The following is a 57,671-nucleotide window of genomic DNA, read 5'->3' as shown; positions in this document are numbered from 1 at the left end:
GCGAGATCGGCGTCGGGGTGGTGCGCCCGGTGGGCTTCGGCGACATGTCCGATGGCGTCGGGCAGACCGCCTCGCGAGGCGGGCCCGAACAGCGCGGCGCGGCCCAGCCTGCGCAGATCGATCCTGGCCCGCCCGCGCCGACGGCCCGGGGTGTCGGCCGGACGGAAGTCCGGGGACGCACCGTTGGGGCTGGCGGCCTCTGCACTCATGGGCACCTCCGGCAGTGTCGACCGGCGGTGGACTGGCTGCGATTGCGCGTTCCGGGCCGGTGCTTGATGCTATCGAGCCCACCACGCGGTGCCCGCCCGCTCTCGCCCAGCGTGAAACTGATCACCCATTCGAGCGAAGTCCGGGGCGTGTTTCGAAAGTTCAGCCCGCCCGGCCGCTTCTGGTGTGTTGGGCCGCGGCGTTGCGAACGTGTTCCGGTCCGGTCGGCCTTGACCGGAACAGGTCCTAGGAGAGAGCCGTTTCCTGGAACGCGGGGTCGAGTGTGCCTTCGGCGACGATCACGGCCGGACCCGTCATCTCGATCTCACCGTCCGGCAGCTCGGTGATCACCAGGCGCCCGCCGGGGAGGTCGACCGTGTACGTCACGGGGGCCCCGGTGACCGCCGGATCGACGCCGTCCCTACGGGCCGCGGCGACGGCCACGGCGCAGGCGCCCGTACCGCAGGAGCGCGTCTCGCCCGAGCCGCGCTCGTGCACCCGCATGGCCACGTGACGCGCGCCGCGGTCCACGACGAACTCGACGTTGACGCCGTCCGGATAGACGGACTCCGGGCTGACCGGCGGCGCGGAGAGCAGGTCTCCGGCGTGCACCAGATCGTCGACGAAGGCGACGGCGTGCGGATTGCCCATGTTGACGTTGCGCGCGGGCCAGCTCCGGCCGCCGACCGTGACGGTGGCGCTGTCGGCGGGGAGTACGGCACGTCCCATGGAGACCGTGATGTCGCCGTTCTTCGCGAGGTGGACCTTCTTCACGCCGCCCCGGGTCGCCACGGCCAGGTCTCCGTCGGCCACCAGTCCGGCCCGCTGGAGGTAGTGGGCGAAGACGCGGGTCCCGTTGCCGCACATCTCGGCGATCGAGCCGTCGCTGTTGCGGTAGTCCATGAACCACTCGGCCTCGTCCGCCATCGCTCGCGCCTCGGGATGCGCGGCGGACCGTACGACATGCAGCAGACCGTCGCCGCCGATGCCGGCCCTGCGGTCGCACAGGACGGCGACCGTGGATGCGGGCAGGGCGACGGCGTTGTCCGGGTCGGGGATGATCACGAAGTCGTTCTCGGTCCCGTGGCCCTTGAGGAAGGCGATCTGCGAGGTGCTCACAGGGTCCATCGTACGAGGTGAGGACGGACCGGGGTGACGGCGCCGGTTCAGCGCAGCCGGGCCACCCGGCCGACGGCGAGCGCCACGACCACGCAGAAGGTGACCACGTAGAGCCCCACCACGCGCCAGTCCGGCCGCACCCCGGAGCCTCTGGCCGGCAGACCCGGCCAGGCGTAGCCGACGCGCCGGGCGGCCATCATGCCCCAGCCCGCGGCGCAGCAGCTGATCAGCAGCCCCAGCATCGCGACCACGGGTCCGCCGTCACCGAATTCGAAGGCGAGGGGGAACGCGAACATCAGCGATCCGACGGCGGCGAGCACCACGATCGGCGCGATCTGCCAGATCCGGAGCCGCCGCTGGGGGCGCAGCTCGACCTCGACCTCGGGGGCCACTTCGGTGATGTCCAGCGCATCGGGCCCGTCGGGGCTCAGCTGCGCCGCCTCGTCCGGGGTTCCGTGTTCTCTGTCGCGAGGGCCGGCCTCCATCGCCACGCGCCCTCCCCACTCGGACTCCACTTGTCGATCGCAGATCGATGATGGCACGCCGTCAGAGCCCGAATTGACGGGCGGAGCGTCCCGATGCCATCACGTGATCAGGCTGTTATAGCCCCGCTTTAGGGTTTACGCAGGTCAGGCGCGTGCTGCTGGTAAGCGAGTCAGCAATAGCCCCAGGTCAGCGCCCGATTGACCGGTCGCGACCGGCCCGAAGAAAGGCCCTCTCCATCATGTCGAACAAGCTTGCGCGGGGTAGGGGGAGCTTCTTCGAGCCCTGCGAGTGCCGCCGGCCGTCGAGCTGCCCGCACCTCTACGCGATCCGGTTCCGCAACACCTGGGGCAAACAGACCGACGAGTCCGGCTTCCCCACCCAGGACGCCGCCATCGAGCGCGCCTGACCGAGCTCCACACGGCCGTCGAGGCCCGCCTGCGGCAGACCGGAGTCGAGGAAGGCCCGGCGGGACGGACTCCCCCGGCGTGAACAGGCCCACCGGACAACCGTCCGGCAGCCCCGGGCGATACTGTCGAGCATCATGGATACCGACCCCGCCATACAGATCCCACCCGGGTCGTTGTCCGGCGTCGGCCTTACGGATGCCCCGGAATCTGTGTATCGGGCGATCGTCGCGCAGCTGGCGATCCAACCGGATGAACTCGTCGAGGCCACCGGGCTGACCGTCGAATCCGTCACCGCGTCCATCGGGACACTCATCTCGCGTGGCTTGGTCGACGCCAGCGGCGGCACGCTCACCGCGGTTTCCCCTTTGCTGACTCTTGGCGACCTGGTCGCCAAGAGCGAGAGGGACGCCAGAATGGCCCGCGCGGCGCTGGACGAACTCGCCGATCATCATCGGTCGATCCGTCAACAGGAAGAGTTCCGCGGCCTCGAGGTGATCCACGGACGCGCGAACATCGGTGGCTGGATCAATCATCTGATGCGCGCCACCGAACGAGAGCTGCGATTGTTCGCCAAACCGCCGTTCGAAGTGGTCGGTGTCGCGGAAACCGACTCGGAGAAGGAGTTGGCCGTCCGCGGGTTGGCCGAGCGGGTGATCATCGAGCGGTCGCTGCTCGATGAACCGGAGACCGAGCAGGATCTACTGGCGTCCCTGGACCGCGGCCAGCAGATCCGACTGGCCGAGACGCTGCCGAGCAAGTTGCTGATCGCCGACGATTCGATGGCCCTGGTGCAACTCGACGAAGGCGGTCCGTCCCACGATGTCGTGGTGGTGGTGCGGCCCGGCGGCCTGCTCACGTCCCTGACGACGCTGTTCGAGTCGTTGTGGGAGCGTTCGATCCAGCTGCGGGAGGCTCCGGGACGGCGGATCGAGCCGTATCCGGCGTCCGAGGACGCCCTGAGCGATCCCATGGACCGGAAGGTGTTGGCCTTGTTGCTCGCCGGGCACACTGACGGGGTGGTGGCGACCCGGCTCGGCGTCGGGCTGCGGACAGTTCAGCGTCGGGTCCGGCATCTGATGGACATGGCCGGCACCGACTCCCGGATCCTTCTCGGCTGGTACGCACGCGACCGTGGCTGGCTCTGAGTCGCCTCGGGCCGGCCACGGTCGCGGTTGGTGCAGAAGAGCTGTTCGGATCTATTTGGCGATCAGATCCGGAATGTGCAGCAGAACGGTGCTCGACGACGAGCCCTTGGGCCCGCCCTCGCCGTAGATCATCAGATCGTGCTGGTCGTTGATGCCAAAGGAATAGGTCGGCAGGAACCAGTCATTGCCGGGAATCATCGACGACAGATCCCACAGCCGACCCTGCGGATCCCACAGTGCCGCGACCTCGAAATCGGGCTGCAGCTCCACCGTACCGAGGATCCAGCCGTCGCTGGTGATCTTCTCCGCCGTGGCGTTGAATCCGTAGTCCGGCAGGCGTTTCATGCCGGCCGACGGCGTCCAGACGAACGCGTCGTCCCCGCTGGCGCCGACCACCGAGCCGGCCGCGTTGACCCCGAGGGCCACCGAATTGGACTGCCCCGAAAGGGTACCGAGATTCGTGACCCTGCCGGTCGAGGTATTCCAGCTGACGGCCCGTTGCGCACCTTCGGTGGTGAGCGACGACCCGACCGCAACCCCTTGGGCGTTGATCGCCCTCGGCTGGGTTTCCGTGGTGTTGGCCGACAGCTGAGCCAGTTTGGTGAATCCGCCGGTCTTGGTCCAGCTGAACGGGTCGACGTAGGTGTGTCCCTGACTGTTCTCATCCTGATACTCAAGGCTCGCGAACCCGACGACGGTGCCTCCGTCGCTGATGCCGGTGGCATATCCGCTGCTGTACGCCTTCTCCCGCCACTCCGGCAGCCCGAGATCAGTCACATTGCCGTCGGCTGCCCACGTTGCTGGACGGTCGCTCCCATCCTTGTAGTGGAGCATCCCGGCCGCTTCCTGCCGCTCGTTCATGTCCAGCGCTGAGCCGTACGCCCCCGTGCCGAGGTTCAAGTCGGTGAAACCCGCGTCCTTGGTCCAGGTGGTTGGCGTCATCTTCGCGTTGACCTGCCGATCGCCGGCGACCGTGCCGTTGTTGGTGAGTTTCGCGCCGACGAAAGGCTTTTCCCACTTCAGCGCCTCCATCTTCGGCGCGACAACGCTGTTGATCCGGACCGTCGCAGCACCCACGATCGTGCCGTCGGCGTTCGCAACTCGGACCCGGCCGATGACGGGCTCGGTCGTCTGGGTGACCGCGCTCAGGTCGATGCCGGCGGCCACCGGCATCGACTGCCCCGGCCTCAGCAGGGACGCCTTGTCGGACGTGGCAGCTATGGTGCCGATACCGCGGGAGAACATCTCCTCGTGATAGTCGAAGGTCGCCGGCCCTGATGGGACGTCGGCGCCGGTCACCACCACGAAGTAGGTGCCGGGCGCCGGATCGTCCAGGACGATCCGCTCGACACCGGGCCCGATGTTCATGCTGGTGCCCACGATGCCGCGGGCACCGACGATGTACATGTCGAGATCGGCATCGTCGGCGCGGGACGTCAGCGCCACGTCCAGTCGCGTCGACTGCCGCGGCACGTCGACACGATTCGACGTGAGCTGTCCGTTGGCGACGGTGGAGAACAGGTTCCTGACGAACCCGAGCTCACCGTCAGTGGCGTGGAGCTTCGCCGTGCCCCAAGTGTTCGTCCCGGTGAACTGGACCGACTCCTTCTGGTGCACGGTGGCCGACTGCAGGGTCGTCACGTCAGGCGCGAACGACATTCCCTGCAGGGCGACCGTTGCCGTAAAGGGATTGTGAGCAACGCTCGAGGTCCGTCGCGCTTCGACCACGAACTCCCAGATGCCCGCCTTCGGTCGCAGCACGGCCCTGGACTTCGGATCGCATCCGGCCGGGTCGGGGTAGCCGGTGTAGCAGTGATCGCTGGCGTTGGAGTCGGCCGGGATCCCGTCGGGATCGACGGGCAGGACTCGCATCTGGCTGCCCTCGGCCTGTCCCGCCAGGTTCAGTTGCAGGGCCTCGACACCTTCCGGCACCGCAACCAGGAACGAGGTCGTTCCGGTGCGGCCCAAGGTTCCGGCCTTCCTGACCTGGTACGTCGGGCCGCTCAGCGGTTTCGCCGCCAAGACCGTCACCGCTACGAACCGGTCGATGCCGGTCGTGGTCGGATCATCGATGGTCATGATCGCGCTGTGCACGCCGGTCGTCTTCGGAGTGGCGGTCACCGTCACCGTGTTCGAGGCGCCGAGAGTCGACGACAGGGTCTTCGGTGCCCGGAACGTGCCGTCGTTGCCGACCCAGCCGATCCGGCTCGTGGTGTGCCCTGCCTTCCCGTTGGTCCTCGTCACCGTCACCCGGTACGACTTGTCGGTCCCGACCGGCTGGCCACCCGACCCGGGCAGGCACCGGTTGTAGATCCCGGCGCCCCTGTTCGGCGTGGCCAGATTGCCTGACAGCGCCGTGCACACCGGGGCGGAGACGTCGAAGTTGTTGGTCCGCACGCCCTTCGAAAGCATCTTCCAGGCTGCCGGAATGTTGACCAGTCCGGCACCCTGGGCAGTGGTCGGCACACCGTCGATCGGCGTCGCCGTTCCGGTGAGCACGGAGCGGAGCGCCGTCGGACCGGCTTCGACGTTCCGGGACTTCGCCGCCGACAACAGCAGGGCCGCGGCCCCCGTCACCTGAGGTGCTGCCATCGAGGTGCCGTTCATCATGCTGTAGCCGACCGGCAGGGAGTAGCCCGCCTCCGGCACGGCCTGCCCTTCCAGCCAGCCGGGGATCGAGGAGACCGCCGCTCCCGGGGCGCTGACCGCGGGTGCGAGCGCGCCGTCCTCGGACGGGCCGTGCGAGGAGAACCCGAACAGACCTTGCGGTGCATCGACCGCGGAACCGTAGTCGGCCCACCAGGTCTTCTTGCTCACCGACGCCGCAACAGCCAGCACCGAGGAGGAGACGGACGGGGAGCCAACGGTATTGGTGCCCGCGCCCTCGTTACCGGCCGCCACCACGATCTGCACGCCGAAGCGGCTGGTCAGCTTGTTGTACAGCTGGGATATCACGTCGGATCCGTCGTTGAGCGCCGGCAACCCGCCGACCGAGAGGTTCACCACGTCGACGCCGCGATTGACGACCAGGTCGATCATCCCTTCGGTGAGGGCCGCCTCGGTGCAGCCGCCGCCCCAGGTGCAGGCCCGGGACGAGACGATCTGCGCGCCGGGAGCCACACCGTGCATCGCGCCGCCGAGCAGAGATGTACCGGCGATGATCCCGGCGACGTGCGAACCGTGCGCCCCCGACGGCAACCCGATGTTCACATAGTTCATCACCTTGCCGACGTTGCTGCCGCCCAGTGGCGACAGGTCGACGTTGTCGCGGTATTCCACGACGAACGGAATCCGTTCGGTGACGGCGGTCTGCGGATCCTCGGTGCCGAAATGGCCGATCTGCCGTTGCCGGCCGTAGGGCGACATCGCCGGCGTATCGGTGAAGTCGTGGTCGCCGTCGGAGTCCACCCACACCTGGTGGGTCTGCGGGTCGTACAGCACGCCGAACCGGTCGTTGGTACTGCCGTTGTTGTTGAGGTCGCCACCGAAATCACTCTGGGTGGTGGCCATCTCGTAGAACAGGCCGAGTTGGAACTTTCCTTCCGGGGCCGTCCAGGTGGCCCCGGCGTAGTCGAACCGGGGGCCCGTCACCGCCTTGCTCATCTGCACCCAGGTTCCGTCGCCATCCGTCACCGGATCGGTGGCCGTCACCCAGTCGACCACCTTCGGCCGACCGTCGCTGGTCTTCTGAAGGGCTGCGTGATCGAGGTCGACGCCGGTGTCGAGCACCCCGACGGTGATGCCGCGTCCATCCGACTTATGGTTTGCCGCGACAAAATCGGTGGCCCCGATGTCGTTGACCGGCAGGTACGGATTGTCGGCAGGGGTGGTCGCGTTCGGCGCCGCCGGGTGAGCGGCGCCGGCCTTGGCATCGACCGGGCTTACGGCGTTGCCCAATTGCGGGCTCGGCACGCGGTAGGTCTTGTCGAGATCGATGGCCTTCACCACCGGGAGCGCAGCCAAACTCTGTACCTTGCCGGTCGGAACGGTGGCCCGGACGTAGCCGATCTCCGGCTGGACCTTGCCGACTGTCCCGCCGGCTTTGGCGACGGCGGCGGACACCTCCTTGGTGTTGCCGGAGTCCGCGAGCAGCATCACCGTCACGGTCTTGGCCTTGGTGGCCTGCGCCTGCTGCAGCACCTGGGTGTCGTGGGCGCCGAGCTTCTCCGAACTCCGGCCGGCGGGCGCCGTGGCATCCAGCGGCTTGAAACCCTTGTCGTCCGTGGGTGGCTGATACAGATCGCTGTCAGCGGGCGACGCCGCGGAGAAGGGCACCCGAGGGCCGCTGGTCGCCGGACCGTCGGCACCTGGACCGTGCGGTGCCGCGGCGGCGATGGTCGGCTGCCCGATGCCGAGGGCCGCAGCGGCCATCACCGCGGTGCCGATGATGATGAGTGAGCGGGGTCGCCGTCGTCTCATATCGCTCCTTCGGGTTCCGTTACCGGGCTCGGTCGCGGGCCCGTCCTGGAAACCTCGCAGCAGGAACAGACACGCAGCAATGACCAGTGCCCGGCGGACGTGCGACATGGCGGCCTTCCGCCACGACCCCGGAATGCAAGACGAGCAGGACGGCGGCGAAGACGGCCCAGGACAGGAGGAACCCGAACGATCAGAACGCTCGAGATGCTTGATCGGCGGCTATTGCGCCCAGGTCGCGAAGCTCGTCAGGGACACCGACGCGGACGCAGTCCTGAAGCTCTACCCGTTCTGCACGTTCACCCGCGGCGCCACGCCCCCGGCATTGATAGCGCAGGCGAACGTCCCCAACGGCACGAAGATTTCCGAAGGAATCAGCAGGCTGGCCCGCTGCCCTACCCGCAGGCATCACAGCAGCTCTCCCGTCAGAAACACTCTCTGGCCTGCTTCGATAAAGCCCAGGGAGTGCTTCCCGCTACGCAATCGATCTCTCGTCACGTGATCAGGCTGTGACCGCCCGTTCGACCAACGCCAGGGCGCGCCGCGGAAGTTCCGAGCGGTCCGCGGCGGCCCCGCTGAGCCACTGCACCCGTGGATCACGGCGGAACCATGAATCCTGACGGCGCGCGAAGCGCTTGGTGGCGCGTACGGTCTCGGTGCGCGCTTCCTCCTCGGTGCACTCCCCCGCGAGGGCCGCGAGCACCTGCTGGTACCCGAGCGCGCGCGACGCCGTACGCCCCGTACGGAGGCCCTGAGCCTCCAGCGTGCGCACCTCGTCCACCAGCCCGGCCTCCCACATCCGGTCGACGCGCAGGGCGATGCGCTCGTCCAGCTCCGGACGGGCGACATCGACGCCGATCTGCACGGTGTCGTAGACCGGATCGGGTCCGGGAAGGTTGGCGGTGAAGGGCTTGCCGGTGATCTCGATCACTTCCAGCGCCCGGACGATACGGCGGCCGTTGCTCGGCAGGATCGCCACGGCGGCCTCCGGGTCGGCGGCGGCCAGCCGGACGTGCAGCGCGCCAGGTCCGTGCTGCTCCAGTTCCGCCTCCAGCCGCGCCCGTACGTCCGGGTCGGTGCCGGGGAACTCCAGGGCGTCGATGGCCCCTCGGACATACAGCCCGGAGCCACCCACCAGAACCGGGGTGCGGCCCGCGGCGAGGAGCCGGTCGATCTCCGCGCGGGCCAGCCGCTGGTACTCGGCGACGCTGGCCGCCTCGGTCACGCTCCAGATGTCGAGGAGGTGGTGCGGGACGCCGCCGCGCTCTTCCAGCGTCAGTTTGGCTGTCCCGATATCCATCCCCCGGTAGAGCTGCATGGAGTCGGCGTTGACGACCTCGCCGTCGAAATGCCGGGCGAGAAAGACGCCCAGGTCGGACTTTCCGGCCGCGGTGGGACCGACGACGGCGATGACCCGCGCTGCGGGAGCTGCACTTCTCACCCCCTCAGTCTCGCAAACCCCCGGCCCTGTCCCCGAATGAGTTACGTGACAGACGGCTGGCCGGGTTCGTTTCCTGTTGCGAGGTTCCGGTTCCGGTTCCGAGGTTCCGACTGCCGGTTCGCGGACCGGCGCCCCGGGCGGCGCACTCAGGCGCTCCGGACGGCGCGGAATACCGCTCAGACGAGTACGTTATGGAGTGAATATGGGTATTTTTTCAGTGTTTCGCCGAAAGTCGAAAGTCGCTGCCGAGGAGCTTGCCGGGGAGACTGAGGCCATTGCCCCGACGGCGGAGCCCACGCCGGAGGGCGAGACCGGGGAGCCTCAGGTGGGTGAACCGGCGGAGGGCGCCGCGGTCCGCTCTGCCGGGGAGGTCGAGATTCCCCGGCAGCAGTCTGCCGCTGCGGCAGCCGACAACGAAGCCGGTGAGGGCGTTCGCAAGTAGGTCGCCCACAAGAGGGAAGTAGGCCCACCATGGGATTCCTGGACAACCTGAAAGCCAAACTCGCGCCCGCCAAGGACAAGGTCTCGGACCTCGCGCAGCAGCACGGGGACAAGATCGGGCAGGGGCTGGACAAGGCCGCTCAGACGGTCGACTCCAAGACCAAGGGCAAGTACAGCGACAAGATCGAGTCGGGCACGGGCAAGGCCAAGGAGGCCCTGGACCGCCTCTCGCACAAGGACGACGGCGGCCCCACGCCGCCTCCTGCCTCCTGAACGGAGATGCGGCGGGCGGCCGTGGAGCACAGCGCTCCACGGCCGCCCGCCGCATGTGTCCGCCCGCCGCATGTGTCCGCCCGCCGCTGTGTCCGTCCGCCGCGTGTGTCCGTCCGCCCGGACCGGGGGCTAGGCCCAGGCGGCGACGGAGTACCCGACGCCGTAGGGGGCGTCGTCGTACAGCAGTTGTCCACCCGGTTCCGTGCCCTCGGCGGCGCCTGCCAGTACCTGCCAGGGGGCGCGGCCCGCGGCCTTCAGCTCGTACGCGAGAGTGGCGTCCAGCGTCTTCAGCGCGGCCGTGTCCGCCGCGCCCAGCGCCCGCGCGGTGTCCGCGTCGAACCCGGTGGCGCGGTCGTCGAGGTAGCCGGGGGCCTTCAGTGTGCGGCAGGCACTGCCGTCACCCATCACCAGGAGCGCGACCCGTTCGGCGCGAGCGGCGAGCTGCCGGCCGGCGGCCAGACAACGGTCGGTCGCGAGTGTTTCGGTCACGCCCAGCGCCTCCACCGGCGCCGCCGTCCACTCGGCACGGGCGAGCAGCCACGCGGCCACGGACAACGACGGCGGAAGCTCCTGTCCGGGCTCGGTGTCCGAGGCCCCCAGCCGTACTCCCAGGTCCACGCCGAAGCCTCTGAAGGAGCCGGTGGCCCCCTGCGGATAGGGCCCCTGACCGGGGTCGTCGGTGGGGCCCACGGCGATCAGCAGGTCGGGCCGGGCCGCGGCGAGCCTCCGGACCGCGTCGAGGCAGGCGGCCCGCGCGCCGTCGAGCTCGGGCGCCGCACCGGCGGCCACCTCGGGCACGAGCAGCGGTGGGCAGGGACAGACAGCGGCGGCTACGAGCATGCCCCGCAGCCTAGCGACCCGCGGCAACCCGCCCACAGGGGCTGTACCGGGCGCGTGCCCGGCCGGATGGCACCCCGGGAGACGGCGGAGTCACGGTGCGCACACCGGACGACGCGAGGCCGCGCGGCTCACGCCGCGAGGACCGCCGCCCGTCCGCGACCGGGCCTCAGTCGCAGCCACAGCCCCCGGTCGCGGCCGGCTGCGGTGCCGGTGCGCCGATGCCGGGCAGCCCGAGCATCACACCCGCGGGCTTCGCCGACGCGGCGGCGGTCCGCTTCTCCCAGGCGTCCCCGGAGCGGGTGCGCCGCACCGTCGTGGTCGGCCCTTCGGCCAGCAGATGGTGCGGGGCCGCGTACGTGATCTCCACCGTCACCACGTCACCGGGCCGCACCTCGGCGTCCGGCTTGGTGAAGTGGACCAGTCGGCTGTCGGGCGCCCGTCCGGACAGCCGGTGCGTCGCGCCGTCCTTGCGCCCTTCGCCCTCGGCGACCATGACGTCCAGCGTGCGGCCGACCTGCTTCTTGTTCTCCGCCCAGGAGATCTCCTCCTGGAGGGCCGACAGCCGCATGTAGCGCTCCTGCACGACCTCCTTGGGGACCTGGCCGTCCATGGTGGCGGCCGGGGTGCCCGGACGCTTGGAGTACTGGAAGGTGAAGGCCTGCGCGAAGCGCGCCTCGCGGACCGCGTGCAGGGTCTGCTGGAAGTCCTCCTCGGTCTCGCCGGGGAAGCCCACGATGATGTCGGTGGAGATCGCGGCGTGCGGAATCGAGGCACGCACCTTGTCGATGATCCCGAGGAAGCGCTCCTGCCGGTAGGAACGGCGCATCGCCTTCAGGACCGTGTCCGAGCCGGACTGCATCGGCATGTGGAGCTGCGGCATCACGTTCGGCGTCTCGGCCATGGCCGCGATCACGTCGTCCGTGAAGTCACGCGGGTGCGGCGAGGTGAAGCGGACCCGTTCGAGGCCCTCGATCTTCCCGCAGGCGCGCAGCAGCTTGGAGAACGCCTCGCGGTCACCGATGTCCGAGCCGTAGGCGTTGACGTTCTGTCCGAGCAGCGTCACCTCGGAGACGCCCTCGTCGACCAGTGCCTCGATCTCGGCGAGGATGTCGCCGGGCCTGCGGTCCTTCTCCTTGCCGCGCAGGGCGGGGACGATGCAGAAGGTGCAGGTGTTGTTGCACCCGACGGAGATCGACACCCACGCGGCGTACGCGCTCTCGCGACGGGTGGGCAGCGTGGACGGGAAGGCCTCCAGGGATTCGGCGATCTCGACCTGGGCCTCGCCCTGGATCCGGGCCCGCTCCAGCAGTACCGGCAGCTTGCCGATGTTGTGCGTACCGAAGACGACGTCGACCCAGGGTGCCCGCCGGACGATGGTGTCCCGGTCCTTCTGGGCCAGGCAGCCACCGACCGCGATCTGCATGCCGGGCCGCTGGGTCTTCATCGGGGCGAGCCGGCCGAGGTTGCCGTACAGCTTGTTGTCTGCGTTCTCCCGCACCGCGCACGTGTTGAAGACGACGACATCGGCGTCCCCGTCCGCGTCCTTCGGCGCGCGGACGTACCCGGCGTCCTCCAGAAGTCCTGACAGCCGTTCGCTGTCGTGGACATTCATCTGGCAGCCGTAGGTGCGGATCTCGTAACTTCGGTTCAGGGCGTCCTGCGCGGTCATGTCACCAGGGTAGGCGGTACCGGGGAAAGCTCCTGCCCCGGCCGTGAACGCGGCAGGCGCGGCCACGGCAGGGCCGCGACACGGCGGCCCGGTGGAACAGCGCGGCTACGGGCGTTCGTGCGGGGTCCGGCTGTCGTCGGTCGCGCGGCTGTCGTCGACGTCGTACGTCAGCCGCTCGGAGACATCCACCACGCCGTCGACACCGCGGCAGAGGCGGACCGCCGTCGGGATCACGCTCCGGCGGTCGACGACGCCGCTGAGCGTGACATGGCCGTCGGCGACATCGACCGTGATCGCCGACGGGGACAGTCCCAGGGTCCGGGTCAGCACGCCTTCGAGTACTTCCTCCTGTATCGCGCGGTCGCGACGGAGGAAGACGTGCAGCAGATCGCTGCGGCTGATCACTCCGACCAGCCGCCCGCCACCGTCGACCACCGGCAGCCGCTTGACCCTCCGGGCCTGCATCAGCCAGCCCGCCTCGACGATCGTCCAGTCCGGGTGCGCGACCACCGCCGGGCTGGTCATCAGCCCCTCGGCCGTGGTCGCCTCGGTCTTCTGGTGGTGATCGTCCTCCTGCCGGAACGCGGGCAGCAGTGCGGTCAGCCCCAGCTGCTTGCGGAGCAGATCGGCCTCCGACACGACTCCGACCGGACGGTCCTCGTCGTCCACGACCGGGACGGCCGAGATGTGGTGCTCCGCGAGCAGTCGGGCGATCTCCTTGAGGAACGTCCCACGCTGCACCCGCACGACATCCGTCGACATCATCTGTCCGACACTTCGACCCGACGTCACTCTGTCCTCCGTGGCACATTCCGGCAGCAATCGTCTGCTGTCCGGTTACTCCATAGTGACAGCCGCAATCCGGACCTGATAATTCCGGCGGCATACGCACCGACCGGGCCCCGGGTCCGAAGCCGCCCCGCCTCATCCCTGTTCCTCGGTGGGCGTGAACTGGCAGGATCGCGCGCATGTTCAAGGCACTCTCCCGCATCAGCCGCCGCCGCGCCCTCCAGGGAGCAGCTGCCGTGCTGGTGGTCTCCGGACTGCTGATGTGGTGGCTGCTGCCCATCGGGCCGTCGTCCCCGCGGGGTTCCGTGACCTTCAGCACCGGGGTGCGGACCGGCGTCTACCAGCTCTACGGACAACTGCTCAAGCCCACGCTGGCGCACGATCTGCCCGGTGTCCGTATCGAACTGCAGCCGAGCGAGGGCTCGCAGCAGAACCTCGCCCGCGTGGCGACCGGGAAGGCGGACTTCACCATCGCCACTGCCGACGCGATCGCAAAGTACGTCGAGGACGGCAAGCCGGGTGCCGATCGACTGCGGGGCTGCGCGCGGCTCTACGACGACTACGCGCAACTCGTCGTGGACGACGGTTCCACCGTGCAGCGCACGCGCGACCTGCGCCACAAGCGGGTGGCCGTGGGGCAGCCCGGATCGGGCGTACGGCTGATAGCGGAGCGCACGCTACGGGCCGCCGGACTCGATCCGCAGAAGGACATCACACCGGTGCCCGCCGGCATCGACACCAGTCCCGGCCTGCTGGAATCCGGCAAGATCGACGCCTTCTTCTGGTCGGGCGGCCTGCCGACCGACGCGGTGCGCGACCTTGCCGCACGCCACCCGATCCGACTGGTTCCGCTCGACGACCTGGTGACGAAGCTGCACGCGGCCGGTGGCACCACGCGTTACTACCGCTCGGCCGTCATGCCCGCCGACGCCTACCGCCAGGCCCGCAACGGCGGTCCGGTTTCCACCATCGCGGTCGCGAACGTACTGGTCACCACGGACCGGGAGGACGCCAAGCTCACCGAGGGCTTCACCCGCAGCGTGATCCTCAGCCGCGACCGCATCGGACGCCAGGTGCACGCGGCCCAACTGGTGGACGTCCGGACCGCGATCTACACGGACCCGCTGAAACTGCACGAGGGTGCGCGCCGCTACTACCGGTCCGTCAAGCCTTGATCACCGGCCCGACTCCGCACCGGGCCGCGACCGGGAACGGCCTCAGGGGTGCGGGGACATCCGCGGGACCGTCACGGTCACCCGCAGTCCGTGCGGCTCGTTCTGTTCGTACGAGATCGTGCCCCCGCCCGCGGTGAGCAACGCCCGTGAGATGGACAGGCCCAGGCCCGAGCCCTTGACGTTCTGGTGCCGGTTGCTGCGCCAGAACCGGTCGCCGATCCGGGCGAGTTCGTCCGGGCCGAGTCCGGGTCCGCCGTCCGCGACGGTGATCCGGGAGGAGGAGCCGTGAGAGGCGACCGTGACCTTCACTTCCTCCCCCTCGGGCGTGAACTTGAGCGCGTTGTCGATCACGGCGTCGAGGGCGCTGGAGAGCGCGACGGGATCGGCCCAGGCGGTCACGGCGGGGGCGCCCTGTTCAGCGATCCGGACGCCCTTGCTCTCGGCGACCGGACGCCAGGAGGCGACCCGCTCGGCTGCCAGCCCGGCGATGTCGGTGACCCGCAACTCGGCAGCGGTGTGCTCGGCGAGGGCGAGGTCGAGCAGGTCGTCGAGCACCTGACCGAGGCGCTTGCCCTCCGTACGCACGGAGGCGATCTCCTCGTTGCCCTCGGGAAGTTCGAAGGCGAGCAGTTCGATCCGCAGCAGCAGCGCGGCAAGGGGGTTGCGCAGTTGGTGGGAGGCGTCGGCGACGAAGGCGCGCTGTTGCTCCAGCACGTCCTCGACGTTGTCCGCCATCTCGTTGAACGAGCGTGCCAGGCGGCGGAGTTCCGGCGGGCCGCCACCGGGTGCCACTCGCGATTTCATCAGCCCGGTCGCGATGCCGTGCGTGGCGGCGTCCAGGGTCCGCACCGGGAGCAGCACCCACCCGGTGAGCCGGATGGCGGCCCCCACCGCGAGCAGCATCGCGGCTGCCTCACCGGCCGCGATCACGAGCCAGCCGCGCACGATACGTGAACGCATCTGGCCGGTCGGCGAGTCGGTGACCACCACGGCGATCACATCGCCGTTCCGCACGACGGGCGAAGCGACCAGGAGCCGTCCGCGCTCCCAGGGCCAGACCTGGCCGGGGTCGCGGCTGCGCCGCCCGGCGAGCGCCTCCTCGAAGGCGGTTCGGCCGTCGCCGACGGACGGTACGGACCAGGACTGCGGGGCCGACGCCATGGCGAGGCGGTCGCGGTAGAAGACGCCGGCCTGGATCCCGTACACCGCCCGGTACCGGTCGAGTTCCTCCTGGAGGGTGTCGTGCCGCTCCTGCTCGCTGGCCGGTATCTCGGTGACGAACTGGGCTTCCTCCGCTATGCGTGCGGTGTCGTCGATCCGGTCGACGACCACTTTCTGCTGCTCGGCGGCGGCCACGCTCACCGCGAGCGGGAATCCGAGCGCGAGCAGCACACCGGCCATGAGGACGATGAGCAGCGGAAGCAGCCGGGCGCGCACGGTCCGTTACGCGCCTCAGGCCGAGGCCGGGACGACGAGGCGGTAGCCGACGCCGCGCACGGTCTCGATCAGCGCGGGCAGATGCAGTTTGGAACGCAGGGAGGCCACGTGCACCTCAAGGGTGCGGCCGGTCCCTTCCCAACTGGTCTGCCACACCTCGCTGATGATCTGTTCCCGGCGGAAGACCACACCGGGCCGCTGGGCGAGCAGCGCGAGCAGATCGAACTCCTTGCGGGTCAGCTGGATCTCGCTGCCCTCGACGCTGACCCGGCGGTTGGGCAGCTGGATCTCGACGGGCCCGACGCGCAGGGCTGCCGCCGGAATCGGCCCGGTGTCCTCACCTGCGGTCTTGCGCCTGCTGACGGCGTGGATACGGGCGAGCAGTTCTCCCGTGTCGTACGGCTTGACGACGTAGTCGTCGGCGCCGAGGTTCAGCCCGTGGATCCGGGAGCGCACGTCGGCGCGGGCCGTCACCATGATCACCGGGGTCGCGGTGCGCTTGCGGATCTTGCCGCAGACCTCGTACCCGTCCAGGTCGGGCAACCCGAGGTCGAGCAGGATGACACCGAAGGGCTCCTGCTCCGCGGGCAGCAGGGCCCGTAGCGCCTCTTCGCCGTTACGGGCGTGCACGACCTTGAAGCCGTGCCTGGCCAGTACGGCGGACAGGGCGGCGGCCACGTGGTTGTCGTCCTCGACGAGCAGCAGTCTCATGAGCCCCCTACCGGTTTGCGGTCCGCTGGCGTACCTACCCATCTTCCACAGGTACTCAGGCATCCACGCCGATGGCCGCCGCACCAGTCAAGACCCTTTCCCCCGCCGAGGGGGTTCCGTTACGCACCCGGTATTCCGATCGTGAACTCGTTCACGTGGAGTGGCCGGTCCGTGCCCACGTGCAACCAGATCGTGATGCTCAATTTCCGCTCAGATGTAATGACGCTGGTAGTGACGTCTCATTACTGTCCTTCCAACCACGACCGCCCTTGCGGTCGAGGAGGACGGAGCGAACAGCCGATGAGCGGAGTGCCAGTGACCAAGTCCGCCGAAGACTCTGTACCGGTGTCGGACGACCTGGTCGTACTGAGCAACGTCAATAAGCACTTCGGCGCGCTGCATGTGCTCCAGGACATCGACCTGACCATCGCCGGTGGCGAGGTCGTGGTCGTCATCGGACCCTCGGGGTCCGGCAAGTCCACACTGTGCCGCACCATCAACCGCCTGGAGACAGTGGACTCCGGCACGATCACCATTGACGGGAAGCCGCTGCCCCAGGAGGGCCGCGAGCTGGCCAGGCTCCGCGCCGACGTCGGCATGGTCTTCCAGTCGTTCAACCTCTTCGCACACAAGACGGTTCTGCAGAACGTGATGCTGGGCCAGGTCAAGGTGCGCAAGACCGACAAGAAAGCCGCCGAGGACAAGGCGCGTGCGCTGCTCGACCGGGTGGGTGTCGGCACACAGGCCGACAAGTACCCCTCGCAGCTCTCCGGCGGCCAGCAGCAACGCGTCGCGATCGCACGGGCGTTGGCGATGGACCCCAAGGTCATGCTCTTCGACGAGCCCACTTCGGCGCTCGACCCCGAGATGATCAACGAGGTCCTGGAGGTCATGCAGCAGCTGGCGCGTGACGGCATGACGATGGTGGTCGTCACGCACGAGATGGGCTTCGCGCGCTCCGCTGCCAACCGGGTCGTCTTCATGGCCGACGGAAAGATCGTCGAAGAGGCCGTCCCGGACCAGTTCTTCAGCAACCCCCGCAGTGACCGCGCCAAGGACTTCCTGTCGAAGATCCTGCACCACTGACGCTCCAGAGCCTGACGAAAAAAGGGATGTTCACCATGAAGTTCCGCAAGTCCGCTGCCTTCGCGACGATCGCCGTCCTCGCCCTCACCGGAACCGCCTGTGGCGGGAAGTCGGGCTCCGCCGGCGACCAGGCCGCCAACCCGGCCGGTGGCAAGGACGCTCCCAAGCTCCCGGCCTACACGGTCGCGAAGAACGTCACTCTGGACTCTCCGACGCTCAAGGCGGCCCAGAAGCGCGGCAAGCTGGTCATCGGCGCCAAGGCCGACCAGCCGTACCTCGGCTTCGAGGACCAGTCGACGAAGGAGCGCTCCGGCTTCGACGTCGAGCTCGCCAGGATGGTCGCTGCCGACCTCGGCTTCAGCAAGGACCAGATCGAGTGGAAGACGGTGGACTCCGGCATCCGCGAGACCGCGATCTCCAAGGGTCAGGTCGACTACTTCGTCGGTACGTACACCATCAACGACGAGCGCAAGAAGCTCGTCGGGTTCGCGGGCCCGTACTACAAGGCCGGCGCGGACCTGCTCGTCCGCAAGGACGAGACGGGTATCACCGGACCCACCGCGCTGAAGGGCAAGAAGGTCTGCTCGATCAAGGGCTCGACGCCTCTTGAGGAGATCAAGAAGCCCAAGTACGGAGCCAAGACCACCGAGCTCGCCAAGTACTCCGACTGCGTCCAGGAACTGCTGACCAAGCAGGTCGACGCGGTCACCACCGACGACGCGATCCTCAAGGGGTACGCGGCGCAGAACCCGAAGAAGCTCAAGGTGATCGGCCAGCCGTTCACCCAGGAGCCCTACGGCGTCGGCCTGAGCAAGGGCGACAAGGCCCTCCGTGACTTCATCGACACGTCGATCGAGAACCACGTCAAGGACGGCACGTACAAGAAGATCTACGAGGCGACGCTCGGCCTGTCCGGCTCCGCCTACGTCGCACCGCCGGCCGTCGAGCGCTACTGATCAGCGTCCGACCCGCCGCCTCCCTTCGCGCTGAAGCGCCCCGTACCCGGGTACGGGGCGCCGCGCCCCTTGTCTTCCAGCCGCTGCCCGCCGACGCGGAGACCTCATGAACGTACTGCTCGACAACTTTCCGGCGTTCCGCGACGGCTTCATAGGAACCGTGTCGATCACCGCCGTCAGTTCGGTTATCGCCCTGGTGCTCGGCATCGTCATCGCCGGGTTCCGGGTATCGCCTGTGCCCCCGCTGCGGTTCTTCGGAACGGCCTGGGTCACACTTCTGCGCAACACCCCGTTGACTCTGCTGTTCCTCGTCGCCACCTTCGTGGTCCCCGAGATCCTCTTCCCGGGCATGAGCCCCTTCGTGCTCGCCTCGCTCGCGCTCGGTTTCTACACCTCGTCCTTCGTCTGCGAAGCCGTCAGGTCCGGCATCGGTACGGTCCCGCTCGGTCAGGCCGAGGCAGCCCGTTCGCTCGGGATGAGCTTCTTCCAGACCTTGCAGATGATCGTTCTGCCGCAGGCGACCCGAACCGTCATCGCACCGCTGAGCAGCATCATCATCGCGCTCACCAAGAACTCGGCGATCGCCGGTGCCTTCAGCGTCACCGAACTCTTCGGCTGGCAGAAGACCTTGAGTGACCGGGGCTACGGCATCGCGCCCATCTTCCTCTGGGTCGCCCTCGGCTACCTGGTCATCACCTTCGCCATCAGCGGTGTCTTCCGCCTGGTAGAGCGCCGTATGGAGGTCGCACGATGAGTGCCAGCGTGCTGTACGACGCGCCGGGCCCCAAGGCCGTCGTCCGCAACCGTATCTACGCCGTCATCGGCAGCGTGGCCATCCTCGCGCTGCTCGTCGTCAGCATCATGCGGCTCGCCGACAAGGGCGACCTCGCCGGCGGCATGTGGGACATCTTCAACTACGCGGGCATCCGGCAGAACATCGCCGACGCCCTGGTGGCAACGCTGAAGGCCTTCGGTCTGGCCGCGGTCGGATCGATCGTGCTGGGTCTGGTCCTGGTCGTCGGCCGGCTCTCCGACCACCGCCCGATCCGCTGGCTGGCCACCGCGTTCATCGAGCTGTTCCGCTCCATCCCGCTGCTGATCACCATCTACGCGATCTGGGTCGGCTTCCTCACCGACTACTCGATGTGGGCGCTGGCGCTGGGGCTGTCGATCTACAACGGCTGTGTCCAGGCCGAGGTCCTCAGGGCGGGCATCAACTCCGTACCGAAGGGGCAGCGCGAGGCCGCCTACGCGCTGGGTCTGAACAAGACGCAGGTCATGGTGAGCGTGCTGCTGCCGCAGGCGATCCGTGCGATGCTGCCGACGATCATCAGCCAGCTGGTGGTCACGCTCAAGGACACGTCGCTCGGCTACATCATCCTGTACCCCGAACTGCTCGCGACCGCACGGCTGATCGCGGCCAACACCCCGGTCGACGGCCAGTATCCGTACGTCTCGACGATCGTCGTGATCGGTGTCATCTACATCGCGATGTGTCTGCTGCTCTCGGCGCTCGCCACCTGGATCGAGAAGCGTGGACGCCGGGCCAGGACGAGCATCACGGTGGCCCCGGCCGCCCAGCCGGTCACGCCGTCGGAGATCACGGCTCCTCCTGCGGCCGACTAGGCCTGTAGGCACCTCGGCCGGTGGTCAGCCGGTCGTCGTACGAAATGTGGCGCTCGGTCAGCCGACGGACCGAGCGCCACGTTCTCGTGCCCGGGACCACCCGTTGGGCCGGACCGACCCCGTTCAGCAGGGCATACGGCCCCACCTGCCCTCCTCGTCACTTGACGCAAGCACGCGCAGTGGGTTGCATACGTTCTGTGATCGTGCACCGGGCTCAACCTGCCATCATTCACTTCTCCGTACGGGCGCGAGGAGCCGCATCGTGGACCCGGTGATCGTCGTCGGCGCGGGTCCCGTCGGGCTCGCGCTGGCCCTGGCACTCGCCGCGCAGGACGTCCCGTCCGTCGTACTCGACGAGGGTGCGGGCGAAGGCGAACCGCGCCCGGCCCGCACCGTCGTGCTGCGGCCCGACACCGTCGCGTTCATCGAGCGGGTCGGGGGTGCCGTCGCTCCCGACGAGGCTGCCCGTTGGGCCGCCTGGCGGTCCATCAGGCGCAATCAGCAGATGCAGCACGTCGACTTCGACGAGTTCGGGGCGGGCGAGCCCTCGCCGCTGCACCTTCCGCAGCACGCCCTCACCCGTGGGCTGCGGGCCGCGGTCGCCGAGCAGAAGCTCGTGGAGCTGGTTCACCGCAGCCGGGTCGACACGGTCGAACAGGACCGCAGCGGCATCACCGTGCACACCGACGACCCGCAGACCACGTGGTGGCGGGGCAGCTATCTGGTCGGGTGCGACGGCGCCCGGTCCACCGTCCGCAAGCTGCTCGACATCCGTTTCCCCGGCCGCACGGCGGTGGAGCGGCACGCGGTCGCCGCACTGCGCGCCGAACTGCCGTGGCCCGGCGAGGCACTTCTGCACCGGATGCCGCCGTGGCGCACCGGCGGCGAGGAAGTGACGGCCCGTCCGCTGCCGGACGATGTCTGGCGGATCGACTGGCTGCTGCCCCCACGCGCCGAACTGGTCACCCCCGAGGCACTGGTGGCCCGCGTACGGGCCGCCCTGGCGGGCTGGTGCGGTGAGACACCTCCGTACGAGCTGATCGACACCGGTGTGTACACGCTGCACCACCGGCTGGCCCGGTCCTGGCGGGTGGGCAGGGCGTTCCTCGCGGGGGACGCCGCGCATCTGCTCGGGGCGCTCGGCACCCAGGAGCTCGACGAGGGGCTGCGGGACGCCGACAACCTCGCCTGGAAACTTGCGCTGGCCTGGCATCACGGCGCTTCGGAGCTGCTGCTCGACAGCTACCAGGCCGAGCGCCGCACCCAGGTGGCCGCACGGCTGCGCGCCGCCGACCAGTCGCTGCCGATACTGCGTGGTGGCGGTGGGCTGCGAGCGTATCTGCCCGGTAGCGCCCGAGGCCACGACGCGCTTCTCGCGGACGGCCATCTGGGAAGTGGCGCGCTGGGCGCACCCCCGGTGTACGACCGCTCCCCCCTCGCACCCGCGCCCACCCCCTCCCGAACGGCCGTCGGCACCGAGGCCGGTGGGCCCGTCGCCGATGTACGGGTGACCGCGCCGGACGGCAACACCGTACGGCTGCGTGAGCGCCTCGGACACGGCCTGTTGGTGGTGCTGGTCGCCCCCGGTACGGGGGTGTGGGACCGTCGGCACTGGCTGACCGCAGGCGTGATGCCGCGCCTGGCCGCCGCGGTGACCGCGCTGCCGGTGAAGGGTGAACTCCTGGTGGCCGAGACGTACCCGGGGGCGTCGGCACACACCGTGCTGCTGGTACGTCCCGACGGCCATCTGGTGGCCGCCTTCAACGGGGTACGCCCCGCTGAACTCTACGCAGCCGCCGACGCGGTGCGCGGGGGCGGCGCCACAGCGGTACGGGAGGAGAGCACCGCAGACGTCAATTGACCGTCACTGGCGCACATGGTGTACTGCGGAGCGTGACCGACACCGATGTGCGCCTGTGGCGGAGGGTCCATATGGACCTCGTCCGCTATGCGGGCTGCATGTGTCGCCCGTCCTGCTGATTCGCCTCTCTCCCTCGTGCCCGCACCGCGCTGCAGCGCTGCCGCACGCCCTCGCGAACCATTCCGGACGGTCACCATGTCTCCCTCCGCGCCTCTTCCTGTCCCCACGCCCGCACGCCCCTCGGCACCCACTGCGGCACCCACTGCGGCCGAACTGCTCGACTTCGTACGCCGGACCGCCGCCGACTCCGGTCTCATCGCCTCGCTCCCCCTCGATCCGGAGGGCCGCAGCTGGATCCGGCTGGACGGACCCGGTGGGAGCGAGGCCTGGCTGATCGGCTGGCCGCCCGGTACCGGCACCGGCTGGCACGACCACGGCGGCTCGCAGGGTGCTTTTGCCACAGCTGCCGGCACGCTCACGGAGGACTCGCTGGCCGTACGACTGCCCACCGAAGGCTGGAAGACCCTGGAGCTGGCCGAAGGGGTCGACCGCACCCGGCAGTTGACGCCCGGCGACGGCCGGGCCTTCGGGGCACACCATGTGCACCAGGTGCTCAACGAGTCCACGGCCGAGCACGCGGTCTCGGTGCACGCCTACTATCCGCCGCTGCCGCTGATGCGTCGGTACAGCCGCAACGGTCCGCTGCTCCGTCTTGAGCAGGTGGAGCTGCCCGGGGAGTGGGAATGAGCGGGCCGGTCTCCATCGACGAGCTGCTGGAGAAGGTCCGGTCCGGTCTCGACCGGCTCGGACCGCAGGAGGCGCTGGACGCCGCGCGGGACGGGGCCCTGCTGGTGGACATCCGGTACGCGGAACTGCGCGAGCGGGACGGGCTGATCCCCGGGGCCCTGGTCGTCGAGCGCAACGAGCTGGAATGGCGGCTCGATCCGCAGGGCAGCCATCGGGCGGCGGAAGCCACCGGCCACGATCTGCGGGCCGTGGTGATCTGCAACGAGGGATACGCATCGTCCCTCGCCGCGGCATCCCTGCGACAGCTGGGACTGCACCGGGCGACGGATCTGATCGGCGGGTTCCAGGCCTGGCACGCGGCGGGACTCCCGGTCGACAACTGACCTCCCCGTGCACCGGCCGGTTACGTCGGCAGGTCGGCTACGGCTACGTCGGTCGGCCGGTTACGTCGGCAGGTCTGCTGCGTCGGTAGGTCGGGCCGGTCAGTGGTGTCGATCGGTCAGGCCCACCGGTCTTGGGACTCCCCCTTGTCCAGACCCCTTGTCCAGAACTCCCCTGTTCAGAACTTCCCTGCTCAGAACTCCCCGTGTTCCAGGTCCTCCACGTCCTCGCCCTCCTCCTCCAGCGCCCGCCGGACCACCCGCAGGGCCATTCCTTCCGGGTATCCCTTGCGGGCGAGCATGCCCGCGAGCCGACGCATCCGTTTGTCGCGGTCGAGGCCACGCGTCGAGCGGAGTCTGCGTCCGACCAGCTCGCGGGCCGTCTCCTCTTCCCGCTCGGAGTCGAGCTGTCCGACGGCCTCGTCGATGAGTGCCGAGTCCACCCCTTTGGTACGGAGCTCCCGCGCGAGCGCCCGTCGGGCCAGCCCTCGTCCATGGTGCCGCGACTCCACCCAGGCGTCGGCGAAAGCCGCGTCATTGATGAGTCCGACCTCCTCGAAGCGGGACAGCACCTCGTCGGAGACCTCGTCAGGGATGTCCCGCTTGTGCAGCGCATCGGCCAGCTGCTTACGGGTACGCGCGGTCCCGGTGAGCAGGCGCAGGCAGATCGCCCGCGCCTGCTCAGCCGGATCCTGGGGCTTCGACGCCTGCGGCTCCCGCTGCTGCCGCTGCCCCGTCGGTGGCCCTTGCGCGTCCCTGACCTCGGAGTCCGTGGCCCCCGGCCATTCGGTTCTCCGGACCATGAGCTAGCTCTTGGCCGCGGCGGTCTTGGCCGTCTTGGCCTTGCCGCCGGCCGGAGCCGGAACCGTCTTCCCGGTCTCGTCGCCCGCCGGGGCACCCGCGGCGTCCGCAGAAGCCGACTCGGCCGCCACGTCCTCCGGCCTGACACCGACGCCCAGCTTCTCCAGGATCTTCTTCTCGATCTCATTGGCGAGATCGGGGTTGTCCTTCAGGAAGTTACGGGCGTTCTCCTTGCCCTGGCCGAGCTGATCGCCCTCGTACGTGTACCAGGCGCCCGCCTTGCGGACGAAGCCGTTCTCCACGCCCATGTCGATCAGGCCGCCCTCGCGGCTGATGCCCTGGCCGTAGAGGATGTCGAACTCGGCCTGCTTGAAGGGCGGCGCGACCTTGTTCTTGACGACCTTCACACGGGTGCGGTTACCGACCGCGTCGGTGCCGTCCTTCAGCGTCTCGATCCGACGGATGTCGAGACGCACCGAGGCGTAGAACTTCAGCGCCCGGCCACCGGTCGTGGTCTCCGGGGAGCCGAACATCACACCGATCTTCTCGCGGAGCTGGTTGATGAAGATCGCGGTGGTCTTGGACTGGTTCAGCGCACTGGTGATCTTACGGAGCGCCTGGCTCATCAGCCGGGCCTGCAGACCCACGTGCGAGTCGCCCATCTCACCCTCGATCTCCGCACGGGGCACCAGGGCCGCGACGGAGTCGATGACGATCAGGTCCAGCGCACCGGAGCGGATCAGCATGTCCACGATCTCCAGCGCCTGCTCGCCGTTGTCCGGCTGGGACAGGATGAGGTTGTCGATGTCGACGCCGAGCTTCTTCGCGTACTCGGGGTCGAGGGCGTGTTCGGCGTCGATGAAGGCCACCTGACCGCCGAGCCGCTGCGCATTGGCCACCGCGTGCAGCGTCAGGGTCGTCTTGCCGGAGGACTCCGGGCCGTACACCTCGACCACACGGCCGCGCGGCAGTCCGCCGACGCCGAGAGCGACATCGAGGGCGGTCGATCCGGTGGGGATGACCTCGATGGGTTCGTTCGGCCGCTCGCCGAGGCGCATCACCGCGCCCTTGCCGAATTGCCGTTCAATCTGTGCGAGAGCGGCGTCCAACGCCTTCTCGCGGTCGTTACCTGCCATGGGTTCCACCCGATTTGCTTGTGTCGATCGCTTCACGTCACAGACGCTAACCCCTGCCACTGACAATGGGCCCCGACGCCCGTCCGGCCTGTGGACAACTCATCCGAGCACCCGGGCCGAAATCCCATGAGAATGGATGTTCGATTTCGGTGTCAAGCGCACCACACGGCCGCTCAGACGCTGTCGTCGCCGCTGTTCCCCGGGGGTGGCACCCGTCCCGCGAAGACCGAATCACGCACCCGCGCGGGCATCGGGACAGCGTCCCTGAGCCGACGCCTGCCGTGGACGCGCGGGTCGTCCGTCACGTCGTACCGCCGCACATAGGCACCCAGGAACGCCTGGAGCGTCGCCACCGCCGGAATCGCGATCAGTGCTCCGACCGCGCCCAGCAGCGCGGTCCCCGCGATGACCGAGCCGAAGGCCACGGCCGGATGGATGTCGACGGCCTTCGCCGTGAGCTTCGGCTGGAGCAGATAATTCTCGAACTGCTGGTAGACCACCACGAAGACCAGCACCCACAGCGCGTACCAGGGGTTGACCGTAAAGGCGAGCAGCATGGGCAGAGCGCCCGCCAGATACGTGCCGATGGTCGGGATGAACTGGGAGATCAGTCCGACCCACAGCGCCAGCGCGGGGGCGTACGGCACGCCCAGCGCGACCAGCAGGACGTAGTGGGCGACCCCGGAGACCAGGGCCATCACGCCGCGCGAGTAGAGGTAGCCGCCGGTCTTGTCGACAGCGATCTCCCAGGCCCGCAACACCTCGGCCTGCTTCGACGGCGGCAGCACGGAGCACAGCGCGCGCCGCAGCCGCGGTCCGTCGGCCGCGAGGTAGAAGGCGAACAGGAAGATCGTCAGCAGCCGGAAGAGGCCGCCCAGCACGGTGGTCGAGACATCGAGCACACCGCTCGCACTGTTCTGGACGTACTTCTGCAGCCAGTCCGAGTGGAGCAGGCTGTCCTGGACCTGGACCCGTGACAGTTCGGTGTGGAAGCTGTGGTTGATCCAGTTGATCACCGAGTCGAGGTACTTGGGGAACTCCTCGACCATGTCCACGATCTGTCCGGCCAGCATCGAGCCGAGCAGGAAGATGAACCCGGCCGAGGCGAGCGCCACTCCGAAGAAGACCAGAAAGGTGGCGAGGCCGCGCCGCATACCGCGCGCCGCCATCCGCCCCACGGCCGGTTCGACCGCGAGCGCCAGGAAGAACGCGATGAGGATATTGGTGAGCAGCCCGATGAGCTGGTAGAAGGCCCAGCTGCCCAGTTGGAAGCAGGCGACGAGCGCGAGCGCGAGCACCATCGCCTTGGGCAGCCAGCGGGGCATCTGCGCCGCACGCGCCGGACCCGCCGCTGTCGTGCGGCCTGCGGACGGCGAAGTCCCGGGCGGAGTCGCTTCCCCGGTCGTCCGGTCCTCGGCGGTCTCGTCCGCGGTCATCTGGTCCTCGGCAGTCTCATCGGTCGGTGCCACGGGCCCAGTCTCGCCTACCCGCGCGGCACCCGGCCGCCCGCCCTCCTGGTCGGCGGCCCTCAGCGTTTGTCCTCGGGAATCCCGGCCGCCGTGCAGACACCCCGCCAGACGTCCTTCGTCTCCCAGCCCGCGGCCAGTGCCTCGTGCACCGTACGTCCGCCGAGCTCTGCCATCACATGGTCCCGGGCGAACGAATCGGCGTACCCCTCGCCGAAGTGTTCCGCCATCCGTTCCCAGAAAATCGTCAACCGCATGAGTTCAGTATCCAGCCCCTGGGAGTGCAGCCCTGCCCGTCGCCCTTGTCCTGGGCGCTTCGCGCTCTACCGTCGGAACATGGCTGGAACCGGAGCATCTTCTCTCGCACGCGCCGAGCACTTCATCTGGCTGACGGCCCGGGTGCTCGAACAGCGGCGGTTCGCGTACCACTTCCTCGACGGGCGGGCCGACGCCGTCGACGCCGCTCTCGCCGCCTATCTCAACGAGGACGGCGGCTTCGGCCACGCCCTCGAACCCGATCTCCGCGGCCCGGTCAGCCAGCCGCTGCACACCGCGCACGCGCTGCACGTGCTCGACTCCGTGGGGCGCTGCGGGGGTATGCGCGTGGAGCGGGTCTGCCGTTATCTGACCGAGGTGTCCACCAGGGACGGTGCGCTGCCCGCGGTCCACCCTTCCCAGCGCGGTTATCCGTGCGCGCCCTTCATCCCGGTCGTCGACGACCCGCCGAGCGAGCTCCTCGCGACCGGCCCCGTGGTGGGGCTGCTGCACCGCAACGAGGTGTGGCACGCCTGGCTCTTCCGGGCGACCGACTTCTGCTGGACGGCGGTCGACGCCCTGGAGAGTTCCCATCCATACGAGATCCAGGCCGCGGTCGCCTTCCTGGACGGTGTCCCCGACCGGTCACGGGCCGAGGCCGCCGCCGACCGGCTGGGCAGGCAGGTACGGGAGCAGCGGCTGGCCGTGCTGGACCCGCAGGACCGTGCGTCGTACCCGGTAGCCCCGGGGTACGCACCCGGCGAGCAGCACTTCCCGCACGACTACGCGCGCGTGCCGGGCTCGCTCGCGCGTGGCTGGTTCACGGACGACGAGATGAGCCGCTCCCTGGACCACCTCGCGGACGAACAGCGGCAGGACGGCGGCTGGCCGGTCAACTGGCGCTCCTGGGCGCCGGGGACGCAGTTCGAAGCGCGGCCGATGGTGACGATCCAGGCGCTGCTGACGCTACGGGCCCACGGACGCGCCGTCGTCTGACACATCACGCGGCGGGAGGGTGCCCGCCGGTCACGGGCCGATCAGCCGCTTCGCCGCTGCGGCTCAGCCGAGGGCCCGGACACCTCCGGCCACCACCACGGCCGCCGTGACGACCACCAGGAAAGGGGCTCGCAGCACCAGAGCGAGCGCCGCTGCCGCGACCCCGGCCGCCCGCGCGTCGAGAACGATCTGCTGCCCGTCACCGAAGGTCTGCTGAGCGGTGAGCGCGGCCAGCAACGCGACCGGCAGCAGCGCCGACAGCTTCTTGACGAGCGGACGTTCAAGGGCCCCCGCAGGGACCATCAGTCCGAGCAGCTTGACGAGGTAGCAGCCGACGGCTGTCGCCCCGATGGCGATCCAGACGTTCACCGGTCCTCCTTCTCGGCCGTACGGTTCTCGGCCGTACGGTTCTCGGTCACAGCGCGTTCCGTCGCAGGGTTCTCCGTCGCACGGCTCTGTGCCGCCGGGCTCTGTGCCACAGGGCTCTCTGCCAGGGGGTTCTCTGCCAGGGGGTTCTCTGCCACGGGGTCGCCGACCGTGGAGTTCCTGGCGGCGCCACGGCCTGCGCGCCCCTTGAGGAACAGCACGAGCGGCGCCGAGAGCGCCGCGACCAGCACGGGCACCCCGCCGGGCAGCAGCGGCAGCAGTCCCAGCCCCAGGACGACGGCGAGCCCGGCGACCGCGCGCTCCGTCGTGGTCCGCAGCATCGGCGCGAGCAGCGCCAGGAAGACCGCGGGCCCCGCGGCGTCGAGCCCCCACGCGTCGGTGTCGCCGAGCGCCTCCGCGCCCAGCGCGCCGAGCAGCGTGGTGATGTTCCACAGCACGTAAAGCGTCAGGCCCGTGGCGGTGAACCCGATGCGGGCGGCCCGCCGGGTGGGCTGGATAAGGGTGACAGCCGTCGTCTCGTCGATCACCCAGTGAGCGGCGAAGGGACGTACGGCTCGCGGCAGGGCGAGCAGCTGGGACAGCCGCAGTCCGTAGAACGTGTTGCGGACGCCGAGGAAGAAGGCGCCGGCCGCGGCGGTGAACGGGCTGCCGCCCGCCGCCAGCGCGCCGACCAGTGCGAACTGCGAGGCCCCGGTGAACACCAGCAGGCTGAGTACACAGGTCTGCAGCATGCTGAGCCCGGAGCCCGCCGAGGTCACGCCGAAGGCGAAGCCGGAGAGTCCGACGGCGACGCCGACGCCGAGCGCGTCCCTGATGACGGCCGAGTCCGGTTTGGGTTCCGGAACTGCGCCGGTTTCGGTGAGTGCTGTCTGTTCTGCTGCCACATCGGTGACGCTACGAGAGCCATGCCTGACCGGTCTTGTACGTTCTTGCACGACCTCGCTGGTACGAACCCGGCGGGACCCCCACGATCCGGGTGAAGTGCCGGTTCAGATGCGGCTGGTCGGTGAAGCCGACGGCGACAGCCACCTCCGCGGGTGGCGTACCCGCCTCCAGCAGGTGCCGGGCGCGCCGTACCCGCGCGTCGGTGAGCCAGGTGTGCGGTGGCATGCCGTACGCGTCCCTGAAGGCGCGCAGCAGGGCGAACGGACTGGTGCCGAGGTCGCCGGCGAGCCGCTCCAGGGACGGCGGGCGCACCATCCGCTCCTCCAGCACGGCACGCGCGCGGGCCGCGTCGACCGCTCCGGCCGTGAGCGGCGGACGCTCCGGGAGGCGGCCTCCGTGCGTACGCAGCAGTCGCGCCACGGCGAGCCTCAGCAGGCTGTCGGCGGCCAGCGCGTTGCCCTGTTCGGCGGCCCGGTGCACCCCGACGACGAGCCGTGCGGCATCCGGGACGTCCACGACCGGCGAGGTGAAGCCGACCGGGCCGCTCAGTGTGCTGATGTCCACCGCGACCTCGGCGACGAGCCCGGACGCCGGGTAGAGCGTGCGATACGTCCACCCTTCGGGCACCCCCGCATAGCCGGTGTGCGGGGTGTCGGGATTCACCAGTGCGAGCTGACCGGCGCCCGCCCTGACGAGCTCGTTCCCGTGGTGGAACGCCTCGACGCCGTGGGTGATCGCGGCGATGACGAACGTCTCGTGCGTGTGCCGGGCGAAGCTCTTCCGGATGTAGCGGGCATGCAGCAGATCGACACCGGGCAGCTCGTCGAGCTGCCAGTGCCGTGCCCGCTCCTCGGCGCCCGGACCCATGCATCCATTGTTTCCGCTGGTCCGGGCAGTTGTCAGTGGCGGGGTGCACGATGGGGACATGGTGAGGTCAGCGCTCGACTCCTTCTCCCCCGCGACCCGCGGCTGGTTCACGGGGGCTTTCTCGGCGCCCACAGCCGCCCAGGACGGTGCGTGGCGGGCCATCGGAGCGGGCTCCGACGTGCTGGTGGTGGCCCCGACCGGGTCCGGCAAGACCCTCGCGGCGTTCCTCGCCGCCCTCGACCAGCTGGCTTCCGCACCGCCGCCCGCCGACGCCAGGAAGCGCTGCCGGGTGTTGTACGTGTCACCGCTCAAGGCACTCGCCGTCGACGTCGAGCGCAATCTCCGCAGCCCGCTCACCGGCATCCGCCAGGAATCCGTCCGGCTGGGACTGCCGGAGCCTGATCTGCGGGTCGCCATCCGCTCGGGCGACACCCCGGCCGCCGAGCGGCGTTCCCTCGCGACGCGGCCCCCGGACATCCTGATCACCACACCCGAGTCCCTGTTCCTGATGCTCACCTCCTCGGCGCGCGAGGCCCTGACCGGCATCGAGACGGTGATCCTCGACGAGGTGCACGCCGTGGCCGGCACCAAGCGGGGTGCGCACCTCGCGGTGTCGCTGGAGCGCCTCGACGAACTGCTGCCCCGCCCGGCCCGCCGCATCGGCCTTTCCGCGACGGTCCGGCCGGTGGACGAAATCGCGCGCTATCTGTCACCGCAGCGCAAGGCGGAGATCGTACAGCCGCCCTCGGGCAAGGAGTTCGACCTCTCGGTGGTCGTCCCCGTCGAGGATCTGGGCGAGCTGGGCGGCTCCCCGGCATCGGACAGCGACCCGGACCGAGCGGAGAAGCCCTCGATCTGGCCCCATGTCGAGGAGCGCATCGCCGATCTGGTGCAGTCCCACCGGTCGACGATCGTGTTCGCCAACTCCCGCCGTCTCGCCGAGCGCCTCTGCAACCGGCTGAACGAGATCGCCTACGAGCGAGCCACCGGAGAGGTCCTGCCGGAGGCCCACTCCCCCGCCGAGATCATGGCCGAGTCGGGCGCGGCCAAAGGGGCCCCACCGCTGCTCGCCCGTGCCCACCACGGCTCGGTGTCGAAGGAACAGCGCGCCCAGGTCGAGGAGGACCTGAAGGCGGGGCGGCTGCCCGCTGTCGTGGCCACCTCCAGCCTTGAGCTGGGCATCGACATGGGCGCGGTCGATCTGGTCGTCCAGGTCGAGTCACCGCCGTCGGTGGCCTCCGGACTCCAGCGTGTCGGCCGTGCCGGGCACCAGGTGGGTGCCGTGTCCACCGGTGTCGTCTTCCCCAAGTACCGGGGCGACCTGGTACAGGCAGCCGTGGTGACCGAGCGGATGCGGACCGGCTCGATCGAATCGCTGCGGATCCCGTCCAACCCCTTGGACGTACTGGCGCAGCAACTGGTCGCCATGGTGGCCCTCGACAGCTGGCAGGCCGACGACCTGCTGGCGGTGGTGCGCCGTGCGGCGCCGTTCGCCGCGCTCCCCGAGTCCGCCTTCACCGCGGTCCTCGACATGCTCGCCGGGCGCTATCCGTCCGACGCGTTCGCGGAGCTGCGCCCCCGCGTGGTCTGGGACCGTATCGCCGGCACGGTCACCGGCCGCCCCGGGGCGCAGCGCCTCGCGGTCACCTCCGGCGGCACCATCCCCGACCGTGGTCTCTTCGGGGTCTTCCTCGCCGGAGCCGACCCCAAGAAGGGCGGCGGGCGGGTCGGCGAGCTGGACGAGGAGATGGTCTACGAATCCCGGATCGGCGATGTCTTCACCCTCGGCACCACCTCCTGGCGCATCGAGGACATCACGCGCGACCGGGTCCTGGTCACACCCGCGCCCGGAGTGCCCGGCCGGCTGCCGTTCTGGAAGGGCGACCAGCTGGGCCGCCCGCTGGAACTGGGCCGCGCGGTCGGTGCGTTCCTCCGTGAGGTCGGCAGCCTCGCCCCGGACGATGCCCGGCAGCGGCTCCACGCAGCGGGGCTCGACGCCTGGGCCGCCGACAACGTCGTGTCCTACCTCGACGAGCAGCGCCGTGCCTGCGGCCATGTCCCCGACGACCGCACGATCGTCGTCGAGCGTTTCCGCGACGAACTGGGCGACTGGCGGGTCGTCGTCCACTCCCCCTTCGGCGCCCAGGTGCACGCCCCGTGGGCGCTGGCACTCGGCGCCAGACTCTCCGAGCGGTACGGCATGGACGCCCAGGTCATGCACGCCGACGACGGTATCGTGCTGCGGCTGCCCGACGCGGAGCTGATGGGTCTCGACCTGCTGGACAGCGACCCCGCCGCACAGGGCACCGAGTACGACACCGAACAGGCCCCCCTCGGTGCGGCCGATGTCGCGTTCGACAAGGGCGAGATCCAGCAGATCGTCACCGATCAGGTCGGCAGTTCCGCCCTCTTCGCCTCCCGGTTCCGCGAATGCGCCGCGCGGGCCCTGTTGCTCCCGCGCCGCAGTCCGGGCAAGCGGACCCCGCTGTGGCAGCAGCGTCAGCGCGCCTCCCAGCTTCTTCAAGTGGCAAGCGAATTCGGTTCGTTCCCGATCGTTCTCGAAGCCGTCCGCGAATGCCTCCAGGACGTCTTCGACGTTCCGGGGCTCGTGGAGCTGATGGGCGACATCGAGTCCCGCCGCGTGCGGCTCGTCGAGGTCACCACCACCGAGGCGTCACCGTTCGCCCGGTCGCTGCTCTTCGGCTACGTCGCCCAGTTCCTCTACGAGGGCGACTCGCCTCTCGCCGAACGCCGTGCCGCGGCCCTCTCGCTCGACTCCCGTCTCCTCGCCGAGCTGCTGGGCCAGGCCGAGCTGCGCGAGCTGCTGGACGCCGACGTGCTGGACGAGTTGGAGAGCGAACTCCAATGGCTGACGGAGGACCGGCGCATCAAGGACGCCGAAGGTGTCGCCGACCGACTGCGGCTGCTCGGCCCGCTGACCGATGCCGAACTGGCCGCGCGCGGGGCGGAGTCCGGATGGGCGCCCTACCTCGCCGCCTCCCGCCGCGCCATCCGGGTCCGCATCGCGGGCACCGACCACTGGGCGGCGATCGAGGACGCGGGCCGGCTGCGGGACGCCCTCGGTACCGCGCTCCCGGTGGGTGTGCCCGAAGCATTCACCGAGCCCGTCAAGGATCCCCTCGGGGATCTGCTCTCCCGGTACGCCCGTACGCACGGTCCGTTCACGTCTTCCCGGGCCGCCTCACGTTTCGGCCTGGGCACGGCGGTCACCGACGGCGCTCTGCAGCGCCTCGCCGCGGCGGGCCGGGTCGTGCAGGGCGAGTTCCACCCGTCCGGAATCGGTCAGGAGTGGTGCGACGCCACCGTGCTGCGCAGGCTCCGCCGCCGCTCCCTGGCCGCCCTGCGGCAGGAGCTCGAACCGGTTCCGCCCGCGGCTCTCGCCTCCTTCCTCCCCCAGTGGCAGCACCTCGACGGCAGCAGCCTGCGCGGGATCGACGGTCTGGCGCGTGCCGTCGAGCAACTGCAAGGGGCCCCGGTCCCGGCCTCTGCCCTGGAGCGACTGATCCTCCCCTCGCGGGTCTCCGGGTACACCCCGACTCTCCTCGACGAACTCACCACCACCGGCGAGGTCGTCTGGGCCGGGGCCGGTGCGCTGCCCGGCAAGGACGGCTGGATCTCGCTCTTCCTCTCGGACAGCGCGCCCTTGCTCCTCCCGCCACCGCACCCCCTCGAACTGAGCGCGCTCCACGAATCCGTCCTCAAGGCGCTCGCCCCGGGCTACGGACTCTTCTTCCGCCAGATCGCCGACCAGATACGTGCCACCACCCACCCCGATGCCACCGACCCCCAACTCGCCGACGCCCTCTGGGACCTGGCCTGGTCAGGGCGGCTGACCAACGACACCCTGGCCCCCCTGCGCTCCCTGCTCGGCTCGGGCCGCACGGCGGGCTCCACGGCCCACCGCGCACGGCGCACGGTCCCCCGCGGGAGGTACGGCTCGCTCACCGCGGCTGCCCGCCCCGCCTCACGTACGGGTCCGCCCACCGTCGCGGGCCGCTGGTCCGTGCTGCCGGCAGCCGAACCCGACCCGACACTCCGCGCGCACGCCCTAGCCCGGACGCTCCTGGACCGGCATGGTGTCGTCACCCGCGGCGCGGTCGCCGCCGAGGGCGTCACGGGCGGGTTCTCCGCCGTCTACCGCGTCCTCTCCGCCTTCGAGGACAGCGGCCAGGCCCGCCGGGGGTACGTCGTCGAAGGCCTGGGCGCAGCCCAGTTCGCGATGGACGGTGCGGTCGACCGGCTGCGAGCGGCGTCGGCCGCGAGCGAGCGTACGGAACCAGGGCCCACGGGCCGGGCGCTGGTCCTCGCCGCCGCCGATCCGGCCAACGCGTACGGTGCGGCCCTGCCCTGGCCGGAATCACCGGGCGGTGCAGGCCACAAGCCCGGCCGTAAGGCGGGTGCGCTGGTCGTCCTGGTGGACGGCGAGCTGATCCTGTACATGGAGCGCGGTGGCAAGAGCCTCCTGGCCTGGGCCGCCGAGCCCGACGACCCCCGGCTGTCGGCCGCCGGTCAGGCACTGGCCGCGGCAGCCGGTTCCGGCACGCTCGGCACGGTGACGGTGGAGCGCACCAACGGCGCTTCCGCGCTCACCTCCGATCTGGGCCGGACCCTGGAGGCGGCCGGGTTCGTGGCCACCCCGAGGGGGCTGCGCCTGCGCGCCTGAAAGCGCTGAGCACCGCACGTCACGACAGCCCGTTCCGCAGAGGGAGGGACATGCCCGAGGGAGACAGCGTCGTCCAGGCCGCCCGGCGACTGCACACCGCTCTGTCCGGCCACCCCCTCACCCGTTTCGACCTGCGCGTACCACGGTTCGCCACCGCCGATCTCACCGGGCGCACCGTCCTCGACGTCACCCCGCGCGGCAAGCATCTGCTCATGCGGATCGAAGGCGGCCTCACCCTCCACAGCCATCTGCGGATGGACGGTGCCTGGAAGGTCTTCGCCCCCGGCGAGCGCTGGCGGGGCGGGCCGTCCCACGAGATTCGCGCCGTCCTCGCCACCGCCGACCGCACCGCCGTCGGCTACCGCCTTCCGGTTCTCGACCTGCTGCGCACCACCGACGAGGACAGCGTGGTGGGCCATCTCGGTCCCGACCTGCTGGGACCCGGCTGGGACCCCGACCGGGCCCTGGCCAATCTGCTGACCGACGCCGCCCGCCCGCTCGGCGAAGCCCTCCTCGACCAGCGCAACCTCGCCGGGATCGGCAACATTTTCACATCCGAGATCTGCTTCGTGCTGCGCGCCACCCCCTGGCTCCCGGTCGGTGAACTCCCGCGGCCCGAGCGGGCCGTGGCGGTCTCCAAGAAGCTCCTGGAGGCCAACCGCGAGCGGCCCGTCCGTACGACGACGGGTCTGTGGAACCACCGCCTGTACGTCTACGGCCGCGCACCCCGACCGTGCCTGCGCTGCTCCACCCCCGTACGCACGGCGGACCAGGGCGACGGCAGCAGCAGGCGTCCTGCGTACTGGTGCCCCCGGTGCCAGTCGGGCCCCGCCCCGCAGACCGCCCCGCTCAGCTGACGGTCCAAATCCGGCACCGGCACATCAGTTGACGGGGTGTCAGATGCGGTCGTACGGTCCCGTCATGCCCGTCAAGGCGTACGACCTCACCGGCCGCACCGCGTTCGTCACCGGCGCCGCGAGCGGCATCGGCCGCGCCACTGCCGTGCTCCTCGCGGAAGCAGGCGCCACCGTCCACTGCGCGGACCGCGACGAAGCGGGCCTGCACGAGACCCGGGCCCTGATCGGGAACACCGGCGGCGCCGCACACCTCCACCCGCTCGACGTCTCCGATCGCACCGCGGTGGAGACGGCGGTGGAAGCGGCCACGGCCACCTCGGGCCGACTGGACATCCTGGCGGCCATCGCCGGCATCATGCACAGCAGCCCCGTCCTGGAGACACGCGACGAGGACCTCGACCGCGTTCTCGCCATCAATTTCAAGGGTGTGCTGTACGCGTGCCAGGCCGCCGCCCGCGCCATGATCGCAGCGGGCACCCGGGGCAGCATCGTCACGATGGCCTCGGGCGCGGTGGACACCGGTGGCCCCGGGCTGCTCTGTTACGGCGTCACCAAGGCCGCCGTGGTGCAGCTGACCAAGACACTCGCCACCGAGGTGGGCCCGCACGGCATCCGGGTCAACGCGGTCGCGCCCGGCTGGATCCGCACACCGATGACCGAGCGGCACAACAACTCGGAGGCGCAGGCGCACACCGCCACGCTCATGTCCCGGCTGTCCCCGTTGGGCAAGGTCGGTGAGCCTGCGGACATCGCACACGCCGTACTGCATCTGGCATCCGACGCCGCCGGATTCACGACGGGTCAGATCCTGCGGCCGAACGGCGGCGTCGCCATGCCCTGGTAGAGCGCCGCGCCCTGCCGAACCACACCCTGCCGGAACGCGGCGCCCCGGGGGCCTGCGGTTCACCGGGCCGCGATGCCCCGCCGGAGCGCGCCACCCCGGCGGGGAGAGCGACCACATGCACCGGCAGCAGACTCAGCCCCCAGCCCCCCAGCGCGACCGCGCTCTCCAACGGCCCGGTGCCACCGGGTATCAGCAGCAGCCTCAGCACAGCCCACCACCAAGCCCCGCCCAGCACCGCGGCCAGCGCCAGCGCCGGCATCCACCGCTTCACCATGGCTGCCTCCTCCGGCCGACGCTAGCGCCGTTCCCGGCAAGCTCTGCCCCGTCGCGGCACTAGACGGGCCCGAGCGCCTGGCAGGAGGGCGCACCCAGCGTGCACCCGGCGGGTATGCGCATCGCTACGCGCTCTCTGCCTGATACATCCAGGCGTGCTTTTCGAGATCCGCAGTGACCCCGATCAGCAGATCCTGGGTCACCGGGTCCGGGACGTCGGTCGCGGCGATCCGCTCCCGCATCCGGGTGATGACAGCACCGAGCGCGTCCACCAGGATCCGCACCGCGTCGGTGTCCTTGATCCAGCCCTCCGGCACCTCGCGGATCGCACTGGTCCTGGAGACCGTCGCGGCGCGGCCGTCCGGCGTCACCCCGACCGCCGAGGCCCGCTCGGCCACGGTGTCCGTGTACTGGCGAGCGGTGTCGACCACCTCGTCGAGCTGGAGGTGCACGGACCGGAAGCGCGGCCCGACCACATTCCAGTGCACCTGCTTGGCCACCAGCGAGAGATCGACGAGATCGGCGAGTGCGCCCTGGAGCGCGTCTCCGACCACCTTGAGATCAGCTCCGGACAGCGAACTCTTCACGCCAGACATGCGAGGCCTCCCATGCATTCATACGTTCCGACCACCATGGCACAAATATCCACATCTCGGACATTCGGGGCAGAAAAAAGCTCCGACCGGTCCGTGAGGACCAGCCGGAGCCGGAAAGCACGTGCTAGGCAGCGACGACATCCACCGCTTCGGCGGGCGCCTTGATCGTCACTCGCTCGGTCGGAACACCCGTCACCGATGTCACGGAGACGGAATTGAGCATCGAACGTACCGGCGCGGGCACAGGTTCACTGGCAGCTGCCGACTCGGCCAGCTCGGCGAGCGACAGTTCGTCGCTCACTTCGCGCATGAGCTCGGACATCCGTACGTCAAGCGCGTCGCAGATAGCGGAGAGCAGCTCGGAGGATGCCTCCTTCTGCCCCCGCTCCACCTCGGACAGATAACCGAGAGAGACTCGGGCGGACGAGGAGACTTCGCGCAGAGTACGGCCCTGACGCTGGCGCTGCCGACGCAGCACGTCACCCAGCAGGCGACGGAGCAGAATCATCGGTGGCTCCCTCCTCGGACCGCGTAGCCGCATCCTTCACGCCCCACCGTACCGCCTTGCGCCGCGGCCGTGCGGGGAGTGATGTCGTGTTCACTCAGGGCTGCAAACATCAAATCCCCCCGTTCTCTTCCGTATCCTGTGCCCCTGCATTCCCGCAGAGTTCGCCGGAGAGCAGCTCAAGAACGCCTCGAACAGTCTCTTCACGGATTTCCCCCCGGCTTCCGTTCAATCGCAGTGCGGCCACATTCCCCGCACCGTCCGGGCCACAAACTGCTACGTACACCGTCCCGACGGGCTGTCCGTCCTGCGGATCGGGCCCGGCGACCCCCGTGGTCGCCGTTCCCCAGTCCGCACCGAGCACCTGCCGCACTCCGGCGGCCATCTGCCGGGCGACCTCGGGGTCCACCGCCCCTCGCTCGGCCAGCAGAGCTCCGTCGACGCCGAGGATCTCGCGCTTGAGACCCGTTGCGTACGCCGTCACGGACCCACGGAAGACCCGCGAGGCGCCGGGGACGGAAGTCAGTTCGGCGGCGACCAGGCCGCCTGTCAGCGACTCGGCAGCGGCCAGGGTCTCCCCGCGCTCCGCCAGCAACTCCAGCACCCGGGCCGCGGACGTCACCGTGCGGCCCGCTCCGCTGCGAGGCCCTTGCGCCGCGCGGTCACCGCCTGCTGGACGTAATCGAGCCCCGTCACCACCGTCAGCACCACCGCGACGGCCATGACCCAGAACCGCATGGTCGCCAGCGGCCCGGTCAGCGCCAGCACGTACATGCCGACGGCTGTGCCCTGGGCCAGCGTCTTCAGCTTGCCGCCGCGGCTGGCGGGAATGACCGCGTGTCTGATCACCCAGAACCGCATCAGCGTGATCCCGAGCTCCCGGAAGAGGATCACTCCCGTCACCCACCAGGGCAGATCACCCAGGTACGACAGACAGATCAGCGCCGCCCCCATGATCGCCTTGTCGGCGATGGGGTCGGCGATCTTCCCGAAATCGGTGACCAGGTTGTAGGTCCGTGCCAGATGGCCGTCGAAGACATCGGTGATCATCGCGATGGCGAAGGCGGCCCAGGCGTACGCCCGCCAGACCGGGTCGTACCCGCCGTCATGGAGCAGCAGCAGCACGAATCCGGGGACGAGCACCAGCCGCAGCATCGTCAGCAGATTGGCGACGTTCCACAGGCTGACCTCGTTGACGACCGCAGCGCCCAGCTTGCCTCCGGACGCCGGCGTGGCACCGGTACCGCCCGTGGCGGATGCCGGGGCTCCGGTCATCTGCCCGCCTCCTCACCGAGACACTCGGCCACCAGATCGACGCCTTCGGTGGCGACCACCTTTGCGACGACCATACGGCCGGGCACCAGCCCCTCGCTCGCCGTGAACATCACCTGTCCGTCCGTCTCCGGCGCCTGGTGTTCCGCCCGGCCCACCGCGCCGTCCTCGTCGTCCACCGACTCCACGAGCACGGAGAGCGTCTCACCGAGCCGCTCCTCGGCCCGCTGGGCGGTCAGCTCCTCCGCGAGCCGGGAGATACGTTCCAGCCGCTCGGCGATGACCTCGGCGTCCAGCTTGTTCTCGTAGCCGACCGCTTCGGTGCCGTCCTCGTCGGAGTAGCCGAAGACCCCGATGGCATCGAGCCGCGCACCGGTGAGGAAGCGCTCCAGCTCGTCGACATCGGCTTCGCTCTCGCCGGGGAAGCCCACGATGAAGTTGGACCGCACACCGGCCTGCGGCGCCTTGCCGCGGATCGTGTCCAGCAGTTCGAGGAAGCGGTCGGTGTCCCCGAAGCGCCGCATCGCGCGCAGCACGCCGGGCGCCGAGTGCTGGAAGGAGAGGTCGAAGTACGGCGCGATCTTCGGCGTCGAGGTCAGCACGTCGATGAGACCGGGCCGCATCTCGGCGGGCTGCAGATAGCTGACCCGGATCCGCTCGATGCCTTCGACCTCGGCGAGCTCGGGGAGCAGCGTCTCCAGAAGGCGGATGTCGCCAAGGTCCTTGCCGTACGAGGTGTTGTTCTCGGAGACCAGCATGACCTCCTTCACACCCTGCTCGGCCAGCCAGCGCGTCTCGCCCAGGACGTCGGAGGGGCGCCGCGAGATGAAGGAGCCGCGGAAGGACGGGATGGCGCAGAACGAGCACCGCCGGTCGCACCCGGAGGCCAGCTTCACGGAGGCCACCGGACTGTTGCCGAGTCTGCGGCGCAGCGGCGCACGCGGACCGGAGACCGGGGCGACGCCTTCCGGCAGGTCCTCGGGGGCCGTGTCCTGCGCGTGGCCGGGAAGGGCCACACCGGGCGCCTCCTGGCGCTGCGCCGGGCTGATCGGGAGGAGCTTGCGGCGGTCCCGCGGGGTGTGCGACGCGTGGATTCCACCGTTGAGGATGGTCTGGAGCCGGTCGGAGATATCGGCGTAGTCGTCGAATCCGAGGATCCCGTCCGCCTCGGGGAGCGCTTCGGCAAGATCCTTGCCGTACCGTTCGGCCATGCAGCCGACGGCCACGACGGCCTGGGTCTTGCCGTGATCCTTCAGATCATTGGCTTCCAGCAGGGCGTCGACGGAGTCCTTCTTGGCGGCTTCGACGAATCCACAGGTGTTGACGACGGCGACGTCCGCTTCGGCGGCATCCTCGACGAGCTCCCAGCCGTCCGCTGCCAAGCGGCCTGCGAGCTCCTCCGAGTCCACCTCGTTACGGGCGCAGCCAAGAGTGACAAGGGCGACGGTGCGGCGTTCGGGCATGGGCTCAAGACTACTTTGTCCCGGCCCACGCCCGGTCCGCGAGGGTGATCAGCCTGCTTCGGGGTCGCCCTTGGTGTAGGAAAGACGCTCGACCTGGCCGGACTGGAAGTCGTTCTGGATGCTCTTGCCGTTCACGAACAGCTGGATCGCCCCGGCGTTCCCGAGGATCAGATCGACCTGCTGTCCGTCCGTGAAGGTCTTGGAATCCCCCTTGGCGAGGACGCCGTCGAACAGCAGCTTGCCGTTGTGCGTCTTGGCCGAGATCCAGCTCTTGTCGTCGACCGCCGACACCTTCACCGTCACCTTGTCCTTCGGCACGGCCGCAATGGCGCTGTCCGAGGGGGCGGGCTTGGGATCGGCGGGCTTGCTGGGGGCCGGATCGGCCGCCTTGGCGGCTGTCGTGGGCCCCTCGGCCACCTGATCCTTGTTCTTGTCGGTGCTGCCGCTGCCGGAGAACATGGTGAATCCGACGAAGCCGATCACCGCGACGATCGCCGTGACCATGGCCGCCGTCCAGTTCGGACGGCGCCGTTCGGGCCTGATCCGTTCCGCCTCGAAGAGCGGCGCGGCAGGGGTGGGAGCGGGACGGCCGCCGTGTTCGGCGTCGTACTGCTCGACGAGGGGTGCCGGGTCGACGCCCACGGCGCGCGCGAGTGTGCGGATGTGCCCGCGGGCGTACACGTCGCCGCCGCAGCGGGAGAAATCGTCCAGCTCGATCGCGTGCACGATGGGGATGCGCACCCGTGTCGCCGAGCTGACTTCTTCAACCGTCAGGCCTGCGGAGATCCTGGCCTGCTGGAGGGTACGACCGATCGAAGGCCGGTCGTCTTCGGGGGAGTTGCCGATGGACACGGGGGCGCCTTTCGAGCGTGAGCCACCTGCTGGATGTTCAGTCTAGGGGGGCGGGGAAAGGGTGGGGCAACCGGAGGGAGAGCTTTCTACGCCATCAGGTCGGCAGATCGCGGTAGCGACTCGCCGGACGGCCGAGGACAACCCGGGAGAAGGACAACCCACCGCCTTCTCCCTCCAACTTGACGTACAGCCAAGGGAAACGGTTGCCCCCCTTTCTGTTACGGAAGAGACTCCCCGCGGATCACTGCGAGGACTCCATCCATTTCGTCCGGTTTCACCAACACGTCGCGTGCCTTCGATCCCTCGCTGGGTCCGACGATGTTCCTCGACTCCATGAGGTCCATCAGCCGGCCCGCCTTGGCGAATCCGACCCGCAGTTTGCGCTGGAGCATCGACGTGGAGCCGAACTGGGTGGACACGACCAGCTCGGCCGCCTGGCACAGCAGGTCCAGGTCGTCCCCGATGTCCCCGTCGATCTCCTTCTTCTTCGCCGTCCCGACCACCACGTCCTCGCGGAAGACGGGCGCCATCTGGTCCTTGCAGTGCTGGACGATCGCCCCGACCTCGTCCTCGGTGACGAAGGCGCCCTGCATACGGGTCGGCTTGTTCGCCCCCATCGGCAGGAAGAGCCCGTCGCCCTTGCCGATCAGCTTCTCGGCGCCCGGCTGGTCGAGGATGACCCGGCTGTCGGCGAGCGAGGAGGTGGCGAAGGCGAGGCGCGAGGGCACATTCGCCTTGATCAGGCCGGTGACGACGTCGACCGACGGGCGCTGGGTGGCGAGCACCAGGTGGATGCCCGCCGCGCGGGCCAGCTGGGTGATCCGGACGATGGAGTCCTCCACATCACGCGGAGCGACCATCATCAGGTCGGCCAGCTCGTCGACGATGACCAGCAGATACGGATACGGGGAGAGCTCCCGCTCGCTTCCCTCCGGGGCCTTCGCCTTACCGTTCCGCACGGCCTGGTTGAAGTCGTCGATGTGCCGGTAGCCGTACGCCGCGAGGTCGTCGTACCGCAGATCCATCTCCCGGACGACCCACTGAAGGGCTTCCGCGGCGCGTTTCGGGTTGGTGATGATGGGCGTGATCAGGTGCGGAATGCCCTCGTACGCGGTGAGCTCGACCCGCTTGGGGTCCACCAGCACCATCCGTACGTCGTCGGGGGTGGCCCGCACCATCACCGAGGTGATCAGGCAGTTGATGCAGGACGACTTGCCGGAGCCGGTCGCGCCCGCGACCAGGACGTGCGGCATCTTCGCGAGGTTGGCCATCACATAGCCGCCCTCGACGTCCTTCCCGAGAGCCACCAGCATCGGGTGGTCGTCCTCGGCGGCGTCCGCGAGCCGCAGGACGTCGCCGAGGTTGACCATCTCGCGGTCGGTGTTGGGGATTTCGATGCCGACCGCGGACTTGCCCGGGATCGGGGAGATGATCCGGACGTCGGGGCTGGCGACGGCGTACGCGATGTTCTTGGTGAGGGCGGTGATCCGTTCGACCTTGACGGCCGGGCCCAGCTCCACCTCGTAGCGCGTGACCGTCGGACCGCGGGTGAAGCCGGTGACGGCCGCGTCGACCTTGAATTCCATGAAGACGTTCGACAGCGAGGCGACCACCACGTCGTTGGCGGCGCTGCGCGTCTTGCCGGGGCCGCCCCGCTCCAGCAGGTCCAGCGAGGGGAGCGAGTACGTGATGTCGCCCGAGAGCTGCAGTTGCTCGGCGCGGGAGGGCAGGGGCTGCGACTCGGCCGGCTTGGGGGACGCTTTCGTCAGATCGGGTACCGCGGACGGGACCCCCGGCCGGTCGGGCTGCCCGGTGGCCGCGGACTCGCGGGCGGACGGCACGGGCGCCGAGAGCGACTTCGAGGTGGCCTCCGGGCGTTCCACGGACACGCCCTGGGTCAGATCCGCGACCAGCGGCGAGGGCGGCAGCCCGTTCAGCACCGCGCCGTCCAGCGCCGCGGCGGCGGCTGCCGCGACATCCACGGCGTCCATGGTCCGGCCGGGCGCGGGCTGCACGGATGGCCTGCGCGGCCTGCGGCGCTTGGTGAGGGCCTCCTCCTCGGCCTGCTCCGCGTCGTACAGCTCGGGCGTCTCGCTCCGCTGTACGGACGCGCGCCTGCGGCCGGCGGGCAGCGCTTCGCGCCACTGCTCCTCGTAGCGCTCGTCGTCCTCCGCCTCGGCGTCCCGGCCGGGCTCCGGATCGACGACTCCCAGCCGGGCTCCGAGCGCCCTGAGCCGGTGCGGGATGGCCGTGACCGGGGTGGCCGTGACGACCAGCAGCCCGAAGACGGTGAGCAGCAACAGCAGCGGTACGGCGAGCACATCGCCCATCAGGAAGATCAGCGGCTTGGAAGCGGCCCAGCCGATGAGCCCGCCCGCGTCCTGCAGTGCGGAGGTGCCGTCACCGCGCCCCGGTGCGCCGCAGGCGATGTGGACCTGTCCGAGCACCCCGAGAACCAGCGCGGAGAGCCCGATGACGATCCGCCCGTTGGCCTCCGGCCTCTCCGGGTGAAGGATCAACCGCACAGCGATGGCGCCCAGCAGTATCGGCACCAGCAGATCGAGCCGCCCGAAGGCTCCGGTGATCAGCATCTCGACGAGATCACCGACCGGACCGCGGAGGTTCGACCAGGTGCCCGCCGCGATGACGAGCGCCAGGCCGAGCAGGAGCAGCGCGACCCCGTCCTTGCGGTGCGCCGGGTCGAGGCCCTTGGCGCCCCGCCCTATGCCGCGGAACATCGCCCCGACGCCGTGGGCGGTGCCGAGCCAGAGCGCCCGTACGAGCCGGTACACGCCCCCGGTGGGGGACGGTGCCGGCTTCGGTACGGGCTTCGCAGCCGCCTTCTTGGCGGGTGCCTTCTTCGCGGGAGCGGTCTTCTTCGCAGCGGTCTTCTTCGCGGGCGCCGCCTTCTTGGCTGCGCCCGCGGTACGGCCGGCGCGCGGCTTCGCGGTGCCCGCCGTGCCCTGGGAACCCTTGCCGGACGTACGTGAGGCCATGGTGCCGAGGTTACCGGTGTCCACGGCAACGGACACCTGTGGTTACCGCTTCACCCGTTCGTGTCGCCCCTGTGAACACGCCTCTTGACGCGTGTTCAGCCGGACCGGCTGCCAGCCCCACATCGGGCAGGCCGTCAATTCTGCGACGGAAGCGCGGCAGTCGGGCCGCTCGTGCCCGGCTCCAGCGCGTCCAGGGCCCGGCGGAGGCCGGTGAGTTTGCGCTCCAGATGGGCCGCGGTCGCCACTGCGGCAGCGTCCGCCGACTCGTCGTCGAGCTGCTTGGAGAGCGCCTCGGCCTGCTCCTCAACTGCCGCGAGCCGCGCGGACAGTTCGGCGAGCAGCCCGGCCGGCTCCTTGGCGTCGCCGACCGGAGCGCTGCCGTCCAACTGGAGGCGGAGCAGCGCGGCCTGCTCACGCAGCTGACAGTTCTTCATGTAGAGCTCGACGAACACCGACACCTTCGCCCGCAGCACCCACGGGTCGAACGGCTTCGAGATGTAGTCCACCGCTCCCGCGGCATAACCGCGGAACGTGTGGTGCGGCCCGTGGTTGATGGCCGTGAGGAAGATGATCGGAATATCGCGGGTCCGCTCCCGGCGCTTGATGTGCGCGGCGGTCTCGAACCCGTCCATGCCTGGCATCTGGACGTCCAGCAGAATCACTGCGAAATCGTCCGTCAGCAGCGCTTTCAGCGCTTCCTCCCCTGACGATGCCCGCACCAGTGTCTGATCGAGCGCGGAGAGAATGGCCTCCAGCGCCAGCAGATTCTCCGGCCGGTCATCGACCAGGAGGATCTTGGCCTTCTGCACCATGGCCCGTCCTCCTCGTCCCGGCAGTGCACCGGGCGCCGCCCCAGGGGACGGCTCCGTAACGCCGTCCGTCCTTGTGCCGGTCATGGTAACCGCACCCCGCCTGTCACCACACCCAGTCACCACGATGTCACTGCACACATACCGGAAACGTGGCGGGAGACCAGAAGGTTCCCCGAATACTGCCGCCTCACACGCCTTCGGCCACACTCAGTCAGCAACTCGCAAGTACTGGGCGTGAAATCGATCACTCACCGCGCATCCAATGCTCCATTACTGTGAGCAAATGATCAGGGTCGACCGGCTTGGTCACATAGTCGGAGGCACCGGATTCGATGGCCTTCTCCCTGTCGCCCTTCATCGCCTTCGCGGTCAGCGCGATGATCGGCAGCCCGGCGAACTGCGGCATCCTGCGGATCGCCGTCGTCGTCGCGTAACCGTCCATCTCCGGCATCATGATGTCCATCAGAACGAGCGTCACGTCGTCGTGCTGCTCAAGGACCTCGATGCCCTCCCGGCCGTTCTCCGCGTACAGCACCGCGAGGCCGTGCTGCTCCAGGACGCTGGTGAGCGCGAAGACGTTGCGGATGTCGTCGTCGACGATCAGCACCTTCTCGCCGTTGAACTGGAAGACCCGGCGCGGCTCGGCCGCCTCCTTCTCCTCCACCGCCCACGGCTCCCGTTCCACGGACGTGGTCCCGCCCGTGACGCCCGAACTGGCCGGCAGCGCCGACGGACGGCCCGCGGAACCCAGCGCCTTGCGGCGGCGCCGGAACAGGCCCGCAGGCCCGCCCTGGACGTCCGTGGGCGCCATGCCGGACCTCGAACCCGCCTCGTCGGGCATCCTGCTCTCTCCGGCACCGGGCGCCCGCTCCAGCCCACCCGGGCTCAGCTGCGGATAGCCCTGCGGCGGCAGTTCGCTGGCGTGCAGCGGCAGATACAGCGTGAAGGTGGAGCCACGCCCCGGCTCGCTCGCCGCATGGATCTCACCGCCGAGCAGCCGTGCGATCTCCCGGCTGATGGACAGACCGAGCCCGGTACCGCCGTACTTGCGGCTCGTCGTACCGTCCGCCTGCTTGAAGGCCTCGAAGATCACCCGCATCTTGCTCGACGCGATGCCGATCCCGGTGTCGGTGACCGAGAAGGCGATCAGATCCCCGTCGGCGTCGCGCAGCGAACCCGCCTCCAGCAACTGCTCGCGAATGGCGTCCGGCACGCCGGCGTTGGCCGGCCTGATCACCAGCTCCACCGCCCCGGTGTCGGTGAACTTCACCGCGTTGGAGAGGAGATTGCGCAGCACCTGCAGCAACCGCTGCTCGTCCGTGTGCAGGGTCGCGGGCAGCTCCGGCGACACCCGTACGGAGAAGTCCAGGCCCTTCTCGGCGGTCAGCGGCCGGAAAGTGGCCTCGACGTAGTCGACGAGCTGGACCAGCGCGATCCTGGTCGGGCTGACATCCATCTTGCCCGCCTCGACCTTGGACAGATCCAGAATGTCGTTGATCAGCTGGAGCAGATCCGAACCGGCCCCGTGAATCGTCTCGGCGAATTCCACCTGCTTCGGGGAGAGATTTCCCTCGGCATTGTCAGCGAGCAACTTGGCGAGGATCAGCAGGGAATTGAGCGGTGTACGCAGCTCGTGCGACATGTTCGCCAGGAACTCGGACTTGTAGCGCATCGAGACCGCGAGCTGTTCGGCCCGCTCCTCCAGCACCTGCCTGGCCTCTTCGATCTCGGTGTTCTTCACCTCGATGTCGCGGTTCTGCCGGGCCAGCAGCTCGGCCTTCTCCTCCAGTTCCGCATTGGATACCTGAAGCGCCTTCTGCCGGTTCTCCAGTTCCGCCGAACGCTCCCGCAGCTGCTCGGTGAGCTCCTGCGACTGCTTCAGCAGAACCTCGGTCTTGGAGTTCACGCTGATCGTGTTGACGCTCGTCGCGATCATTTCCGCGATCTGGTTGAGGAAGTCCTTCTGGATATGGGTGAACGGCTGGAACGAAGCCAGTTCGATCACTCCCAGGACCTGTCCCTCGAAAAGCACCGGCAGCACGATCACATGGGCGGGCGGCGCCTCACCCAGACCGGAGGAGATCTTGAGATAGCCCGGCGGCACGTTCTCCACCAGGATCGTGCGCTTCTCTTCGGCCGCCGTACCGATGAGCGTCTCACCGGGCCGGAAGGTCGTCGGCATGGAACCCGCCGAGTAGCCGTAACTGCCGTGCATCCGCAGCTCGTACGCGCTCTCGTCGCCCTGACCGACCTCCGTCGCCGACCCGGTGGGCATGGCCAGGAAGAACGCGCCGTGCTGGGCCGAGACGACCGGGGTGAGTTCGCTCATGATCAGCGAAGCCACGTCCACCAGCTCCCGGCGGCCCTGCATCAGACCGGAGATACGGGCCAGGTTGCCCTTGAGCCAGTCCTGTTCCTTGTTGGCGACCGTGGTGTCACGCAGGTTGGCGATCATCGTGTTGATGTTGTCCTGGAGGGCCTGGATCTCGCCCGCGGCATCCACATCGATCTTGAGATTCAGATCTCCCCGGGTCACCGCGGTGGCGACCGCCGCGATCGCGCGCACCTGGCGGGTCAGGTTCCCGGCCATCTCGTTCACCGATTCGGTGAGATCGCGCCAGGTGCCGTCCACATCACGCACCCGCGCCTGACCGCCCAACTGGCCCTCGGTGCCCACCTCGCGGGCGACCCTGGTCACCTGCTCGGCGAAGCTCGACAGCTGGTCGACCATCGTGTTGATGGTGGTCTTCAGTTCCAGGATCTCGCCCTGGGCGTCGATGTCGATCTTCTTGGTCAGATCGCCCTTGGCGATCGCCGTGGTGACCGTGGCGATCTGCCGCACCTGTCCGGTCAGGTTGGACGCCATGGAGTTCACGGACTCGGTGAGGTCCTTCCACGTACCGGACACCCCCGGCACCCGCGCCTGGCCGCCCAGCGAACCGTCCGTGCCCACCTCACGCGCTACCCGCGTCACTTCGTCGGCGAACGAGGACAGGGTCGTCACCATGGTGTTGACGGTGTCGGCGAGCTGCGCGACCTCGCCACGCGCTTCCACCGTCACCTTCTTGGTCAGATCGCCGTTGGCGACCGCCGTGGCGACCTGCGAGATGTTACGGACCTGGCTGGTCAGGTTGTTGGCCATCAGGTTCACGTTGTCGCTGAGGTCCTCCCAGATGCCGGTGACCCCGCGCACCCGGGCCTGCCCGCCGAGAATTCCCTCGGTGCCCACCTCTCGGGCCACCCGCGTCACCTGCTCCGCGAACGAGGACAGCTGATCGACCATCGTGTTGACGGTCGTGACCAGCGCGAGGATCTCGCCCTTGGCGTCAACGGTGATCTTCTTCGACAGGTCGCCCTTGGCCACCGCGGTGGTGACCTCCGCGATGTTGCGCACCTGCGACGTCAGGTTGTTCGCCATGAAGTTGACGGACTGGGTGAGGTCCTTCCACGTACCGGACACCCCCTGGACCTCGGCCTGACCACCCAGCATCCCCTCGGTGCCCACCTCTCGGGCCACCCGCGTCACCTGCTCCGCGAACGACGAGAGCTGATCGACCATCGTGTTCAGGGTGTTCTTCAGTTCGAGGATCTCGCCACGGGCGTCCACATCGATCTTCTGGGACAGATCACCCCGCGCCACCGCGGTCGCGACCTGCGCGATGTTGCGGACCTGCGCGGTGAGGTTGCCCGCCATGCCGTTCACCGAGTCGGTCAGGTCACGCCATACGCCGGCCACGCCCGGCACCTGCGCCTGACCGCCGAGGCGACCGTCCGTACCCACCTCACGGGCGACCCGGGTCACCTGCTCGGCGAAGGCGGAGAGCTGGTCGACCATCGTGTTGATCGTCGTCTTCAGTTCGAGGATCTCGCCGCGCGCGTCCACGTCGATCTTCTGGGACAGATCACCACGCGCCACCGCAGTGGTCACCTGGGCGATCTGACGTACCTGCGAAGTCAGGTTCCCCGCCATGAAGTTGACGGAGTCGGTGAGTTCCTTCCAGGTACCGCTGACCCCGTCCACCCGGGCCTGGCCACCGAGCCGGCCCTCGGTGCCCACCTCACGCGCCATCCGCGTGACCTGGTCGGCGAACGACGAGAGTTGCGCCACCATCGTGTTGACGGTGTTCTTCAGTTCCAGCATCTCGCCGGCCACGTCCACCGTGACCTTCTGCGACAGATCGCCGTTGGCGACCGCCGTCGTCACCTGCGCGATGTCCCGCACCTGCCCGGTGAGGTTACGGAAGGCCGTGTTCACCGAGTCGGTCAGGTCCTTCCACGTCCCGGCGGCGCCCGGCACCTCGGCCTGACCGCCCAGACGCCCCTCGACGCCGACCTCGCGCGCCACCCGGGTGACCTCGGAACCGAAGGACTGGAGCTGGTCGACCATCGTGTTGACGGTGTTCTTCAGCTCCAGCATCTCGCCGGCCACGTCCACCGTGACCTTCTGCGACATGTCACCGTTGGCGACCGCCGTCGTCACCTGCGCGATGTCCCGCACCTGGGTCGTGAGGTTGCGGAAGACGGTGTTGACCGAGTCGGTCAGGTCCTTCCAGGTCCCCGCGGCGCCCGGCACCTGCGCCTGGCCACCGAGCAGCCCCTCGGCGCCCACCTCGCTCGCCACCCGGGTCACTTCGTCCGCGAACGTACGCAGCGTCTCGGTCATCTGATTGATCGTCTCGGCGAGCTGCGCGACCTCGCCGCGCGCGCTCACCGTGACCTTCTGCGAGAGATCGCCGTTGGCGACGGCTGTGGTGACCTCCGCGATACCGCGCACCTGGGACGTCAGGTTCCCGGCCATCGTGTTCACCGAGTCGGTGAGGTCCTTCCACACCCCTGCCACACCGGGCACGGCCGCCTGGCCGCCCAGCTCGCCCTCGGTCCCCACCTCGCGGGCGACCCGCGTCACCTCGGACGAGAACGAGGACAGCTGGTCGACCATCGTGTTGACGGTGTTCTTCAGCTGGAGCATCTCGCCGGCCACATGGACCGTGACCTTGCGTGACAGATCTCCCTTGGCGACAGCCGTCGTGACGAGAGCAATGTCACGCACCTGTGCGGTCAGCCGGTACGCCATCGTGTTGACGGAATCCGTGAGATCCTTCCACGAACCGGACATACCGCGCACTTGAGCCTGACCGCCCAACTTGCCCTCGGTACCGACCTCCAGTGCGACCCGCGTCACCTCGTCGGTGAACGCCGACAGCTGATCGACCAGGTTGTTGACGGTACGGGCGACCTTCAGGAACTCACCGCGCAGCGGTCGCTCCACCCCGTCCGTCGCCTGCGAACGGAGGTCCATCCGCTGTTCCAGATCGCCCTCGGCCACCGCCGACAGCACCCTGCCGACCTCGGAGACCGGCCGCGCCAGATCGTCCACCAGCTCGTTCGACGCGTCGATCGCTACGGCCCAGGAGCCCTCCAGGGCCCCCGTCTCCAGCCTTTCGGTGAGTTTCCCCTCACGTCCGACCATCCTGCGCACCCGGGCGATCTCACCGGTCAGGTGGAGATTGCGGTCGGCGACCTCGTTGAACACGGCCGCGATCTCGGCCATCACCCCGTCGCCGGACACCGTGAGACGGCGGCGGAAATTCCCGTCGCGCATCGCGGCCAGAGCCGTCAGCAGTCTGCCCAGGGCGGCGGCATCCACTTCGGTTGTCCCGTGGTGTCGCTTTTTCGGCGACTGTCCGCTTTTTGCGCGCGTGTTCTTGTCACGCGCCGCCGTGCCAGACTCCACCGTGTCCCTCCCGCAGGGGTTGGCCGTAGTACCGGGCTGTCTCTAGAAGCTTGCCCAGTGTTTCACCATGGCGGAACCAGGCCATAACAGTTCGGCAGCTTTGGATACCGTCCCCGCCCTCCGAGGACGGAAACCCTGTAACCGGCATCCGCACGGACCGCGAAGGTAAGTAACCTGGCATCCGGCTGTCCAACCGTCCCCGTCCGCCCGGCGGAGGCGGAGGCACCAGTACTACCACCGGGCAGCGAGGGGCGGGCCGACATGGCAGAGCCGGGCGTCGAGACGCGTACGAGGAGTTCTGTGATCACCGCGCGGGCGGCTGCCAGCTTCGAACCGGTCGGGCGGTCGGTAGCGACCGCCCGTGCCTTTGTCCGTGACACCCTCCAGGGCTGGGGGTACGCCGACGTCGTGGACGACGCCGTCGTCCTCACCAGTGAGCTCGTCACCAACGCGGTGGTCCACGCGGGCACCAACGCCGACGTGCTGTGCCTGCGCACCGACGACGGCATCCGCGTCGAGGTCGCCGACCACTACCCGGAGCGTGAGGTCCCGCTCCAGGGCAGCGGCCAGTCGTTCGGCAGCCCCGACCGCGAGGGCGGCCGAGGACTGCTGCTCTGCGCCGCACTCGCGTCCCGCTGGGGCGTCGAGTACACCCCCACCAAGAAGCAGGTGTGGTTCCAACTCGACCTGCCGCAGCGCCCGGTGGGCGCCCGCTCGGCAGGCCCCCTCCTCCCCCCGGAACTGCTGCCCGTCGCGGACCAGCACATCCGGGTGGCAGTGATCCAGATCGACCGCACGGGCGCGGTCTCCTCCTGGAACGAGGACGCCACCGAGCTCTTCGGGCACACCGCCGAGCAGGCCATCGGCCGACAGCTCACCGACTTCGCCGCCTGGCCGCACACCCCCGGTACCGGTACCGGCATCGCCGAAGCGCTGCAACTGTCCCGCTGGGAAGGCAGTTACGGCATCCGCGGAGCCGACGGCCGGGTCGTGCCCGTGTACGCCTCACACCTTCGGGTACGCGACGCGGAGGGCGAGCCGTCGACCGTCTGCCTGCTCGTCCGCGACTACGAGCGCGCGGTGCTGCAGACCCCGCCGCGCACTCCGCAGAACGACACCGGTTCCTTCACCGACCACCGGGCCGCCGACCCGTTCGAGGTCTTCATCGGCTCCCCCGCCCCCGACGACCTCGACGGTCTCCTGCAGCGCACGGTGGAGCGCGCGCGTGACATGCTCGACGCCGACGCCGCGTTCCTGCTGCTGGCCACCGACGACGAGACCGAGCTGGAGGTGCGGGCCACCACCGGCCTGCCGTCCGCCCGCCAGCGCTTCGCCCGGGTGCCTGTCGAGGCGGGCACCGGACGGTACGGATCGGCCCGGATGCCCGCCGTCCACGAGGACCTGGCCGCCGTCCCCGGAGCTGTTCCGCTCCTCAACGGCACGGGCATGCGATCCGTCGTCACCGTCCCGCTCAAGGTCGAGGGCCGCCTCACCGGTTCCCTCGGCGTCTCCGCCGAAGCCCCCGGCCGGTACTCCAACGAGCAGGCGCTGCGCCTGCAGTTCGCCGCCGACCGTATCGCCCTGGCCGTGGAATCGGCCCGGCTCGGCGAGCTGGAGAAGCTGCGCCGGGGGTCGCTCTCGTTCCTCGTCGAAGCATCCGACCTGCTGGCAGGCACGCTCGACCGGGACCAGACGCTGGCCCTGATGGCCCAGATGACCGTGCCGACGCTGGCCGCCTGGTGCGCCGTGTACACGATCGCCGACCAGTCGTCGGAGCCGTACCTCTCCTACGTCCTGCACGAGGACGAGGAACGCATCGACGGCCTCAAGGCCCTGCTCTCCAAGATCAACCCGCCCGAGCCGGTACCCACTCCGGGAGCCCGGATCTGGGCCGCCCCCGGCGAGGCCGCCCACCAGGCCGCACTGACCTCGTCGAGGCGCAGCCTCGGTCTCGGATCCAGCCCCGCGCTCGGCTCCGGCATCGGCACGACGCTCGCCACGGCCGCCGCGGTCGGCGGCGAGACGGTCGTACTGCCGCTGGTCGCCCGTAACCGCGTCATCGGCATGCTCACGCTCGGCAAACCGTCCGACGACCACTTCCGCCAGGAGATCCTGGAACTGGCCGAGGACCTCTCCCGCCGTGCGGCGCTGGCCCTCGACAACGCCCGCCTCTACTCCGAACGCACCGCCATCAGCCAGGCACTTCAGCGCAGCCTGCTGCCGCCCGGCCTGCCCGAGGTGCCCAACGTCGAGGTGGAGGTCATCTACCGGGCCGCGGGCGAGGGCAACGAGGTCGGCGGCGACTTCTACGACCTCTTCCCGATCCGCGACGGCGCGTACGGCTTCGCCATCGGGGACGTCTGCGGTACAGGCCCGGAAGCCGCAGCCGTCACCGGCCTGGCCCGGCACGCCCTGCGCCTGCTCGCCCGCGAGGGCTTCGGCGGCCCCGCCGTCCTGGAGCGGCTCAACGCGGCCATCCTCGACGAGGGCTCCCGCAGCCGCTTCCTGACGCTCCTGTACGGAGAGCTGTGGCCGCAGGAGGACGGCAGCGCCCTGCTCAAGGTCGTCTGCGCCGGCCACCCGCTCCCACTGCGCCTGCGTCAGGACGGCACCGTGGAGCCCGCGGCCGAACCTCAGCCGCTGCTCGGCGTCATGGAGGACCTGGAGCTGTACGAGCAGACGGTCACCCTCGACCCGGGCGACGTACTCCTGTGCGTCACGGACGGTGTCACCGAACGCCGCGAGGGCACGCGCATGCTCGGCGACGACGGCCTGGCGGACGTACTGAGTACCTGTACGGGCCTGACAGCGGGCGCGGTCGCCGGACGCATCCTGCGCGCGGTGGAGCGCTTCGCCGCAGAACCGGCCTCCGACGACATGGCGATCCTGGCCATGCGCGTGCCCGAACCGCCCAAGTAGCCGGTACGCGAAAGGCCCCCGCCAACCGGCGGGGGCCTTTCGGTGTGAGAGCCCCAATACGGAATCGAACCGTAGACCTTCTCCTTACCATGGAGACGCTCTACCGACTGAGCTATTGGGGCGCAGCAACAAGAGAAATCATACCCGAACTCGGCCGTGCTTCCAGCCATCACGCGCCACACGGAGAACCTGTCGAAGGACCGCGTCTAGAAGGCAGGTTGAAGCAGCCCGCCGAGGGCGTTGCAGGACGAGACCATGCGCTGGAGTTCACGGCGCCGCAGCACACCGTGCAAGGGCAGAGCCAGCGTTTCGTCTGCGGCCCGCTCGGCCTCGGGCAACCGCACGTCCGCACGGAACTCCGGCATCCGGTGAACGGGCGTCGGCACGGGCACCTCACATCCCACTCCCCTGCGACGGAGCGCCTGGGCGAAGGCATCACGGTCGGGGCGGCCGTTGCCCGGCACGCGTACGACGTAGCGCTGGTACGTGTGTGCCGCGTCCGGAGCCGGTGTACGCACGCCGGTCAGCCGCTCGTCCAAGTACGCGGCGTGGGAGCGTCGTTGACCCACTTCGTCCTCGGTGACGACGGCCTCCTGCGGACCGACGACCAAGAGCCCCTTGGCACGGCCGAGTTCACCGATCCGCACCAGGTCCGGCGGGTGCCCGAAGGCAGCGACCACCACCACGGCGGCGGTGCAAGGGGTGAGTGCGGCGGCGACCGCGCCGGGGTCCAGACAGTAACTCGACGGATCTATGTCGGCGAAGACGGGCCTGGCCCCGACCATCGTCACGGCCAGGGCGGCCTCGATGCCGCCGTAGGCCGGCACGACGACCTCGTCACCGGCTCCAACGCCTGCGGACTTCAGGAACCTCGCGGTGCTCATGGCTGCATCGTGGCTGCCCTATGTGAACACCAAGTGACAGGGCATAAAAAAACTCCAGCCCCTGAACCGAAGTTCAGGGGCTGGAGTTGAAAAATTGTTCGGCGGCGTCCTACTCTCCCACAGGGTCCCCCCTGCAGTACCATCGGCGCTGAAAGGCTTAGCTTCCGGGTTCGGAATGTAACCGGGCGTTTCCCTAACGCTATGACCACCGAAACACTATGAAATTAACCAACACCGACTGCGTCTAATTAAAGACAGCAAACACGGCCGTTCATTATTTCAGAACTAACACAGTGGACGCGAGCAACTGAGGACAAGCCCTCGGCCTATTAGTACCAGTCAGCTCCACCCGTTACCGGGCTTCCACATCTGGCCTATCAACCCAGTCGTCTACTGGGAGCCTTAACCCCTCAAAGGGGGTGGGAATACTCATCTCGAAGCAGGCTTCCCGCTTAGATGCTTTCAGCGGTTATCCTTTCCGAACGTAGCCAACCAGCCATGCCCTTGGCAGGACAACTGGCACACCAGAGGTTCGTCCGTCCCGGTCCTCTCGTACTAGGGACAGCCCTTCTCAATATTCCTACGCGCACAGAGGATAGGGACCGAACTGTCTCACGACGTTCTAAACCCAGCTCGCGTACCGCTTTAATGGGCGAACAGCCCAACCCTTGGGACCGACTCCAGCCCCAGGATGCGACGAGCCGACATCGAGGTGCCAAACCATCCCGTCGATATGGACTCTTGGGGAAGATCAGCCTGTTATCCCCGGGGTACCTTTTATCCGTTGAGCGACAGCGCTTCCACAAGCCACTGCCGGATCACTAGTCCCGACTTTCGTCCCTGCTCGACCCGTCGGTCTCACAGTCAAGCTCCCTTGTGCACTTACACTCAACACCTGATTGCCAACCAGGCTGAGGGAACCTTTGGGCGCCTCCGTTACTCTTTAGGAGGCAACCGCCCCAGTTAAACTACCCATCAGACACTGTCCCTGATCCGGATCACGGACCGAGGTTAGACATCCAGCACGACCAGAGTGGTATTTCAACGACGACTCCACAATCACTGGCGTGACCGCTTCAAAGTCTCCCACCTATCCTACACAAGCCGAACCGAACACCAATATCAAACTATAGTAAAGGTCCCGGGGTCTTTCCGTCCTTCTGCGCGAAACGAGCATCTTTACTCGTAGTGCAATTTCACCGGGCCTATGGTTGAGACAGTCGAGAAGTCGTTACGCCATTCGTGCAGGTCGGAACTTACCCGACAAGGAATTTCGCTACCTTAGGATGGTTATAGTTACCACCGCCGTTTACTGGCGCTTAAGTTCTCAGCTTCGCCACACCGAAATGTGACTAACCGGTCCCCTTAACGTTCCAGCACCGGGCAGGCGTCAGTCCGTATACATCGCCTTACGGCTTCGCACGGACCTGTGTTTTTAGTAAACAGTCGCTTCTCGCTGGTCTCTGCGGCCACCCCCAGCTCACCGAGTAAATCGGATCACCAAGAATGGCCCCCCTTCTCCCGAAGTTACGGGGGCATTTTGCCGAGTTCCTTAACCATAGTTCACCCGAACGCCTCGGTATTCTCTACCTGACCACCTGAGTCGGTTTAGGGTACGGGCCGCCATGAAACTCGCTAGAGGCTTTTCTCGACAGCATAGGATCATCCACTTCACCACAATCGGCTCGGCATCAGGTCTCAGACTACGTGTTACGCGGATTTGCCTACGTAACGTCCTACACCCTTACCCCGGGACAACCACCGCCCGGGCTGGACTACCTTCCTGCGTCACCCCATCGCTTACCTAGTACAGATCTGGTCCGACGGCTCCACCACTCCCCTTCACCCGAAGGATCCAGGACGGCTTCACGGCCTTAGCATCGTCTGATTCAGTATTGGGCGTTTCAAAGCGGGTACCGGAATATCAACCGGTTGTCCATCGACTACGCCTGTCGGCCTCGCCTTAGGTCCCGACTTACCCTGGGCAGATCAGCTTGACCCAGGAACCCTTAGTCAATCGGCGCACACGTTTCTCACGTGTGTATCGCTACTCATGCCTGCATTCTCACTCGTGAACCGTCCACAACTCGCTTCCGCGGCTGCTTCACCCGGCACACGACGCTCCCCTACCCATCCCAGCCCCCGTTGGGGGTATGTGCTGGAATGACACGACTTCGGCGGTACGCTTGAGCCCCGCTACATTGTCGGCGCGGAATCACTTGACCAGTGAGCTATTACGCACTCTTTCAAGGGTGGCTGCTTCTAAGCCAACCTCCTGGTTGTCTCTGCGACTCCACATCCTTTTCCACTTAGCGTACGCTTAGGGGCCTTAGTCGATGCTCTGGGCTGTTTCCCTCTCGACCATGGAGCTTATCCCCCACAGTCTCACTGCCGCGCTCTCACTTACCGGCATTCGGAGTTTGGCTAAGGTCAGTAACCCGGTAGGGCCCATCGCCTATCCAGTGCTCTACCTCCGGCAAGAAACACACGACGCTGCACCTAAATGCATTTCGGGGAGAACCAGCTATCACGGAGTTTGATTGGCCTTTCACCCCTAACCACAGGTCATCCCCCAGGTTTTCAACCCTGGTGGGTTCGGTCCTCCACGACCTCTTACAGCCGCTTCAACCTGCCCATGGCTAGATCACTCCGCTTCGGGTCTAGAGCGTGCAACTCAAACGCCCTATTAGGACTCGCTTTCGCTACGGCTTCCCCACACGGGTTAACCTCGCTACACACCGCTAACTCGCAGGCTCATTCTTCAAAAGGCACGCAGTCACGACTAACAGTACAAGTACTGTCAGCGACGCTCCCACGGCTTGTAGGCACACGGTTTCAGGTACTATTTCACTCCGCTCCCGCGGTACTTTTCACCATTCCCTCACGGTACTATCCGCTATCGGTCACCAGGGAATATTTAGGCTTAGCGGGTGGTCCCGCCAGATTCACACGGGATTTCTCGGGCCCCGTGCTAC

Annotated in this window: 45 protein-coding genes, 1 tRNA gene and 2 rRNA genes (2 of these 48 running past the window's edge); 17 read left to right on the top strand and 31 right to left on the bottom strand. The window is 68.8% G+C overall.

The window, feature by feature from the left end:
- The 3 genes from OG709_RS27400 to OG709_RS27390 all read right to left on the bottom strand — a co-directional run.
- Positions 1–209 carry the 5' portion of a RelA/SpoT family protein gene (locus OG709_RS27400; RefSeq protein ID WP_250304839.1) on the bottom strand. 1,915 nt of this gene lie to the left of the window's left edge, so only the first 209 of its 2,124 coding nucleotides appear in the window; it begins with the start codon at positions 207–209; its stop codon lies beyond the left edge, outside the window.
- Between the two features lie 244 nt (positions 210–453).
- A complete protein-coding gene (gene dapF / locus OG709_RS27395; protein ID WP_250304840.1) occupies positions 454–1,326 on the bottom strand; it encodes a diaminopimelate epimerase in 873 nt (290 codons plus the stop codon).
- Positions 1,327–1,373: 47 nt separating this feature from the next.
- Entirely contained in the window at positions 1,374–1,811 is a 438-nt protein-coding gene (locus OG709_RS27390; RefSeq protein WP_250304853.1) for a hypothetical protein, read from the bottom strand.
- Positions 1,812–2,050: 239 nt separating this feature from the next.
- Between OG709_RS27390 and OG709_RS27385 the strand changes: the two genes are divergently transcribed.
- Positions 2,051–2,218: a hypothetical protein gene (locus OG709_RS27385; protein WP_250304841.1), complete on the top strand. Its 168-nt coding sequence runs from the start codon at positions 2,051–2,053 to the stop codon at positions 2,216–2,218.
- Between the two features lie 135 nt (positions 2,219–2,353).
- Positions 2,354–3,364: a hypothetical protein gene (locus tag OG709_RS27380; RefSeq protein WP_329167928.1), complete on the top strand. Its 1,011-nt coding sequence runs from the start codon at positions 2,354–2,356 to the stop codon at positions 3,362–3,364.
- Positions 3,365–3,415: 51 nt separating this feature from the next.
- Here the strand turns inward: OG709_RS27380 and OG709_RS27375 are convergent, their stop codons facing one another.
- Positions 3,416–7,504, bottom strand: coding sequence for a S8 family serine peptidase (locus OG709_RS27375; RefSeq protein WP_329167926.1), 4,089 nt, complete (start codon positions 7,502–7,504; stop codon positions 3,416–3,418).
- Positions 7,505–8,282: 778 nt separating this feature from the next.
- Positions 8,283–9,221: a tRNA (adenosine(37)-N6)-dimethylallyltransferase MiaA gene (gene miaA, locus OG709_RS27370; RefSeq protein WP_250304844.1), complete on the bottom strand. Its 939-nt coding sequence runs from the start codon at positions 9,219–9,221 to the stop codon at positions 8,283–8,285.
- 471 nt (positions 9,222–9,692) lie between these two features.
- Between miaA and OG709_RS27365 the strand changes: the two genes are divergently transcribed.
- Positions 9,693–9,935, top strand: a complete 243-nt coding sequence (locus tag OG709_RS27365; RefSeq protein WP_250304845.1) for an antitoxin — start codon at positions 9,693–9,695, stop codon at positions 9,933–9,935.
- A gap of 129 nt (positions 9,936–10,064) precedes the next feature.
- On the opposite strand, the gene OG709_RS27360 is transcribed toward OG709_RS27365, so the two are convergent.
- The 3 genes from OG709_RS27360 to OG709_RS27350 form a co-directional block, all read right to left on the bottom strand.
- The gene (locus tag OG709_RS27360; protein WP_326693877.1) at positions 10,065–10,775 is read right to left on the bottom strand and encodes a class III extradiol dioxygenase subunit B-like domain-containing protein; all 711 of its coding nucleotides are present in this window, start codon (positions 10,773–10,775) and stop codon (positions 10,065–10,067) included.
- 166 nt (positions 10,776–10,941) lie between these two features.
- Positions 10,942–12,444 (bottom strand): tRNA (N6-isopentenyl adenosine(37)-C2)-methylthiotransferase MiaB, encoded by a 1,503-nt coding sequence (gene miaB, locus OG709_RS27355; protein WP_250304855.1) that lies wholly within the window; start codon positions 12,442–12,444, stop codon positions 10,942–10,944.
- Positions 12,445–12,549: 105 nt separating this feature from the next.
- Positions 12,550–13,209: a CBS domain-containing protein gene (locus OG709_RS27350; protein WP_250304856.1), complete on the bottom strand. Its 660-nt coding sequence runs from the start codon at positions 13,207–13,209 to the stop codon at positions 12,550–12,552.
- 203 nt (positions 13,210–13,412) lie between these two features.
- On the opposite strand from OG709_RS27350, the gene OG709_RS27345 reads away from it, so the two are divergent.
- The gene (locus OG709_RS27345; protein ID WP_250304857.1) at positions 13,413–14,408 is read left to right on the top strand and encodes a TAXI family TRAP transporter solute-binding subunit; all 996 of its coding nucleotides are present in this window, start codon (positions 13,413–13,415) and stop codon (positions 14,406–14,408) included.
- A gap of 42 nt (positions 14,409–14,450) precedes the next feature.
- Here the strand turns inward: OG709_RS27345 and OG709_RS27340 are convergent, their stop codons facing one another.
- Together OG709_RS27340 and OG709_RS27335 are read right to left on the bottom strand one after the other, a co-directional pair.
- Complete coding sequence (locus OG709_RS27340; protein ID WP_250304858.1) at positions 14,451–15,845, bottom strand: sensor histidine kinase; 1,395 nt, start codon at positions 15,843–15,845, stop codon at positions 14,451–14,453.
- A 15-nt stretch (positions 15,846–15,860) separates the two neighbouring features.
- Positions 15,861–16,556 (bottom strand): response regulator transcription factor, encoded by a 696-nt coding sequence (locus OG709_RS27335; RefSeq protein ID WP_250304859.1) that lies wholly within the window; start codon positions 16,554–16,556, stop codon positions 15,861–15,863.
- A gap of 300 nt (positions 16,557–16,856) precedes the next feature.
- Here OG709_RS27335 and OG709_RS27330 point away from each other — a divergent pair, with 300 nt between their 5' ends.
- From OG709_RS27330 to OG709_RS27300, 8 genes are all read left to right on the top strand, one after another.
- Positions 16,857–17,642, top strand: coding sequence for an amino acid ABC transporter ATP-binding protein (locus OG709_RS27330; RefSeq protein WP_250304860.1), 786 nt, complete (start codon positions 16,857–16,859; stop codon positions 17,640–17,642).
- Between the two features lie 35 nt (positions 17,643–17,677).
- Positions 17,678–18,598, top strand: coding sequence for a glutamate ABC transporter substrate-binding protein (locus OG709_RS27325; RefSeq protein WP_250304861.1), 921 nt, complete (start codon positions 17,678–17,680; stop codon positions 18,596–18,598).
- A 106-nt stretch (positions 18,599–18,704) separates the two neighbouring features.
- Positions 18,705–19,352, top strand: coding sequence for an amino acid ABC transporter permease (locus tag OG709_RS27320; RefSeq protein WP_250304862.1), 648 nt, complete (start codon positions 18,705–18,707; stop codon positions 19,350–19,352).
- A complete protein-coding gene (locus OG709_RS27315; protein ID WP_250304863.1) occupies positions 19,349–20,224 on the top strand; it encodes an amino acid ABC transporter permease in 876 nt (291 codons plus the stop codon). Before OG709_RS27320 ends, OG709_RS27315 begins: the two co-directional genes overlap by 4 nt.
- A 262-nt stretch (positions 20,225–20,486) precedes the next feature.
- Complete coding sequence (locus tag OG709_RS27310) at positions 20,487–22,085, top strand: FAD-dependent monooxygenase (RefSeq protein WP_266640454.1); 1,599 nt, start codon at positions 20,487–20,489, stop codon at positions 22,083–22,085.
- Between the two features lie 32 nt (positions 22,086–22,117).
- Positions 22,118–22,204, top strand: a complete 87-nt coding sequence (locus tag OG709_RS36115) for a putative leader peptide (protein ID WP_358477332.1) — start codon at positions 22,118–22,120, stop codon at positions 22,202–22,204.
- Positions 22,205–22,280: 76 nt separating this feature from the next.
- Entirely contained in the window at positions 22,281–22,832 is a 552-nt protein-coding gene (locus OG709_RS27305; RefSeq protein WP_329167920.1) for a cysteine dioxygenase, read from the top strand.
- Entirely contained in the window at positions 22,829–23,215 is a 387-nt protein-coding gene (locus tag OG709_RS27300) for a rhodanese-like domain-containing protein (RefSeq protein ID WP_329167919.1), read from the top strand. Before OG709_RS27305 ends, OG709_RS27300 begins: the two co-directional genes overlap by 4 nt.
- Before the next feature lie 191 nt (positions 23,216–23,406).
- Here OG709_RS27300 and recX read toward each other — a convergent pair whose 3' ends face one another.
- From recX to OG709_RS27280, 4 genes are all read right to left on the bottom strand, one after another.
- A complete protein-coding gene (recX, locus tag OG709_RS27295; protein ID WP_250304867.1) occupies positions 23,407–24,015 on the bottom strand; it encodes a recombination regulator RecX in 609 nt (202 codons plus the stop codon).
- 3 nt (positions 24,016–24,018) lie between these two features.
- On the bottom strand, positions 24,019–25,149 hold the full coding sequence (recA, locus tag OG709_RS27290; RefSeq protein ID WP_329167918.1) for a recombinase RecA: 1,131 nt from the start codon (positions 25,147–25,149) through the stop codon (positions 24,019–24,021).
- A gap of 173 nt (positions 25,150–25,322) precedes the next feature.
- On the bottom strand, positions 25,323–26,474 hold the full coding sequence (locus OG709_RS27285; protein ID WP_284349590.1) for an AI-2E family transporter: 1,152 nt from the start codon (positions 26,472–26,474) through the stop codon (positions 25,323–25,325).
- Between the two features lie 203 nt (positions 26,475–26,677).
- Positions 26,678–26,872, bottom strand: coding sequence for a DUF3046 domain-containing protein (locus tag OG709_RS27280; protein ID WP_266640458.1), 195 nt, complete (start codon positions 26,870–26,872; stop codon positions 26,678–26,680).
- Positions 26,873–26,951: 79 nt separating this feature from the next.
- On the opposite strand from OG709_RS27280, the gene OG709_RS27275 reads away from it, so the two are divergent.
- Entirely contained in the window at positions 26,952–27,866 is a 915-nt protein-coding gene (locus OG709_RS27275) for a hypothetical protein (RefSeq protein ID WP_326693883.1), read from the top strand.
- Positions 27,867–27,929: 63 nt separating this feature from the next.
- Here the strand turns inward: OG709_RS27275 and OG709_RS27270 are convergent, their stop codons facing one another.
- From OG709_RS27270 to OG709_RS27260, 3 genes are read right to left on the bottom strand one after another with little or no spacing between them, the layout of a single operon-like run.
- Positions 27,930–28,235 carry an AzlD domain-containing protein gene (locus tag OG709_RS27270; RefSeq protein ID WP_250304871.1) on the bottom strand — a complete coding sequence of 102 codons (306 nt, stop codon included), beginning with the start codon at positions 28,233–28,235 and terminating at the stop codon, positions 27,930–27,932.
- A complete protein-coding gene (locus OG709_RS27265) occupies positions 28,232–29,137 on the bottom strand; it encodes an AzlC family ABC transporter permease (protein WP_329167915.1) in 906 nt (301 codons plus the stop codon). Before OG709_RS27265 ends, OG709_RS27270 begins: the two co-directional genes overlap by 4 nt.
- Before the next feature lie 10 nt (positions 29,138–29,147).
- Positions 29,148–30,005 carry an AraC family transcriptional regulator gene (locus OG709_RS27260; protein WP_329167913.1) on the bottom strand — a complete coding sequence of 286 codons (858 nt, stop codon included), beginning with the start codon at positions 30,003–30,005 and terminating at the stop codon, positions 29,148–29,150.
- Between the two features lie 58 nt (positions 30,006–30,063).
- On the opposite strand from OG709_RS27260, the gene OG709_RS27255 reads away from it, so the two are divergent.
- From OG709_RS27255 to OG709_RS27245, 3 genes are all read left to right on the top strand, one after another.
- Positions 30,064–34,689 (top strand): ATP-dependent helicase, encoded by a 4,626-nt coding sequence (locus tag OG709_RS27255; protein ID WP_266640460.1) that lies wholly within the window; start codon positions 30,064–30,066, stop codon positions 34,687–34,689.
- 50 nt (positions 34,690–34,739) lie between these two features.
- Positions 34,740–35,546, top strand: a complete 807-nt coding sequence (locus tag OG709_RS27250) for an Fpg/Nei family DNA glycosylase (RefSeq protein WP_266640461.1) — start codon at positions 34,740–34,742, stop codon at positions 35,544–35,546.
- Positions 35,547–35,610: 64 nt separating this feature from the next.
- Entirely contained in the window at positions 35,611–36,390 is a 780-nt protein-coding gene (locus OG709_RS27245; RefSeq protein ID WP_250304876.1) for an SDR family NAD(P)-dependent oxidoreductase, read from the top strand.
- Here OG709_RS27245 and OG709_RS27240 read toward each other — a convergent pair.
- The 10 genes from OG709_RS27240 to OG709_RS27195 all read right to left on the bottom strand — a co-directional run bounded on the left by OG709_RS27240 (position 36,338) and on the right by OG709_RS27195 (position 50,893).
- Positions 36,338–36,664, bottom strand: a complete 327-nt coding sequence (locus OG709_RS27240) for a hypothetical protein (protein WP_250304877.1) — start codon at positions 36,662–36,664, stop codon at positions 36,338–36,340. The genes OG709_RS27245 and OG709_RS27240 overlap by 53 nt on opposite strands.
- Positions 36,665–36,788: 124 nt before the next feature.
- Positions 36,789–37,259 (bottom strand): Dps family protein, encoded by a 471-nt coding sequence (locus OG709_RS27235; protein WP_250304878.1) that lies wholly within the window; start codon positions 37,257–37,259, stop codon positions 36,789–36,791.
- A 124-nt stretch (positions 37,260–37,383) separates the two neighbouring features.
- Positions 37,384–37,767 carry a helix-turn-helix domain-containing protein gene (locus tag OG709_RS27230; RefSeq protein WP_250304879.1) on the bottom strand — a complete coding sequence of 128 codons (384 nt, stop codon included), beginning with the start codon at positions 37,765–37,767 and terminating at the stop codon, positions 37,384–37,386.
- A 109-nt stretch (positions 37,768–37,876) separates the two neighbouring features.
- Positions 37,877–38,386 (bottom strand): CinA family protein, encoded by a 510-nt coding sequence (locus OG709_RS27225; protein ID WP_250304880.1) that lies wholly within the window; start codon positions 38,384–38,386, stop codon positions 37,877–37,879.
- On the bottom strand, positions 38,383–39,039 hold the full coding sequence (gene pgsA, locus OG709_RS27220; RefSeq protein WP_250304881.1) for a CDP-diacylglycerol--glycerol-3-phosphate 3-phosphatidyltransferase: 657 nt from the start codon (positions 39,037–39,039) through the stop codon (positions 38,383–38,385). Before pgsA ends, OG709_RS27225 begins: the two co-directional genes overlap by 4 nt.
- Positions 39,036–40,499 (bottom strand): 30S ribosomal protein S12 methylthiotransferase RimO, encoded by a 1,464-nt coding sequence (rimO, locus tag OG709_RS27215; RefSeq protein WP_250304882.1) that lies wholly within the window; start codon positions 40,497–40,499, stop codon positions 39,036–39,038. The genes pgsA and rimO overlap by 4 nt, the downstream gene beginning before the upstream one ends.
- 48 nt (positions 40,500–40,547) lie before the next feature.
- Entirely contained in the window at positions 40,548–41,351 is an 804-nt protein-coding gene (locus tag OG709_RS27210) for a helix-turn-helix domain-containing protein (protein WP_329167907.1), read from the bottom strand.
- Between the two features lie 218 nt (positions 41,352–41,569).
- On the bottom strand, positions 41,570–44,347 hold the full coding sequence (locus tag OG709_RS27205) for a DNA translocase FtsK (protein WP_250304884.1): 2,778 nt from the start codon (positions 44,345–44,347) through the stop codon (positions 41,570–41,572).
- A gap of 134 nt (positions 44,348–44,481) precedes the next feature.
- Entirely contained in the window at positions 44,482–45,159 is a 678-nt protein-coding gene (locus tag OG709_RS27200; protein ID WP_266640465.1) for a response regulator, read from the bottom strand.
- A gap of 244 nt (positions 45,160–45,403) precedes the next feature.
- On the bottom strand, positions 45,404–50,893 hold the full coding sequence (locus OG709_RS27195; protein ID WP_266640467.1) for a HAMP domain-containing protein: 5,490 nt from the start codon (positions 50,891–50,893) through the stop codon (positions 45,404–45,406).
- 261 nt (positions 50,894–51,154) lie between these two features.
- Between OG709_RS27195 and OG709_RS27190 the strand changes: the two genes are divergently transcribed.
- Positions 51,155–53,812, top strand: coding sequence for a SpoIIE family protein phosphatase (locus tag OG709_RS27190; RefSeq protein ID WP_250304889.1), 2,658 nt, complete (start codon positions 51,155–51,157; stop codon positions 53,810–53,812).
- 49 nt (positions 53,813–53,861) lie between these two features.
- Here the strand turns inward: OG709_RS27190 and OG709_RS27185 are convergent.
- From OG709_RS27185 to OG709_RS27170, 4 genes are all read right to left on the bottom strand, one after another.
- Positions 53,862–53,934 (bottom strand) — tRNA-Thr (locus OG709_RS27185).
- Between the two features lie 84 nt (positions 53,935–54,018).
- On the bottom strand, positions 54,019–54,696 hold the full coding sequence (locus OG709_RS27180) for a DegT/DnrJ/EryC1/StrS family aminotransferase (protein ID WP_250304890.1): 678 nt from the start codon (positions 54,694–54,696) through the stop codon (positions 54,019–54,021).
- A 96-nt stretch (positions 54,697–54,792) separates the two neighbouring features.
- Positions 54,793–54,909 (bottom strand): 5S ribosomal RNA (gene rrf, locus OG709_RS27175).
- 96 nt (positions 54,910–55,005) lie between these two features.
- Positions 55,006–57,671, bottom strand: a 23S ribosomal RNA gene (locus OG709_RS27170); it runs 459 nt beyond the window's last position.

Source organism: Streptomyces sp. NBC_01267 (assembly GCF_036241575.1).
GTDB lineage: Bacteria > Actinomycetota > Actinomycetes > Streptomycetales > Streptomycetaceae > Streptomyces.
Note: the sequence above shows the minus strand (reverse complement) of the source record. Positions and strands in the feature narration are given on the sequence as shown.

Excerpts from the sequence above, each read along its gene's own strand:
- OG709_RS27240 (WP_250304877.1), bottom strand. The coding sequence starts at position 36,664 with ATGGTGAAGCGGTGGATGCCGGCGCTGGCGCTGGCCGCGGTGCTGGGC.
- OG709_RS27260 (WP_329167913.1), bottom strand. The coding sequence starts at position 30,005 with ATGGGTCCGGGCGCCGAGGAGCGGGCACGGCACTGGCAGCTCGACGAG.
- OG709_RS27280 (WP_266640458.1), bottom strand. The coding sequence starts at position 26,872 with ATGCGGTTGACGATTTTCTGGGAACGGATGGCGGAACACTTCGGCGAG.
- OG709_RS27275 (WP_326693883.1), top strand. The coding sequence starts at position 26,952 with ATGGCTGGAACCGGAGCATCTTCTCTCGCACGCGCCGAGCACTTCATC.
- OG709_RS27360 (WP_326693877.1), bottom strand. The coding sequence starts at position 10,775 with ATGCTCGTAGCCGCCGCTGTCTGTCCCTGCCCACCGCTGCTCGTGCCC.
- OG709_RS27205 (WP_250304884.1), bottom strand. The coding sequence starts at position 44,347 with ATGGCCTCACGTACGTCCGGCAAGGGTTCCCAGGGCACGGCGGGCACC.
- OG709_RS27380 (WP_329167928.1), top strand. The coding sequence starts at position 2,354 with ATGGATACCGACCCCGCCATACAGATCCCACCCGGGTCGTTGTCCGGC.
- miaB (WP_250304855.1), bottom strand. The coding sequence starts at position 12,444 with ATGACCGCGCAGGACGCCCTGAACCGAAGTTACGAGATCCGCACCTAC.
- OG709_RS27230 (WP_250304879.1), bottom strand. The coding sequence starts at position 37,767 with ATGATTCTGCTCCGTCGCCTGCTGGGTGACGTGCTGCGTCGGCAGCGC.
- OG709_RS27345 (WP_250304857.1), top strand. The coding sequence starts at position 13,413 with ATGTTCAAGGCACTCTCCCGCATCAGCCGCCGCCGCGCCCTCCAGGGA.
- rimO (WP_250304882.1), bottom strand. The coding sequence starts at position 40,499 with ATGCCCGAACGCCGCACCGTCGCCCTTGTCACTCTTGGCTGCGCCCGT.
- OG709_RS27305 (WP_329167920.1), top strand. The coding sequence starts at position 22,281 with ATGTCTCCCTCCGCGCCTCTTCCTGTCCCCACGCCCGCACGCCCCTCG.
- recA (WP_329167918.1), bottom strand. The coding sequence starts at position 25,149 with ATGGCAGGTAACGACCGCGAGAAGGCGTTGGACGCCGCTCTCGCACAG.
- OG709_RS27320 (WP_250304862.1), top strand. The coding sequence starts at position 18,705 with ATGAACGTACTGCTCGACAACTTTCCGGCGTTCCGCGACGGCTTCATA.
- OG709_RS27300 (WP_329167919.1), top strand. The coding sequence starts at position 22,829 with ATGAGCGGGCCGGTCTCCATCGACGAGCTGCTGGAGAAGGTCCGGTCC.
- OG709_RS27325 (WP_250304861.1), top strand. The coding sequence starts at position 17,678 with ATGAAGTTCCGCAAGTCCGCTGCCTTCGCGACGATCGCCGTCCTCGCC.
- OG709_RS27235 (WP_250304878.1), bottom strand. The coding sequence starts at position 37,259 with ATGTCTGGCGTGAAGAGTTCGCTGTCCGGAGCTGATCTCAAGGTGGTC.
- OG709_RS27180 (WP_250304890.1), bottom strand. The coding sequence starts at position 54,696 with ATGAGCACCGCGAGGTTCCTGAAGTCCGCAGGCGTTGGAGCCGGTGAC.
- OG709_RS27285 (WP_284349590.1), bottom strand. The coding sequence starts at position 26,474 with ATGCCCCGCTGGCTGCCCAAGGCGATGGTGCTCGCGCTCGCGCTCGTC.
- OG709_RS27335 (WP_250304859.1), bottom strand. The coding sequence starts at position 16,556 with ATGAGACTGCTGCTCGTCGAGGACGACAACCACGTGGCCGCCGCCCTG.
- OG709_RS27190 (WP_250304889.1), top strand. The coding sequence starts at position 51,155 with ATGGCAGAGCCGGGCGTCGAGACGCGTACGAGGAGTTCTGTGATCACC.
- OG709_RS27365 (WP_250304845.1), top strand. The coding sequence starts at position 9,693 with ATGGGATTCCTGGACAACCTGAAAGCCAAACTCGCGCCCGCCAAGGAC.
- OG709_RS27255 (WP_266640460.1), top strand. The coding sequence starts at position 30,064 with ATGGTGAGGTCAGCGCTCGACTCCTTCTCCCCCGCGACCCGCGGCTGG.
- recX (WP_250304867.1), bottom strand. The coding sequence starts at position 24,015 with ATGGTCCGGAGAACCGAATGGCCGGGGGCCACGGACTCCGAGGTCAGG.
- OG709_RS27385 (WP_250304841.1), top strand. The coding sequence starts at position 2,051 with ATGTCGAACAAGCTTGCGCGGGGTAGGGGGAGCTTCTTCGAGCCCTGC.
- OG709_RS27330 (WP_250304860.1), top strand. The coding sequence starts at position 16,857 with ATGAGCGGAGTGCCAGTGACCAAGTCCGCCGAAGACTCTGTACCGGTG.
- OG709_RS27250 (WP_266640461.1), top strand. The coding sequence starts at position 34,740 with ATGCCCGAGGGAGACAGCGTCGTCCAGGCCGCCCGGCGACTGCACACC.
- OG709_RS27315 (WP_250304863.1), top strand. The coding sequence starts at position 19,349 with ATGAGTGCCAGCGTGCTGTACGACGCGCCGGGCCCCAAGGCCGTCGTC.
- OG709_RS27350 (WP_250304856.1), bottom strand. The coding sequence starts at position 13,209 with ATGATGTCGACGGATGTCGTGCGGGTGCAGCGTGGGACGTTCCTCAAG.
- OG709_RS27390 (WP_250304853.1), bottom strand. The coding sequence starts at position 1,811 with ATGGAGGCCGGCCCTCGCGACAGAGAACACGGAACCCCGGACGAGGCG.
- OG709_RS27245 (WP_250304876.1), top strand. The coding sequence starts at position 35,611 with ATGCCCGTCAAGGCGTACGACCTCACCGGCCGCACCGCGTTCGTCACC.
- pgsA (WP_250304881.1), bottom strand. The coding sequence starts at position 39,039 with ATGACCGGAGCCCCGGCATCCGCCACGGGCGGTACCGGTGCCACGCCG.
- OG709_RS27200 (WP_266640465.1), bottom strand. The coding sequence starts at position 45,159 with ATGGTGCAGAAGGCCAAGATCCTCCTGGTCGATGACCGGCCGGAGAAT.